This window comes from Salinispora sp. H7-4 (assembly GCF_013416675.1).
Lineage (GTDB): Bacteria > Actinomycetota > Actinomycetes > Mycobacteriales > Micromonosporaceae > Micromonospora > Micromonospora vitiensis.
Map to the genome: position 1 here is coordinate 29078 of NZ_JABZED010000022.1, position 41856 is coordinate 70933.

At 71.3% G+C, this 41856-nt stretch carries 41 protein-coding genes, 2 pseudogenes and 1 riboswitch; of the genes and pseudogenes, 26 read left to right on the plus strand and 17 right to left on the minus strand.

Features of this window, described 5'->3' with window-relative positions; all coding sequences use genetic code 11:
- From H0524_RS24770 to H0524_RS13520, 4 genes and pseudogenes are all read left to right on the plus strand, one after another.
- Positions 1–235, plus strand: a pseudogene (locus tag H0524_RS24770) (hypothetical protein); the annotation flags it as partial.
- A gap of 157 nt (positions 236–392) precedes the next feature.
- Positions 393–1253 (plus strand): DegV family protein, encoded by an 861-nt coding sequence (locus tag H0524_RS13510; protein ID WP_180198959.1) that lies wholly within the window; start codon positions 393–395, stop codon positions 1251–1253.
- Between the two features lie 199 nt (positions 1254–1452).
- Positions 1453–2334, plus strand: coding sequence for a helix-hairpin-helix domain-containing protein (locus tag H0524_RS13515; RefSeq protein WP_180198960.1), 882 nt, complete (start codon positions 1453–1455; stop codon positions 2332–2334).
- Positions 2331–4799 (plus strand): ComEC/Rec2 family competence protein, encoded by a 2469-nt coding sequence (locus tag H0524_RS13520; protein WP_180198961.1) that lies wholly within the window; start codon positions 2331–2333, stop codon positions 4797–4799. Before H0524_RS13515 ends, H0524_RS13520 begins: the two co-directional genes overlap by 4 nt.
- A 242-nt stretch (positions 4800–5041) precedes the next feature.
- Here H0524_RS13520 and H0524_RS13525 read toward each other — a convergent pair whose 3' ends face one another.
- Positions 5042–6349, minus strand: a complete 1308-nt coding sequence (locus H0524_RS13525; RefSeq protein WP_309225099.1) for an MFS transporter — start codon at positions 6347–6349, stop codon at positions 5042–5044.
- Positions 6350–6954: 605 nt separating this feature from the next.
- A complete protein-coding gene (locus H0524_RS13530; RefSeq protein ID WP_180198962.1) occupies positions 6955–7437 on the minus strand; it encodes a hypothetical protein in 483 nt (160 codons plus the stop codon).
- Between the two features lie 118 nt (positions 7438–7555).
- On the opposite strand from H0524_RS13530, the gene holA reads away from it, so the two are divergent.
- Positions 7556–8536, plus strand: a complete 981-nt coding sequence (holA, locus tag H0524_RS13535) for a DNA polymerase III subunit delta (protein WP_180198963.1) — start codon at positions 7556–7558, stop codon at positions 8534–8536.
- Complete coding sequence (locus H0524_RS13540) at positions 8533–9036, plus strand: hypothetical protein (protein WP_180198964.1); 504 nt, start codon at positions 8533–8535, stop codon at positions 9034–9036. Before holA ends, H0524_RS13540 begins: the two co-directional genes overlap by 4 nt.
- A 112-nt stretch (positions 9037–9148) precedes the next feature.
- Here the strand turns inward: H0524_RS13540 and rpsT are convergent, their stop codons facing one another.
- Together rpsT and H0524_RS13550 are read right to left on the minus strand one after the other, a co-directional pair.
- Complete coding sequence (gene rpsT / locus H0524_RS13545; RefSeq protein WP_180198965.1) at positions 9149–9415, minus strand: 30S ribosomal protein S20; 267 nt, start codon at positions 9413–9415, stop codon at positions 9149–9151.
- A 186-nt stretch (positions 9416–9601) separates the two neighbouring features.
- Positions 9602–10687: a phosphotransferase family protein gene (locus H0524_RS13550; protein WP_180198966.1), complete on the minus strand. Its 1086-nt coding sequence runs from the start codon at positions 10685–10687 to the stop codon at positions 9602–9604.
- A 220-nt stretch (positions 10688–10907) separates the two neighbouring features.
- On the opposite strand from H0524_RS13550, the gene H0524_RS13555 reads away from it, so the two are divergent.
- Both H0524_RS13555 and lepA read left to right on the plus strand, forming a co-directional pair.
- The gene (locus H0524_RS13555) at positions 10908–11444 is read left to right on the plus strand and encodes a DUF4240 domain-containing protein (RefSeq protein ID WP_180198967.1); all 537 of its coding nucleotides are present in this window, start codon (positions 10908–10910) and stop codon (positions 11442–11444) included.
- Positions 11445–11630: 186 nt separating this feature from the next.
- Positions 11631–13529: a translation elongation factor 4 gene (lepA, locus tag H0524_RS13560; protein WP_180198968.1), complete on the plus strand. Its 1899-nt coding sequence runs from the start codon at positions 11631–11633 to the stop codon at positions 13527–13529.
- Positions 13530–13592: 63 nt separating this feature from the next.
- On the opposite strand, the gene H0524_RS13565 is transcribed toward lepA, so the two are convergent.
- Both H0524_RS13565 and H0524_RS13570 read right to left on the minus strand, forming a co-directional pair.
- A complete protein-coding gene (locus H0524_RS13565) occupies positions 13593–14453 on the minus strand; it encodes a hypothetical protein (protein ID WP_180198969.1) in 861 nt (286 codons plus the stop codon).
- Between the two features lie 252 nt (positions 14454–14705).
- Positions 14706–15488 (minus strand): enoyl-CoA hydratase-related protein, encoded by a 783-nt coding sequence (locus tag H0524_RS13570; protein ID WP_180198970.1) that lies wholly within the window; start codon positions 15486–15488, stop codon positions 14706–14708.
- Positions 15489–15506: 18 nt separating this feature from the next.
- Between H0524_RS13570 and hemW the strand changes: the two genes are divergently transcribed.
- Positions 15507–16730: a radical SAM family heme chaperone HemW gene (hemW, locus tag H0524_RS13575; RefSeq protein ID WP_180198971.1), complete on the plus strand. Its 1224-nt coding sequence runs from the start codon at positions 15507–15509 to the stop codon at positions 16728–16730.
- 182 nt (positions 16731–16912) lie between these two features.
- Here the strand turns inward: hemW and H0524_RS24775 are convergent, their stop codons facing one another.
- A complete protein-coding gene (locus H0524_RS24775) occupies positions 16913–17416 on the minus strand; it encodes a DUF4870 domain-containing protein (protein WP_255435942.1) in 504 nt (167 codons plus the stop codon).
- Between the two features lie 313 nt (positions 17417–17729).
- Between H0524_RS24775 and hrcA the strand changes: the two genes are divergently transcribed.
- The 12 genes from hrcA (at position 17730) to H0524_RS13640 (ending at position 28605) form a co-directional block, all read left to right on the plus strand.
- On the plus strand, positions 17730–18752 hold the full coding sequence (gene hrcA, locus H0524_RS13585; RefSeq protein WP_180198972.1) for a heat-inducible transcriptional repressor HrcA: 1023 nt from the start codon (positions 17730–17732) through the stop codon (positions 18750–18752).
- Between the two features lie 69 nt (positions 18753–18821).
- Positions 18822–19967 carry a molecular chaperone DnaJ gene (gene dnaJ / locus H0524_RS13590; RefSeq protein WP_018728697.1) on the plus strand — a complete coding sequence of 382 codons (1146 nt, stop codon included), beginning with the start codon at positions 18822–18824 and terminating at the stop codon, positions 19965–19967.
- A gap of 65 nt (positions 19968–20032) precedes the next feature.
- The gene (locus tag H0524_RS13595; RefSeq protein ID WP_180198973.1) at positions 20033–20767 is read left to right on the plus strand and encodes a 16S rRNA (uracil(1498)-N(3))-methyltransferase; all 735 of its coding nucleotides are present in this window, start codon (positions 20033–20035) and stop codon (positions 20765–20767) included.
- 56 nt (positions 20768–20823) lie between these two features.
- Positions 20824–21186 carry a histidine triad nucleotide-binding protein gene (locus H0524_RS13600; protein ID WP_018728695.1) on the plus strand — a complete coding sequence of 121 codons (363 nt, stop codon included), beginning with the start codon at positions 20824–20826 and terminating at the stop codon, positions 21184–21186.
- A gap of 157 nt (positions 21187–21343) precedes the next feature.
- Positions 21344–22402, plus strand: coding sequence for a PhoH family protein (locus tag H0524_RS13605; RefSeq protein ID WP_180198990.1), 1059 nt, complete (start codon positions 21344–21346; stop codon positions 22400–22402).
- A 17-nt stretch (positions 22403–22419) separates the two neighbouring features.
- Complete coding sequence (ybeY, locus tag H0524_RS13610) at positions 22420–22893, plus strand: rRNA maturation RNase YbeY (RefSeq protein ID WP_018728693.1); 474 nt, start codon at positions 22420–22422, stop codon at positions 22891–22893.
- Positions 22869–24284, plus strand: a complete 1416-nt coding sequence (locus H0524_RS13615; RefSeq protein WP_180198974.1) for a hemolysin family protein — start codon at positions 22869–22871, stop codon at positions 24282–24284. The genes ybeY and H0524_RS13615 overlap by 25 nt, the downstream gene beginning before the upstream one ends.
- Positions 24277–24654, plus strand: a complete 378-nt coding sequence (locus H0524_RS13620) for a hypothetical protein (protein ID WP_018728691.1) — start codon at positions 24277–24279, stop codon at positions 24652–24654. Before H0524_RS13615 ends, H0524_RS13620 begins: the two co-directional genes overlap by 8 nt.
- Positions 24651–25550: a GTPase Era gene (gene era, locus H0524_RS13625; RefSeq protein WP_180198975.1), complete on the plus strand. Its 900-nt coding sequence runs from the start codon at positions 24651–24653 to the stop codon at positions 25548–25550. The genes H0524_RS13620 and era overlap by 4 nt, the downstream gene beginning before the upstream one ends.
- Positions 25551–25711: 161 nt before the next feature.
- Positions 25712–26884, plus strand: a complete 1173-nt coding sequence (locus H0524_RS13630) for an acyltransferase (protein ID WP_180198976.1) — start codon at positions 25712–25714, stop codon at positions 26882–26884.
- Between the two features lie 66 nt (positions 26885–26950).
- Entirely contained in the window at positions 26951–27787 is an 837-nt protein-coding gene (gene recO / locus H0524_RS13635; RefSeq protein ID WP_180198977.1) for a DNA repair protein RecO, read from the plus strand.
- 41 nt (positions 27788–27828) lie between these two features.
- Positions 27829–28605, plus strand: a complete 777-nt coding sequence (locus H0524_RS13640) for an isoprenyl transferase (RefSeq protein WP_018728688.1) — start codon at positions 27829–27831, stop codon at positions 28603–28605.
- Between the two features lie 20 nt (positions 28606–28625).
- On the opposite strand, the gene gndA is transcribed toward H0524_RS13640, so the two are convergent.
- From gndA to H0524_RS24785, 5 genes and pseudogenes are all read right to left on the minus strand, one after another.
- On the minus strand, positions 28626–30062 hold the full coding sequence (gene gndA / locus H0524_RS13645) for an NADP-dependent phosphogluconate dehydrogenase (protein ID WP_180198978.1): 1437 nt from the start codon (positions 30060–30062) through the stop codon (positions 28626–28628).
- 99 nt (positions 30063–30161) lie between these two features.
- Positions 30162–30962 (minus strand): energy-coupling factor transporter transmembrane component T, encoded by an 801-nt coding sequence (locus H0524_RS13650; protein ID WP_180198979.1) that lies wholly within the window; start codon positions 30960–30962, stop codon positions 30162–30164.
- A complete protein-coding gene (locus tag H0524_RS13655; protein WP_180198980.1) occupies positions 30959–32386 on the minus strand; it encodes an ABC transporter ATP-binding protein in 1428 nt (475 codons plus the stop codon). The genes H0524_RS13650 and H0524_RS13655 overlap by 4 nt, the downstream gene beginning before the upstream one ends.
- 115 nt (positions 32387–32501) lie before the next feature.
- Positions 32502–33107: an ECF transporter S component gene (locus tag H0524_RS24780; RefSeq protein ID WP_255435945.1), complete on the minus strand. Its 606-nt coding sequence runs from the start codon at positions 33105–33107 to the stop codon at positions 32502–32504.
- Positions 33090–33656 (minus strand): annotated as a pseudogene (locus H0524_RS24785) (ECF transporter S component); the annotation flags it as partial. The gene H0524_RS24780 and the pseudogene H0524_RS24785, both read right to left, overlap by 18 nt.
- 72 nt (positions 33657–33728) lie before the next feature.
- Positions 33729–33835: riboswitch (TPP riboswitch) on the minus strand.
- Positions 33836–33939: 104 nt separating this feature from the next.
- Between H0524_RS24785 and H0524_RS13665 the strand changes: the two are divergent.
- Entirely contained in the window at positions 33940–34770 is an 831-nt protein-coding gene (locus H0524_RS13665) for an alpha/beta fold hydrolase (protein ID WP_180198981.1), read from the plus strand.
- A gap of 3 nt (positions 34771–34773) precedes the next feature.
- Here H0524_RS13665 and H0524_RS13670 read toward each other — a convergent pair whose 3' ends face one another.
- Genes H0524_RS13670 through H0524_RS13690 form a run of 5 tightly spaced genes read right to left on the minus strand, consistent with a single transcriptional unit; the run spans position 34774 to position 38063 of the window.
- A complete protein-coding gene (locus tag H0524_RS13670; RefSeq protein ID WP_018728682.1) occupies positions 34774–35082 on the minus strand; it encodes a metalloregulator ArsR/SmtB family transcription factor in 309 nt (102 codons plus the stop codon).
- A 38-nt stretch (positions 35083–35120) separates the two neighbouring features.
- A complete protein-coding gene (locus tag H0524_RS13675) occupies positions 35121–35996 on the minus strand; it encodes a metal ABC transporter permease (RefSeq protein ID WP_180198982.1) in 876 nt (291 codons plus the stop codon).
- A gap of 1 nt (position 35997) precedes the next feature.
- Positions 35998–36759 (minus strand): metal ABC transporter ATP-binding protein, encoded by a 762-nt coding sequence (locus tag H0524_RS13680; protein WP_180198983.1) that lies wholly within the window; start codon positions 36757–36759, stop codon positions 35998–36000.
- Positions 36756–37751: a metal ABC transporter substrate-binding protein gene (locus H0524_RS13685; RefSeq protein WP_180198984.1), complete on the minus strand. Its 996-nt coding sequence runs from the start codon at positions 37749–37751 to the stop codon at positions 36756–36758. The genes H0524_RS13680 and H0524_RS13685 overlap by 4 nt, the downstream gene beginning before the upstream one ends.
- A gap of 54 nt (positions 37752–37805) precedes the next feature.
- Positions 37806–38063: a hypothetical protein gene (locus H0524_RS13690; RefSeq protein WP_180198985.1), complete on the minus strand. Its 258-nt coding sequence runs from the start codon at positions 38061–38063 to the stop codon at positions 37806–37808.
- A 27-nt stretch (positions 38064–38090) separates the two neighbouring features.
- Between H0524_RS13690 and H0524_RS13695 the strand changes: the two genes are divergently transcribed.
- The 4 genes from H0524_RS13695 to dusB all read left to right on the plus strand — a co-directional run bounded on the left by H0524_RS13695 (position 38091) and on the right by dusB (position 41779).
- Positions 38091–38432: an antibiotic biosynthesis monooxygenase gene (locus H0524_RS13695; protein ID WP_180198986.1), complete on the plus strand. Its 342-nt coding sequence runs from the start codon at positions 38091–38093 to the stop codon at positions 38430–38432.
- 140 nt (positions 38433–38572) lie between these two features.
- Complete coding sequence (locus H0524_RS13700; RefSeq protein WP_020608448.1) at positions 38573–39046, plus strand: hypothetical protein; 474 nt, start codon at positions 38573–38575, stop codon at positions 39044–39046.
- A gap of 110 nt (positions 39047–39156) precedes the next feature.
- A complete protein-coding gene (locus tag H0524_RS13705) occupies positions 39157–40536 on the plus strand; it encodes a glycine--tRNA ligase (protein ID WP_018728677.1) in 1380 nt (459 codons plus the stop codon).
- 67 nt (positions 40537–40603) lie between these two features.
- Entirely contained in the window at positions 40604–41779 is a 1176-nt protein-coding gene (gene dusB, locus H0524_RS13710; RefSeq protein WP_180198987.1) for a tRNA dihydrouridine synthase DusB, read from the plus strand.
- Positions 41780–41856: the final 77 nt, after the last annotated feature.

Below are 41856 nucleotides of genomic sequence, written 5' to 3' on the forward strand. Positions count from 1 at the left end.
CTCGCAGGGCCTGTTCCAGCAGCGCCCCTCCTCCGGGTGGGGCACGGTCGAGCAGATCACCGACCCCGAGTACTCCACCACCGCCTTCCTGAAGGGTTTGAAGCAGGTCGAGGGTTGGCAGGAGCTGCCGTTGACCGAGGCCGCCCAGAAGGTCCAGGTGTCGGCGTACCCGTTCCACTACGCCCAGTGGGAGACCCAGGCCGCTGACCTGGTGGCCGAGCACTGGACCAGCTGACCCCACCACACCACCCACAACCCCCATCCCTAGGCCACCGTTTAGGGGATAAAGCTGTTGGCCGGCACCCGAACCGGGTGCCGGCCAACAGCGCCTTCGGCGGTTCTGACCGGATTCTGCCTCTGCGGCGCCGGTCAGCATCGGTTAGCGTTCCGACATGCCCGTCGCGGTTGTCACCGACTCCACCGCCTACCTTCCCACTGGGTTGCTGGCCAGTCACCAGCTAACGGTGGTGCCCCTGACCGTCGTGCTCAACGGCATGGAAGGGCGCGAGGGGGTGGAGACCTTTCCCGCTGACGCCACCCAGGCATTGAGCGGGCGGCGGGTGTCAGTCAGTACCTCCCGGCCGGCCCCAGCGCAGTTCGTGCACACGTACCGCCGGATTCTGGACGGCGGCGCCGACGGCATCGTCTCGGTGCACCTGTCCGCGGGGCTCTCCGGCACGGTCGAGTCGGCGGGCCTGGCCGCCGAGGAGTTCGGGGACCGGGTGGCGGTGGTGGACAGCCGCTCCTGTGGCATGGGCATCGGATTCCCCGCGGTGGCCGCAGCCGAAGCTGCGGCCACCGGTGCCGACCTGGCCGCGGTTCACGCTGCCGCCCAGCGGGCCGTAGCGCGGACCACCATCTACTTCTACGTCGACACGCTGGAGTTCCTCCGTCGGGGCGGGCGGATCAACGCCGCCTCGGCGCTGCTCGGTACTGCTCTCTCGGTGAAGCCGATCATGCACATGCGGGACGGCGTGATCGTTCTCCGGGACCGGGTGCGTACCGCCAGCCGGGGCATCGCCCGGCTGGTGGACCTCGCTGTCGAGGCCGCCGGGGATGTCGACGTTGACCTGGCTCTGCATCACCTCGCCGCGCCGCAGCGCGTCGAGGCACTCCAGGTGGCGTTGGCGTCGCGGTTCGGTGACCGCCTGCGGAGCACGTACGTCTCCGAGGCCGGTGCGGTGGTCGCCGCGCATGCGGGGCCCGGCCTGGCCGGCGTGGTCGTGCACCGCCGTCCGCCTACCGACGGCTGACCCGGCACGCTGCCGTTCCGGCTGGTGTTGGACGCCTCACTCCCGGCCGCTGCTGCCCGCTCCGGCGGAACGGCTGTTGGAGGCGCGATCGGTAGCACACCGAGACCATGGTCAGGGGGCTGTCCACAGGCGCGCTCTCATCCACAGCGGAGCCTCGTGCGGAGGACGTTCATTCCGCCCGGCGGCCTAACGTCGCGCTGTGTCATACGACGAGGAGAGGGCGGTCCGGGAGCGCCTGCATCGAGTGCTGCCGGCAGGCGGGCTGTCCGGCACCGGCCCGCCGAGGGCGGCGGTCCCGGCGGTGGAGACGCGACCGGCGGTGGAGACGCGACCGGCGGTGGAGACGCGACCGGCGGTGGAGACGCGACCGGCGGCGCCGGACGGTCCGTGGCGTACCCCGCAGGACGGGTCGGAGGGGGAGGCGGTGTCGTCCACCCAACCGGACGGAGACCCACCGAGCCGGGTCCTGTCGGGGCCGGGCGCCTTCGATCCGGGGCGGCGTGGGGTGCGGGCGTTGGCTCTCGTCGCTGTGCTGGTGGTGCTCGGGGCGGGCTTCTGGGCGTGGCAGTCCCGGCCTCGGGTCGAGCCGGTCGAGCCGGTCGCAGCGGTGACACCGGTCGCTCCGTCCGCGTCCGTTGACTCGACGGAGGCGGGCGGTGAGCTGGTGGTGGCGGTCGCCGGTAAGGTCCGCCGACCGGGACTTGTCCGGGTTCCGGCCGGTGCCCGGGTCGCTGACGCGGTGCAGGCGGCCGGTGGGGCGCTGCCCGGCGTCGATGTCGCCCTGTTCAATCCGGCCCGGAAGGTAGTCGATGGGGAACTCATCCTGATCGGTGTCACCGCGCCACCGGGGGTGGCCCCCGCCGGTGGCGCGGTGGGAGCGATGCCCGGCGGTAAGGTCAACCTCAACACCGCCACCCTGGCGCAACTCGACACATTGCCCGGAGTCGGCCCGGTGCTCGCGCAGCGCATCCTCGACCACCGTGCAGAGCATGGTGGCTTCCGGTCGGTCAGCGATCTGCGCCAGGTTGGCGGCATCGGCGACACCCGGTACGCGCAGCTCAAGGACCTGGTGACGGTGTGAGAAACCACCGGGACGGGCAGCGCCCTGGGCCCACTCCGCGGGCAGTTGCGCCGACCGCATCCGGCGTCCGCCCGGCCCACCCGGGACGTTCCGTCCCTGGTGCACCCGCCGATCCGCCGGACCTGCGGCTGGCTGGTTTGGCCGTCGCCGTGTGGCTGGCCGCGCTGGCCGGCCTCTACCTGCCTGCCAGGGCGTCGCTGCTGGTCGCCGCGGTCGCCGCTGTGCTGGCCGCCGCCGGTGGGGTCTACCTGTCTGGGCTCCTCGGCCGGCCGCGGGCATCCGTCCGCCGGTACGGCTGGGCGGCCATCGCCGTCCTGCTCGGGGTGGTGTGCGGGGCGAGCGTCACCGCCGCCCGGGTAGCCGCGCGGGACGCTACTCCGGTGCGTGCCCTGGTCGAGGAGCGGGCCACCGTAACCGTTGACCTGGTCGTCCGGGACGATCCTCGGCTGGTCCGGTCTGGTTCTGGGCGTCCCGCCACGTTCTTGGTGGCAGCGGAGTCGACCCGCATCACCGGTCTTGACGGGCACCGGGTCGAGGCGCAGGTCCGGATGCTGGTCCTCGCTACCGACCCCGCCTGGCGAGCGCTGCTGCCGGGGCAGCGGCTGACCGCCGAAGGCCGGCTCGCTGCGCCGCGGGGCGGCGATCTGACCGCTGCGGTCCTGTGGTCAACCCGGGCCCCGGTCCCACACGGGTCGCCGCCGGACCTGCAGCATGCCGCCGGGGTGCTCCGCGCCGGCCTGCAGGAAGCCTGCGAGCCGCTACCGGACGAGCGGGGTGGCCTGCTGCCCGGCCTGGTGGTGGGCGACACGAGCCGGTTGCCTGATGCCGTGCGGAGGGATTTTCTCGACACCGGGATGACTCACTTGACAGCGGTATCTGGATCTAACGTCGCAATTGTCGTTTTTGCGGTATTGCTGCTCGCTCGTTGGGGGCGGGCTGGTCCCTGGCTCGCGGCGGGGCTCTGTGTGGTGGCGTTGGTGGGATTTGTGATCTTGGTTCGTCCGTCGCCGAGTGTGGTGCGGGCGGCGGCGATGGGCGCGATCGGGCTGGCCGCGCTCGCCGTGGGTCGGCCGCGGGCGGCGTTGCCGGCTCTGGCCGCGGCGGTCACTGTGCTGGTGCTTGTCGATCCTGAGCTGGCGGGGGATTTCGGTTTCGCGCTCTCTGTGCTCGCTACGGGTGGGTTGCTGTTGTTGGCGCCGCGGTGGCGGGACGCGTTACGTCGTCGTCGGGTGCCGCCTGGGGTTGCTGAGGCGCTGGCGGTGCCGGCTGCGGCACAGGTGGCCTGCGCGCCGGTGGTCGCGGGGATCTCCGGCACGGTCAGCCTGGTCGCGGTGCCGGCGAATCTGTTGGTGGCGCCGGCGATCGCGCCGGCCACGGTGCTCGGTGTCGTGGCGGCGGCGCTGTCGCCGCTGTGGTCGGCGGGTGCCGAGTTTCTGGCCTGGCTGGCCAGTTGGCCGGCGTGGTGGTTGGTCACTGTGGCGCACTATGGGGCGCGGGCGCCGGCGGGGGCGTTGCCCTGGCCGGCGGGGGTCGGGGGTGCGCTACTGCTGGCGGGGTTGACTCTGGCGTTGCTGGTGGCGGTCCGTCGCCGGGTGGTGCGGCGGCTGGTGGCGGTGACCGCGGTTGCGGCCGTGCTCGGTGCGTTGCCGGTGCGGCTGGTGGCTGCTGGTTGGCCGCCGTCCGGTTGGGTGGTCGTGGCGTGTGCGGTTGGTCAGGGTGATGCGCTGGTCCTGTCGGTTGGTCCGGGGCGTGGCGTGGTCGTGGACGCTGGGGCGGAGCCGGGGGTGGTGGATCGTTGCCTACGTCGGATCGGTGTCCGGGAGGTGCCGCTGCTGGTGATCAGCCACTTCCATCACGATCATGTGGGTGGGGTGGCCGGTGTCTTCCGGGGGCGGCGGGTCGCGGCAGTGCTCGCTCCGTCGTGGTCGGAGCCGGCGTTCGGCCGGGACCTGGTCCAGGTCGCGGCGGCGGCGGGCTCCGTCGAGATGATTTCCGCACCGGCCGGTTGGGGCTACCGGGCTGGCGCGGTGGAGTTGACCGTGATCGGTCCACCGGTTCCGTTGCGGGGCACCCGTTCCGACCCGAACAACAACTCGCTGGTCCTGCTGGCCACCGTCAACGGGGTGCGGATCCTGCTGACCGGAGACGCCGAGATCGAGGAGCAGCAGGCACTGCTCGACCATGTGCCGGCTGGTGGCCTCCGTGCGCACGTGTTGAAGGTCGCCCATCACGGTTCGGCGTATCAGGACCCGGCCCTTCTCGACGCGGTCCGCCCGTTGGTCGCGGTGGTTCCGGTCGGCCGGGAGAACACCTACGGGCATCCGGATGCGTCGGTGCTGGGCCGTCTTGCCCGCGGCGGAGCCCGGATCCTGCGTACCGATCTTGATGGGGACGTTGCCGTGGTGACCCAACCGTCCGGGTTGGCCGTCGTCACCCGCGGCGCCGAGGACCCGACCAGACGGTAGCTACGCATGTCAGTTTCCCAGGCGAAGGTCTGCTGCATCGGTAGGTGACATCTGACTGCGTGAAGCCCTCGTGGGTGGGGCCCTCGCCCGGGATGCGCTCGCCGGCGATCTCCTGGTGCGCCGAGCGGACCTGGACCTTCTGGACCTCGAGAGCTGGGCGTCAAGGAAATTGGAGGAGGTGGAATCAAAGGGAAGCGCAGCAGGATGGGCAGCTTCCCGAGAGCGGCTCCGAGGTTATTTGCTCAAGGACTTCTCTCCCTTACCTGATTCAGCCTTGCGGCCGTCCGGGGAATTTCACCCCGCACACTTCCGCGAATTTTTCGAGCAGTCTGAGACAGGGCAGTGACGGCTGCGGGAAGCAGCACAACGGCTCCGGTCACAGCGAAACACCAGGCCAAAGAGAGGGGAGACAGCAGCAGGCCGATTCCGGCCGACCCCGCGGCATTTCCCGTGTTGAAGGCGGTATTCACCCAGGTACCGGCCTCCGTGCTGCGGGCCTGGGAATCCACTGCGCCGGCAATCAGATAGGCCGTGGTCAGCGTCGGCGCCATCAGAAACCCAACGGCACCGGCCAGCGCAACCAGCCCGACCATTCCAGTGGCCTGGCCGGACAGCACACAGAAAACTCCGAGAAAAGCGGCCAGAATCGGCAGCCGGGTGTGTGTGGACAGCCGCCAGCGCACCGCGCCGTAGAGCAGCCCGCCCAGCGCGCTGCTGACCGCCAGCGCCGCCGACACCCAGGACACGGAGGCAGCGGCGCCGTGCCGGTCTGCGAAGGCGACGGCCAGGAGATTGAAGGCCCCCAGGCAGGCCCCCAGGCCGGCGGTGACAAGAACCGGATCGGCCAGGGACGCCCACCAGCGCACGTCCCGGCGGGGCGGGGCGGTCCCCTGCTCGCCGCCGGTGTCGGGCTGCGGCGCGGCTGAACCGCGGAAGGAGGCGGCGACCGGGGAGCCCGCGAGGGCAGCCGTGCCGCCGAACAGCAGCACCGCGCTCAGGGCGACTCCGAGGGCGGGCTCCGCGAGTGCCGTGAGCGCCCCGGCCAGCAGGGGCCCGACGACGTAGAGCAGTTCCTCCGCGACAGTGTCCAACGAGTAGGCCCGCTGGAGCAGTTGCTCGTCGTCTGGGACCAGATCACGCCACAGGGTGCGCATGAATGGTCCCAGCGGGGGCGCGCACGCGCCGGCCGCGGTGCCGAGCACCCACATCGCTGCACCGGGGGCACCCGGCTGCCAGGCCACCGCCGCGATCAGGCCGAGCAGCGCCGCACATGCGGCCGCCATGGGCAGCAGCGCCCGATGCACGCCGTGCCGGTCGATGAGGCGGGCGCGGTACGGGGCCAACAGGGAACTGGCGAGTCCGAAGACGGCCAGGACACCGCCGGCGACGGCGTACGAGCCCGTCGCGTGGTTGACGGTGAGCACCAGCGCCAGGAAGACGATGCCGTAGGCGAACCGGGCGACGAGCGCGGCGCCGAACGTGCGGGCCGCCTGCGGTAGCCGGAGGACGGTGAGATAGGAGGGGGCATGCGCAGGGGATGCGGATGACACGGGGGACTCCTGGGGGTTCGCGCGTCCCGGTGGCGAGCGCGGGACGGGCTGTGGACTAGGGGGTGCGCGATCGCGGACGGCGGGGTTCGTCCCGGGCCGGGGTGCGGCCGTGGGCGGCTACGGACGGGGGCCCGTGACGGTGCCGGCGCCGGGCGGAGCACCCGGCACACGGGCAAGGGACAGGGTCACGGCGGCCCTGAGGACGTCGGCCGTAGCCGTGCCCAGGCCGTGGCGGTCCAGAGTGGCCAGCGCATCTGGCTGACGCAGCACCGTTAATACGGAGGATTCCCTGGCAGGGAAGACATATGACGTTCCTCATCGAACGTGGTGCGCGTACGCGCCAAAGGCAGGTCAAAGACAGTAAGGCCTTGATCCGCACCAGGGCGGAGGCAGTCTTTGGTCTACGCACAAAGGAGGAACATTCCGGTAACAGTAGCAGCACCCCCCGGGGTCGGCCCCAATGACGGGGTGGCCGACCGCCTGAGCAGCGGGAGTTCGCTGACATCATCACCGTCGGTGTGCCAGTCCGACCCCCCGATCCAGCAGCCTCGCAGCAACGTCCGTACCCGATGTGCGTTTTCCTCCCCTATCACCGTGAGTAACCGTCAGTGGTCTCCGGAGTGCTGCCCGAGTTCCGCAGTTGGTGGGCACGCGGATGCGTCGAAACAGGGGTTGATCTGCGGAAACGTCGAGAGAGCGGCCGCGGAGGCGTGTGTCCACGTGGACGCGTTGCGGCTGGTCAGGCAGGGTCGGCGGCAGTGATTCGGGGTGGCGGCTTGATGCCGCAGGGCGAGCCAGCACAGCAGCACGTGGGCGTGGATGCGGTGCTCGAGGCGGTGGAAGACCGGCCGCAGCTCCAGCACCGTTCTCAGGTCGCGAAACCCGCGCTCGGCCTCCAGGAGCGCCTTGTAGCCGACCGCGATCTCCTCTGCGGTCAGGTGCGGGTCGGAGCTGGTCAGAAGGTACTTGCCGTCCAACCGCTCCTCCATCTTGATCTTGGCGCGGTCGATGGCGGGGCGTCCGTTCTTCGACGTCCTCAGCCACCGCTTCAAGGTGGGGTGTTTGATCAGCGCGGACTCGGCGCGCACGCTAGTTATGTCAGTTTTCAAGATGAAACAGACGCAAAAGTCGGGATTTGCGTTGAGTGCGGGCTCTGACATCGGAGGGCGGACGACCGGGCTGGCGTGTTCGGCCGACCATGCGAATATGGGCGGCGTGATCGCCGCCAGCCTCGCTCCGATTCTGCTCGTCCTTGGTGACGAGGAACTTCTCGCTACTCGCGCGGTCACCGAGGCGGTCGCCCAGAGCCGGAGTGTGGATCCGGAGGTGGACGTCCGTGAATATCAAGCCGGCTCCCTCACCGTCGGTGAGATCGCGGAGATGCTCAGTCCGTCGCTCTTCGGCGGACGGCGGTTGTTGATCCTGCGATCCGGCCAGGACGCGCGGAAGGATCTGGCGGCGGCCCTCCTCGCTTACGCGAAGAACCCCGACCCCGAGGTGCAGCTGGTCGTGCTCCACCTCGGTGCGGCCAAGGGCAAGGCGTTCGCGGACGGGCTGAAGGCGGCCGGCGCTACCGTGGTGCCGGCTGCCCGGCTGAAGGGGCACCGGGAGCGGGTGACGTTCGTCCGGGACGAGTTTCGGCGGGCCGGTGGCCGGTGTACCGACTCCGCCGCCGAGGCGCTCATCGCGGCGGTCGGTAATGACCTGCGCGAACTCGCCGCCGCCTGCTCGCAGTTGATGGCCGACACCGACGGGAAGATCAGCCCGGAGACCGTGGCCCGGTACTACCGGGGGCGGGTCGAGGTGTCCGGCTTCACCGTCGCCGATGCGACGATGGTGGGCGACGTGCCGGCGGCGCTGGAGGCGCTGCGTTGGGCGCTGCACGTCGGCGTTGACCCGGTGCCGATTGCTGATGCGCTCGCCGACGGCGTGCGTACCGTGGCCCGGGTCGCCTCCGCCGGGCGGGGGAGCCCCTACCAACTGGCGAGCACCCTCGGCATGCCGGCCTGGAAGATTGAGCGGGCGCAGCGGCAGAGCCGCGGTTGGACGCCGGAGGGTCTGGTGCAGGCCATGCGGGCCGCGGCCGAGTGCAACGCAGCCGTGAAGGGGGGCTCGGAGGACCGGGCGTACGCGTTGGAGCGGGCCGTCTTCTCGGTGGCAGCGGCGCGGCAGGGTGGCGGCCGGTGACCGGACCGAGGTCGTGGGCCATCCTGACGGCGGAGGAGGAGCGCTACCGGCCGTTGTACGCGCGCCTGCTGGGGCTGCGGTTCGTCAACCCCGGTGGGGTGCTCTGCTTCGTCTTCTTCGAGGGGGCCGTCGCGCTGGCGGCACTGCTGGCGCTCGCCGAACTGGTCAGCTGGTGGTCGGTGCTGGTGCTGCCGGCGATGGTCGCGGTGATGGTGAAGATCAACGATGTGGTGGCGGCGCGGGTCGTCCGCTCCGCGGCGCTCGTGCCCGACCAGGAGCGGGACCGCTTCCGCCACCAGATGGAGCCGGTGGTCGGCACCGCGCGGGTTGGCTGGATCCGGCACAGCGTGCCCGGCGTTGTCGTCTCGTCCGGTCCGGAGCGTCCCGGAGAGCTGGCTACGGCCGCAGTGCGAGAGCTGCCCTCGGCCGAAGTGCGGGAGTTGCCCACGGTCGGAGCGCGGGAGTTGCCCTCGGCCGGAGCGGCCCCGGCCGAACGCTGACCTCGGCAGCACGACCGCTGCCCCGGATCACCGCAGGAGAAGCGTGCGGCGGGCAGCACAAAACCCCGGACCGGATCGGGCCGGGGTTTCGTCCTGAACTGGTATGGCTGGGTCAGGCGGAGAACGACGCCACGCGCTTGGCGATCGCCGACTTACGGTTCGCAGCCTGGTTGGCGTGGATAACGCCCTTGCTGGCGGCCTTGTCCAGCTTGCGGGCGGCATCGCGCATGAGAACCGTCGCGTTCTCCACGTCGCCGGTCTCGGCGGCCTCGTGGAACTTGCGGATGGCGGTCTTCAGCGACGACTTGACCGACTTGTTACGCAGCCGGCGCTTCTCGTTCTGCCGGTTGCGCTTGATCTGGGACTTGATGTTCGCCACGCGACAGCCTCGTCTGATAGCTCGGGTTGGTCTGCATCCGCGCGGCGAGCATGCGTCATCGTCGCGCGAAGTGCAAGGCTACCAGGTCGCTCGAGTAGCGCCAAAGTTGCCTCCCGAGCCACCCGCCGGGGGCGGTGCGACTGGCGGTGGAGCTCTGCACCCGGCGGGTTCCGCACCCGATGGGGTTCAGCTCCAGCCCTGCCGGCGGGCGAGCCAGTCGAGCGCGTACTCGCCGCTGCGGCGTTGGTGGGTCGCGAGCTGCTCGGTCGCGGTCTCCGGAACCGTGGCTGCGGTGGTGAGGAAGTAGCCGGCCAGCGCCGCCAGCGTGACATCCAGGGCATCCGGCGGGGCCTCGGCGGTAGCCGGGTGGGCCGCGAAGGCGGTGTCCAGCCAGTCGGTGGTCAGGGCGGGCGTTGGTCCGACGGTGATCGTCGGGAAGGGGGAGCTCGCTGGTTCGGCCGGGGAGCTTGCGCCGCCGGTACCGGCCAACGCGGCGACGGTGACCTCCTGCTGCTCCACGGCATGCCCCCCGAGGAGGAGCGTGACCAGGTCGAACCAGGCCGGACCGCGGCAGAGCCAGGTCCAGTCACAGAACCACACCTGCCCGTGCGAGGTGAGGAGCACGTTGTCCGGACGCAGGTCCCCGTGGATCAATCCGGACGCCGGGGCGAGGTACCCCGGTAGCCGGGACTCGAGCCCGACCAGTTCGGGCAGCCGCTGCTCGAGCCCGGCCGGCAGCGGCGGAGGGGCCTCCCGGCCTGCTGCCACGTCACCCCAGCAGAGGATGTCGGCTTGGGCCAGCTCGGCCAGGTGTGGCGGGTTGAGCGCGGCGAGGTCGCTGGGCGGTGGGTCCAGGGCGGCGGCGACCTCCGCGTACGCGGTCAGGGTGGTGGTCAGCTCCGATGGCTCCCACGGGCGTCCGGGCGGATAGCCGTCAACCGCGTCGAGGGCGACGGCGAACCAGCCGGACTCTGTCAGGGTCCAGCGGGTTCGGGGTGCCGCCAGCCCGGGCGGGAGCCGGTCGAGGACCGTCGCCTCTCGCCAGTACCAGTTGGCCAGGTGGGAATCGCGGGGCGCGGCCTTGACGAAGACCCGGCCGCCGTCGGCGGCGGACAGCACCCCGGCGAAGCCACGGGTGAAGCCGGTGGTCGCGGTACGGGTCGCGACCACCGGGGCGCCGAGGCGGTCGGCGAGGGCTGCCCGCAAACCCACGGGCAGGTCGGACCAGCCGGGCCGGCGGGTGGTCCCGGGATGCGGGGGTGAACTCGGCATCTTTCCAGTGTCGTACGGATTCGCGAGTCCACCAGGCTAAGCGGGCAGTGTGTCGACGAACGGACGGCGGGGGTTACCGGCCAGCCATGATCGGGTGACTTCGGGAAGGTTGTCGCACCCCCTGGTCGGCGGGTTCGGAAGGTTGTCGCACACTCCTGGTCGGCGGGTTCGGGGGTCGTCACACGGTCCCGCTTGGCCGGTTCTGGAAGACTGGCGGGTCATGCGGACCGACGACTTCTGGCAGCTGGTTGACCAGGCCCGGGTAGGGGGTGGGGGCGAGCCGGACGCGGTGGCCGTTCGGGCCGTGGCCCTGCTCGCGGCGCGGGAGCCGGAGGAGATCCTCGGATACACGCGTCATCAGGCCCGGGTGCTGGCCGCCTCGCACCGGGTGGACCTCTGGGGCGCGGCGTACCTGATCAACGGCGGGATCTCCGACGACGGCTTCCACGACTTCCGTGGCTGGCTGATGACCCAGGGGCGCGAGGTGTTCGCGGGGGCCGTCGCCGAGCCGGACTCGCTGGCCGACCTGCCGCCGGTACGGACCGCGTCGTTGTCGGGTGAGGAGTTCGCCTGCGCCCGAATGTTGGCGGTGCCGTGGGAGGCGTACCGGAAGGCGACCGCGACCGAGCTGCCGGCGGACCGGGATCCGGTTCCGGTGCCCGACCTGAACGACTTCTGGGATTTCGACGACGCGGATGAGGCCCGCCGCCGGCTCCCGAAGCTCGCCGCCCTCTTCGTCGAGCCGCCGGGCGAATAGCGCGGTTGCCAGTGATTCGTCGGGCGGCCGGGCGGACCGGCCGGCCTGCCGCTGAACCGGCCCGGTTCGTCGCCGGGTGCGCTCGGGTTTGCCCGCGCAGCGGAACCGAGGGCGTGGCGTGGGAGCATTAGCGGGGGCCGGTGCCGCGCCGGCTCGCTCCACGTCAGTCGACCAGAACGGACCGCTGTGCCACCGACGCTCGATTCCGGCGCGAACACTCCTGGTGCCACCGAACCGGCGCGTATCCGGAACTTCTGCATCATCGCCCACATCGATCATGGGAAGTCGACCCTGGCCGACCGGATGTTGCAGCTCACCGGTGTGGTCGACCCCCGACAGATGCGGGCGCAATACCTCGATCGGATGGACATCGAGCGGGAGCGCGGGATCACCATCAAGAGTCAGGCCGTCCGAATGCCGTGGGCGATTCGGGAGGGGGAGCGGGCCGGCGAGAGCGCCGTGCTCAACATGATCGACACCCCCGGGCACGTCGACTTCAGCTACGAGGTCTCCCGCTCCCTGGCGGCCTGCGAGGGCGCGATCCTGCTGGTGGACGCCGCCCAGGGTATCGAGGCGCAGACCCTGGCCAACCTCTACCTGGCGCTCGAGAACGATCTGCACATCATCCCGGTGCTCAACAAGATCGACCTGCCGGCGGCCCAGCCGGAGAAGTACGCCGAGGAGCTGGCGCACCTGATCGGCGGTGATCCGGCGGACTGTATCCGGGTCTCCGGCAAGACCGGCGACGGCGTGCCGCACCTGCTCGACGAGATCGTCCGGCAGTTCACCCCGCCGGTCGGTGTGGCGGGGTCGTCGGCCCGAGCAATGATCTTCGACTCGGTGTACGACGTATACCGCGGCGTGGTCACCTATGTCCGGGTGGTTGACGGGCAGATCAACGCCCGGGACCGGATCAAGATGATGTCCACCGGTGCGGTCCACGAACTGCTGGAGATCGGGGTGATCTCCCCGGAGATGGTCAAGGCGGACGCCCTCGGTGTCGGCGAGGTCGGATATCTGATCACCGGCGTGAAGGATGTCCGGCAGTCGCGGGTCGGTGACACCGTCACCATCAACGCGAGGCCGGCGGCGGAGCCGCTCGGCGGGTACAAGGACCCGAAGCCGATGGTCTACTCCGGCCTCTACCCGATCGACGGGTCGGACTACCCGAACCTGCGGGACGCGTTGGACAAGCTCAAGCTCAATGACGCGGCGCTGACCTACGAGCCGGAGACCTCCGGTGCGCTCGGTTTCGGCTTTCGCTGCGGCTTCCTCGGCCTGCTGCACCTCGAGATCATTCGGGAGCGGCTGGAGCGGGAGTTCAACCTCGACCTGATCTCCACCGCGCCGAACGTGGTCTACCGGGCCATCAACGAGGACGGCGAGGAGGTCGTGGTCACCAACCCGAGCGAGTACCCGACCGGCAAGATCGCCGAGGTGTACGAGCCGGTGGTGCGCGCCACGGTGTTGACCCCGAACGACTTCGTCGGCGCGGTCATGGAGCTCTGTCAGGGCCGCCGGGGCACGCTGCTCGGCATGGACTACCTCTCCGCCGACCGGGTGGAGCTGCGCTACACGCTGCCGCTGGCGGAGATTATTTTCGACTTCTTCGACCAGCTCAAGAGCCGCACCAAGGGGTACGCGTCGTTGGACTACGAGCCCTCCGGCGAGCAGGCCTCCGACCTGGTCAAGGTGGATATCCTGCTGCACGGTGAGCCGGTTGACGCGTTCAGCGCGATCGTGCACAAGGACAAGGCGTACGCCTACGGCACCACCATCGCCGCGAAGCTGCGCTCCCTGATCCCCCGCCAGCAGTTCGAGGTGCCCATCCAGGCGGCGATCGGCAGTCGGGTGATCGCCCGGGAGACGATCCGCGCGATCCGCAAGGACGTCCTGGCGAAGTGCTACGGCGGCGACATCAGCCGCAAGCGCAAGCTGCTGGAGAAGCAGAAGGAAGGCAAGAAGCGGATGAAGATGGTGGGCCGGGTCGAGGTGCCGCAGGAGGCGTTCATCGCCGCGCTCTCCTCGGACTCCGGTGGCGGCGGTGGCGGCGGTGGCGGCGGCAAGACGTCCGGTAAGAAATAGCCGAGGCGGGGGGACTCAGGACAGCTGTCCTGAGTCCCCCCGCGTCCCTCGATCCGGTCGACCTCAGGAGGCGTCGAGGACCTCGGCGACCACCTGGGTGGGGCTCTGTTTGCCGGTTGTCGGGGCCCAGGCGCCCTCCTCCGCGGTCCACCGTAGCCCTTGGAAGTGGACCTGTTGGACTCCGTTGTCCTGGGCGTGGGACACCAGCCAGTGCGCGTACCGCCAGCCGCCCTGCTCGTCGTCCACCGTCACGGTCAGCCGGGTCGGGCCGGCCGCCGCGGCGTCGGGGGCGAGCCCCCAGTCCAGGGTCAGCCCCTGGGCCAGCGCCGCGGTCGCCGCGGCCCCGCGGTGCTGCGGATCGTCGTTGACGGCGCAGGCCACCGCTCCGCTGGCCTGACCGAGCAGGGCCCGGCTCAGCACCTCCGACTCGTCGGCCCACTTCTGGTATGCCTCCGGGAAGGCCGAGCGCTGCACCGTCTGGGCGGCGTCGGTCACCCGCATCTCCTCCCAGTCGCGCACCTTCGCCAGCGCGGCGTAGAAGGTGTTCGTCGCGTACCGCGGGTCCCGGATCTCGGCTGGCGAGCCCCAGCCCTGGCTGGGCCGCTGCTGGAACAGGCCCACCGAGTCCCGGTCGCCGCCGGCCAGGTTGCGCAGCCCCGACTCCTGGTACGCGGTCGCCAGCGCCACCACGACCGCCCGTTCCGGCATGCCGCGTTGCGCCCCGATGGCCGCGATCGTCGCCGCGTTGGCCATCTGGCCGGCATCCAGCTCCACCTCGCCGTCCGCCTGCACCGTGCAGCTCCGCCCGGCGAACGGGAGCCGAATCCCGTCCGCGATGTGCCGGAAGGTGACGAAGAGCCCGACCACGGCGACGAGCGCCAGAACGATGCCAGTCGCTACGACTGCCCGAGTCCGCACCTGCACCCCCTGTTTGATGAGTCCGACAAGCGTAAGCCCCGGGTGCCCGGTGAGCCGCGGCCAGCCGGGGCGGCGCTGCCCGGGCGTTCGGTCGGTTCGGCTGCCGGTCGGTCGAGGCGACGGTGGGCGTCAGCCTTCCCGTGCTGCGCCGGCCAGAAACCCGGGGCTTCCGTCCGTGCCAGGCCCGGAGAAAGCCGGAGCTATCGCCGATGCCGGGCCCGGCCAGGAACCGGGCTACTGGCCCGGCCAGGAACCGGGCTACTGCCCCGGCACCCAGCTCGCCGGCCGCTTCTCCCGGAACGCTGACACGCCCTCCAACCCCTCCGCGGAGAGAAAGTAGCCGGTGGAGAGGGCGGCCAGGTCGGCGAGCTCGCCCCGCAGATCGGTCGCGGTGGGGCGGTGGAGCAGCTGCTTCGCCCCGGCCAGTGCGCCGGGTGCGCCCCGGACCAGCGAATCGCAGTAACGGGCGACGACGGCGTCCAACTCCGCCAGTGGCACCGCCGTGGTGACCAGACCGACTTCGGCGGCCCGCTGCCCGTCGAAGGTGTCCCCGGTCAGGTAGAGCTCGGCCGCGGCGCGGGGCCGCAGTCGGGGCAGCACCGTCGCCGAGATCACCGCCGGGATCACCCCGATTCGGACCTCGGTGAAGGCGAACGTCGCCTCCTGGGCGCAGATCGCCAGATCGGCCGCGGCGATCAGGCCCAGCCCGCCGGCCCGTGCCGGCCCGGCCACCCGCGCCACCACTGGCTTTGGGCATTCCGATACGGCCGCGAGCACGTCACCGAGCATCCCGGCCGGCACCGTGCCGCTGGCGTACGCGGCGGCGGTCTCCTTCAGGTCGGCGCCGGAGCAGAATACCGGCCCGGCATGGTCCAGCACGACGGCGCGTACGGCGTCGTCGGCGACCGCCGCGGCGAGTCCGTCGAGCAGCTGGGTCATCAGCGGGGTGGAGAGCGCGTTGCGGTTGTGCGGGCTGTTCAGGGTGAGGGTGGTCACCCCACCGGCCGTGGCGGCCTGCACCAGCGCGTCGGGAGAGGTCATGCGGGCACACTAGTGGCCATGCCCGGTGTCCTACCAGAAGGCGAGCGCATCCCGGTGGATGGATCGCTGCCCACAACCGCCCTGACCTCGGTGGGAACGCGGGGGTTCGGCGTGTACGTACACGTCCCCTTCTGTGCCAGCCGGTGCGGGTACTGCGACTTCAACACCTACACGGCCGCCGAGTTGGGGGGTGGCGCCAGCCGGGAGGAGTACGCCGACACCGTACTCGCCGAACTCGCGCTGGCCGCCCGGGTGCTGCGCGGGAACCCTCCGCCCCGGGTCGACACGGTCTTCGTCGGCGGTGGCACCCCCACCCTGCTGCCCGCGGCGGACCTCGCCCGGATCCTCGACGGCATCGATCGCACCTGGGGGTTGGCCGCCGACGCGGAGATCACCACGGAGGCCAACCCGGAGTCGGTCACCCCGCGCTCTCTCGCCGCGCTGCGGACCGCCGGCTACACGAGGATCTCGCTGGGCATGCAGTCCGCCTCGCCCGGGGTGCTCGCGATCCTGGATCGGCGGCACAGCGCCGGCCGGGCCGTCGCCGCCGCCCGGGAGGCCCGGGAGGCCGGGTTCGACCACGTCAACCTGGACCTGATCTATGGGACGCCGGGGGAGAGCGCGGCCGACTTCGCCGCCTCGCTGGACGAGGTGGTCGCCGCGGGGGTGGACCACGTCAGCGCGTACTCCCTGATCGTGGAGGAGGGGACCCGGCTCGCGGCCCAGGTGCGGCGGGGCGAGTTGGCGCAGCCCTCCGACGACGTCGCCGCGGACCGTTACCTGGCCGCGGAGGCGGCCCTCGACGCCGCCGGGTTCTCCTGGTACGAGGTCTCCAACTGGGCGCGGACACCAGCCGCCCGGTGCCGGCACAACCTCTTGTACTGGACCGGCGGCAACTGGTGGGGCCTCGGCCCGGGGGCACACAGCCACATCGGCGGGGTGCGTTGGTGGAACGTCAAACACCCCACGGCGTACGCGCAACGGCTCGCGGCGGGGGCGTCGCCGGGCTTGGCCCGGGAGGTGTTGACCGCCGACGAGGCGCACCTGGAGGACGTCATGCTGCGGCTCCGGCTCGCCGCGGGCCTGCCGCTGGACGTGTTGGACCCTGTCGGTCGTGCCGGCGCCGATCGGGCCCGGGCAGCGGGTCTGCTGGCCGCGGCGGCGTACGGCGACGGTCGGGCGGTGTTGACCCTGCGCGGTCGCCTGCTCGCGGACGCGGTGGTGCGGGACCTGCTCGGCTGATCGGCGCCGTTCCGGTCCTCGTTGGCCCAGTGCCCACGAACCACCCGTATCCGGTCATCCAGTCAGTTGGGCAGGTCGGATGATCGGGCGGTGCGGGCGTGGACCGCGACGGCGATGGGACCGGGCAACAGCGGAGCCGGCCCGGCCGGAACCCGTTCAGTCGGGATCCGGCCAGTCGGGCTTCACTTGATGAGGCTGGCCGACATCGGGTAGCGGTAATGCCGGCCTTCATTCGCCCGTAGGGCGGCGATGATGCCGAACACGATCTGCATCACCACGACGGCGATGTTCGGCAGGAACAGCAGGCACCAGCCCAGGAACAGCAGGACGAAGGCGATCAAGGACCAGGTGATCTGGAAGTTGAGCGCCGCTTGGGCGTGTGCGCGGACGGTTGGTGACTGGTTGCCGCGGGCCAGGTAGGCGACCAGTGGGGCGACGAACCCGAGCAGACCAAAGCTGATCAGTGCGCCGACGGCGCCGCCGAGGTGCGCGCCGAGGACCCACATCCGGTCCTCGCTGTTTCCGTAACCGCCGGGTGGGCCGTAGCCGCCGCCGGGTGGGCCGTAGCCGCCGCCGGGTGGGTAACCGGCATCGCTGGGTGGATAGCCGCCGGGCGGCGGCAGGGCGCCGGGGGGTGGGTAGCTGCCCGGTGGCGGCAAGCTACCCGGGTCGGATGTCCCGGGCATCGGGGTGGTGGGGTCGTCGGGACCCGGGCCGGGTAGCCGGGCTCTCCGCCGGTAGGAGGGCGAGGTGGTTCCGTCATGGGGTCACCGTAGGCGCAGCGGACAACGAGCCCCAGCGCGGCGTCCCGGCTGTCCAGATGATCATTTTAGGCGGACCGTCGGGTCGGGCGGCAGGCCCAGCCGCATCATTCGATGACGGTACTCGATCTTTGTTGATCATCGCGCTGGCGGGCGTGCCGACGTAGACTGGCACTCGCTAGAGTCGAGTGCCAGGAGGCGCCTCGACGGCCGACGCGTGGTGGGAGGAGGGGGAAGGATGGGTCTCGACGACCGCAAACTCGCGGTGCTGCGCGCGATCGTCGAAGACTACGTCGCCACGCAGGAGCCCGTCGGCAGCAAGATGCTGGTCGAGCGCCACCAACTCGGGGTCTCCCCAGCGACCGTCCGCAACGACATGGCGGTCCTGGAGGAGGAGGGCTACATTCGGCAGCCGCACACCAGCGCCGGCCGGGTGCCCACCGACCGTGGCTACCGGCTCTTCGTGGACCGGCTGTCCCGGGTGAAGCCGCTCACCCCGGCCGAGCGCCGGGCGATCGAGCGTTTCCTGGTCGGCGCGCTTGACCTCGACGACGTGGTGCACCGCACGGTCCGGCTGCTGGCCCAGTTGACCCGGCAGGTCGCCGTCGTGCAGTACCCGTCGCTGGCCCGATCCTCGGTCCGGCACCTGGAGCTGGTGCCGGTCTCCACCACCCGGCTGATGCTTGTCATGATCGCCGATACCGGTCGGGTCGAGCAGCGGCTCGTCGAGCTACCGGGGCCGATTCTCCCTGACGACGTGATCGATCTGCGTCAGCTGGTCAACGAGAAGCTGGTCGGTACCCGGCTCGCCGACACACCGCCACTGGTGCAGGCGTTGGTTGACGAGGTGAGCGGTGAGCTGCGACCGGCCATGATCACCCTCTCCACCGTCCTGCTGGAGACGCTGGTCGAACGGCACGAGGAGCGCATCGCCCTCGCCGGCACCGCCAATCTCACCCGCGGTGGTCTGCTCGACTTCCAGGGGTCGCTGCGCCCCATCCTGGAGGCGCTGGAGGAGGAGGTGGTCCTCCTCAAACTCATTGGGGAGGTCGAGCCGAGCGCGATGCGCGTCCGGATCGGCGACGAGAACGAGATCGACAATCTCCGGGCCACCTCGGTGGTGAGCACCGGCTACGGGCCAGGGGTGACCATCCTGGGGGGTCTCGGAGTGGTCGGGCCGACCCGGATGGACTATCCCAGCACCATCGCCACGGTTCGGGCCGTGGCGCGCTACGTGGGCGACCTGCTCGCCCAGAACTAGGCATTACCGTCCGGCCGGATCGGGCCGGCGGTCGGCGCAAGCGAGACGAACATGAGGACACCGAACGCAGTGGCCAAGGACTACTACGGCATCCTCGGCGTGAGCCGGGAAGCCTCCGACGACGAGATCAAGCGCGCCTACCGCAAGCTCGCGCGCCAGTACCACCCGGACGTTAATCCGGACGTGGCGGCGCAAGAGAAGTTCAAGGACATCAACGCCGCGTACGAGGTCCTCTCCGACGACCGGAAGCGGCAGATCGTTGACCTCGGTGGCGACCCGCTTGCCCCCGGCGGCGGGGGCGGCGGCCCGGGTGGACCCGGCGAGGCCGGCCCGTTCGTCGGCTTCCAGGACATCATGGACGCCTTCTTCGGGGGGGCCGCCGGCGGCGGCGGACGGGGGCCGCGCCCCCGCACCCGACCGGGCTCCGACGCGATCCTGCGCCTCGAGCTGGACCTGCCCGAGACCGCGTTCGGCGTGGAGGCGCCGATCGCGGTCGACACCGCCGTGCTCTGCACCACCTGTTCCGGTGCGGGCACCGCCGCCGGCACCCATCCGGAGACCTGCGAGGCGTGTGGCGGGCGGGGCGAGGTGCAGTCGGTGCAGCGCACCTTCCTCGGGCAGGTGGTTTCGGCCCGGCCGTGTACCGCCTGTCAGGGCCACGGCACCACGATTCCGAACCCCTGCCCCACCTGCGCCGGGGACGGCCGGGTGCGGACCCGGCGTTCGCTGACGGTCAAGATTCCCGCCGGGGTCGAGGACGGGATGCGGATCCGACTGGCCCAGCAGGGCGAGGTGGGCCCCGGCGGTGGCACCGCCGGCGACCTCTATGTGGAGATCCATGAGCGCCCGCACGATGTCTTCTCCCGCAAGGGCGACGACCTGCACTGCCGGGTGGCTGTCCCGATGACGACAGCGGCGCTCGGCACCCGCCTGACCATCAAGACGCTGGACAGCGAGGAGCCGGTTGACGTCAAGGCCGGCACCCAGCCCGGCAGCATGCTGCGGCTTCGCGCCCGCGGCGTGCCGCACCTGCGGGGGACCGGCCGGGGTGATCTGTTCGTCCACCTGGACGTGCGGACGCCCACCAAGCTGGACGCCGATCAGGAACAGATGCTGCGCGAGTTCGCCCAGACCCGGGGCGAGGAGGTCGCCGAGCTGACCAAGCAGGGGGGCTTCTTCTCCCGGATGCGCGACGCTTTCAACGGCCACGCCTGACTCGACCTGTCCCGGTGTCCCAGGCCAGCGGCCCAGGGCACCGGGATGGTCGCTAGCCTGGCATCGTGTCCGCGCCGCTGTTCCTGGTTGATTCGTTGCCCACCGCCGAGACGGCGACCCTGGACGGGCCGGAGGGGCATCACGCCGCGACGGTGCAGCGGTTGCGGGTCGGCGAGGAGTTACTGCTCGCTGACGGCCGCGGCGGCACGGCCGTCGCCGTGGTCACGGCGGTGGGGCAGGGCGTGCTTGACTTTCGGATCACCTCCCGGGAACACCTGGCCGCCCCCGCCCACCGGCTCGTCGTCGTTCAGGGGCTGGCCAAGGGGGAGCGGGGTGAGCTGGCCGTACAGGCGATGACCGAGGTCGGCGTGGACGCGATCGTGCCCTGGGCGGCCGCGCGTTCGGTCACCCAGTGGCGGGGCGACCGGGGGACACGTGCCCGGGGCAAGTGGGTCGCCACCGCGCGGGAGGCCGCGAAGCAGGCCCGTCGGGCCTGGCTGCCGGTGGTGACCGGCGCGCCGGCCGAGTCCACCTCCGAGGTGGCCCGCCGGATCGCCGGCGCCGCGGCGGCGTTCGTCCTGCACGAGCAGGCGGAGGAACGTCTGGTCACCGCGGAGCTGCCCGACCGGGGCGAGATCGTGTTGGTGGTCGGCCCCGAGGGCGGCGTTGCCCCGACCGAGCTGGCCGCCTTCGCCGAGGCCGGAGCCCGGACGGTGCGGCTGGGCCCGTCGGTGCTGCGTACCTCCACCGCCGGGGTGGCGGCGCTTTCGGTGCTCGCCGGCCGCCTTGGCCGCTGGTAGCGCCGGTTCTTCCGCTCTGGGCGGCGATGCCCGGAGCGTTTCCTTACACTGCCTCGGTGAACACAACTGACTGTCTGTTCTGCCGGATCGTCGCCGGTGAGATTCCCGCCACCGTTGTCCGGGAGACCCGGACAACTCTCGCGTTCCGTGACATCGGTCCGAAGGCTCCGGTGCACGTGCTGGTGATCCCGAAGGAGCACTACGCCGACGTGGCCACTCTGGCGGAGGGCGACCCGGGGCTCGCCGGTGAGGTGCTCGCCACCGCCGCCGCGGTCGCCGAGGAGGAGGGGCTGCTCGGCGACGGCTTCCGGCTGATCTTCAACACCGGGGCGTACGGGGGCCAGGAGGTCTTTCATGTCCACGCACACCTGCTCGGTGGTGCGCCGCTCGGGCCGATGCTGACCGGTAACCTCAGCTGACGGCGGCGGGGGTCGGCCGGTCGGTGCCGGGCAGGGGAATTGGGCGAGGTACCCCGGCGGTTGAACCGATACGATGGGGGCAACGACCAGCACGCCGCGGCGACCAGCCCGGCGCCGAGATCGAGAGCAGGTGGCGCAGGGCCACGCGGCCCAACCTATGACCAGCACCCCACCTCCCGGCCCGCCCCGGGCACAGACCAGGATCACCGTCCCGGAGCCGAGGATCATGGTCAATCTCCTCGGTACGGGGGACGAGATCCTGCGACTGGTCGAGCGCTCCGTGAACAGCGACGTGCATGTTCGGGGTAACGAGATCACGATCACCGGCGCACCCGCGGACAACGCTCTCGCCGAGCGGCTCTTCGGCGAATTGATCGAACTCATCGAGAAAGGTGAGACGCTGACCACCGATGCTGTCCGGCGCACCGTTGGCATGCTCGAGCAGGGCAGCGCCGAACGGCCCGCCGAGGTCCTGACGCTCAACATCCTCTCCCGACGTGGTCGTACCATTCGCCCCAAGACGCTCGGGCAGAAGCGTTACGTCGACGCTATCGACGCCCACACCATCGTCTTCGGTATCGGTCCCGCCGGCACCGGCAAGACCTACCTGGCGATGGCGAAGGCGGTCCAGGCGCTGCAGGCCAAGCAGGTCAACCGGATCATCCTCACCCGGCCGGCGGTCGAGGCGGGCGAGCGGCTGGGCTTCCTGCCCGGCACGCTGAACGAGAAGATCGACCCGTACCTGCGACCGCTGTACGACGCGTTGCACGACATGCTTGACCCGGAGTCGATCCCGAAGCTGATGGCGGCGGGCACGATCGAGGTGGCGCCGCTGGCGTACATGCGGGGTCGTACGCTCAACGACGCGTTCATCATCCTGGACGAGGCGCAGAACACCACGCCGGAGCAGATGAAGATGTTCCTCACCCGGCTCGGCTTCGGTTCCAGGATCGTTGTCACCGGCGACGTAACCCAGGTGGACCTTCCCGGCGGGACGACCAGTGGCCTGCGGGTCGTCCGGGAGATCCTCACCGATCTGGCGGACGTGCACTTCGCCCAGCTCTCCAGCTCGGACGTGGTCCGACACCGGCTGGTTGGGGAGATCGTCGACGCGTACGCCCGCTGGGACGTGGAGCGGGAAAACCAGCAGGCGAAGAGCGTGCAGGCGGTGCCCGGGCGGCCCGCCCAGGGTGGCCGCGCCGGTCGGCGCCGCTAACGAAGCGAAGGAAGACAGTGTCCATCGAGATTGCCAATGAGTCCGGAGTTGACGTCGATACCGACGCGGTACTCGCCGTCGCCCGGCACGCCCTCGACGAAATGGGGGTCAACCAGCTCGCCGAGCTCTCCGTGTTGCTTGTCGATATCGACTACATGGCCGAGTTGAACCATCGCTGGATGGGCGGGGACGGTCCCACCGATGTCCTTGCCTTTCCGATGGACGAGGGCAGCGTTGACCACGGGCCGGGGGAGAACGCCACCGTCGGCGCCGAGCCGGCGTTGCTCGGTGACATCGTGCTCTGCCCCGAGGTGGCCGCGAAGCAGGCGGCCACCGCGGGCCACTCCACCGCCGATGAGCTGCATCTACTCACCGTGCACGGGGTGCTGCACCTGCTCGGCTACGACCACGCCGAGCCGGAGGAGGAGCGGGAGATGTTCGCCCTCCAGGCCCGGCTGCTGGTGAGTTGGCGGTCGACCCGGTCACGATGATGGCCTCTCTTGCCGCAGCAACGGCCGGTGCGTCCGGCCTCCCCGACGTGCAACTGGTTTTCCTCGCGGCCGGCCTGGTGGTCCTCGCCGGCCTGATCGCGATGACCGAGGCGGCGCTGGCCGCGGTCTCGCCGGCCCGCGCGGCCGAGTTGGTCCGCGACGGAGCCCGGGGCGCCCGAGCATTACAGTCCGTCGCCGGGGACGTGGTCCGGCACCTCAACCTGCTGCTGCTGTTGCGGCTGCTCGCCGAGCTGAGCGCGACCACCCTGGTGGCTCTGGTTGCGGTCGACTCGCTCGGCGCCGGCTGGTTGGCCGCGGTGGTGACGGCCGGGGCGATGACCGTGGTCAGCTTCGTGGTGGTCGGCGTCGGGCCGCGCACCATCGGCCGGCAGCACGCCTACGCGGTGGGTCGCGGGGTGGCGCCGCTGGTGCGTTGGCTGGGTCGGGCACTCAACCCCCTCGCCTCGCTGTTGATCCTGATCGGTAACGCGGTCACCCCGGGGCGCGGTTTCCGGGAGGGTCCCTTCGCCACCCAGGTGGAGCTGCGTGAACTGGTCGACCTGGCCGAGCAGCGCGGCGTGGTGGAGCATGGCGAGCGGCAGATGATCCACTCGGTCTTCGCGCTCGGTGACACCATCGTCCGTGAGGTGATGGTGCCGCGTACCGAGATGGTCTGGATCGAGCGGCACAAGATGCTCTCCCAGGCCCTGGCGCTCTTTCTGCGGTCCGGCTTCTCCCGGATCCCGGTCATCGGCGAGAGCGTTGACGATGTGCTCGGCGTGCTCTACCTGAAAGATCTGATCCGGCGTACGCAGGGCGGCGCCCCGGAGGATCGGCGCCTCCCGGTGGCCGAGTTGATGCGCCCCGCCACCTTCGTGCCGGAGTCCAAGCCGGTTGACGATCTCCTTTCGGAGATGCAGGCCGCCCGGAACCACCTCGTGATCGTCGTGGACGAGTACGGCGGGACCGGCGGGCTGGTCACGATCGAGGACATCCTGGAGGAGATCGTCGGTGAGATCACCGACGAGTACGATGTTGAGCGTCCGCCGGTCGAGCACCTCGACGACGATGCGGTGCGGGTGACCGCGCGGCTACCCGTGGAGGACCTCGGCGAGTTGTTCGACACCGAGCTGCCCAACGATGAGGTGGAGACGGTGGGCGGTCTGCTCGCGCAGTCCCTGGGCCGGGTCCCGATCCCCGGTGCCCAGGTTGAGGTGGCCGGTCTGCGGCTGCTCGCTGAGGGGACCACCGGGCGGCGCAACCGGATCGACACGGTCCTGGTGCGCCGGGTGGAGCCGGCCGACCAACAGCACGATCCGAAGCGTGGCGAATCCGCCGCCGCCCCGGACGACACCGACCAAGCCGAGGAGAGGCAACCCGCCGATGCCTGAGTCACCCGCCGTACCGACTGCCGGGTTCACCCCGGTGGAGCTGACCGCCGAGGACGCCAAACTGGTCGTCCTGGCCCGGGGGGCGCGCGGCCGGATCGGTGCCGTCGAAGGTGCCGCGGTCCGGGACCAGGACGGCCGGACGTACGCCGCGGCGAGCGTCTCGCTGCCGTCGCTGGCGTTGACCGCGCTTCAGCTCGCGGTGGCCTCGGCGGCGGCGGCGGGCTGCACCCGGTTGGAGGCCGCGGCGGTGGTGACCGAGGCGTCAACGCTGGATGGCGCCGGCCGTGCGGCGGTCCGTGACCTCGCCGCCGACGCGCCGATCCACGTGGCGGCCCCGGACGGCACGCTCCTCGGGACGGTGGCCGAGTGACCTCCGCGCACCTTCGGCAGCCGTACCGGGCGGGCTTCGGCTGCTTCGTGGGACGGCCGAACGCCGGCAAGTCCACGCTGACCAACGCGATCGTCGGGCAGAAGATCGCCATCACGTCGAGTAAGCCGCAGACAACCCGGCACGTCATCCGGGCGGTGCTGCATCGGCCCGACTCGCAGCTCGTGCTGGTCGACACGCCGGGCCTGCACCGGCCCCGGACGCTGCTCGGCGAGCGCCTCAACGATCTGGTGCGGCAGACGTGGAGCGAGGTTGATGTGATCGGCCTCTGCATTCCGGCCGACGAGCCGATCGGCCGGGGCGACCGCTTCATCACCGGCGAGTTGGCCGAGCTGAAGGCGACCGTGCTCGCCGTGGTGACGAAGACCGACCTGGTCGACCGGGAGCAGCTGGCCAAGCAGCTGGTCGCGGTGAGTGAACTGGCGGACTTCGCGGAGATCGTGCCGGTCAGCGCGGTCTCCGGGCATCAGGTCGACACGCTGGTGGACGTGATGACCCGCTACCTGCCGGAGTCACCGCAGCTCTACCCGGACGACATGCTCACCGAGGAACCGGAGCAGGTGCTGGTCGCCGAGCTGATCCGGGAGGCGGCCCTGGAGGGGGTACGCGATGAGCTGCCGCACTCCATCGCGGTGGTGGTGGAGGAGATGCTCCCGGCGGAACGGGTCATCAAGATCTACGCCGATGTGTACGTCGAGCGGCCGAGCCAGAAGGCGATCGTGATCGGGCACCGGGCCAGCCGGCTCCGGGACGTCGGCATCCGGGCGCGGCGGCAGATCGAGGAGCTGCTCGGCACGCGGGTCTACCTTGACCTGCACGTACGGGTGGCGAAGGACTGGCAGCGGGACCCGAAACAGCTCCGTAAGCTCGGTTTCTAGCGCAACGGCCGGCTGGTCGCCGGCCGTTCCAGGTGACTTGTCGACTTCGACGAGTTGATGAGGAAATTCACTTTCCTCCCGACGGGCTCGCGCTTTTTCAGTCGCCGGCGGAAGGTAGGGGATTGTGTTGCCCGCCCCTTACTGGAAATAGTTGCGAGCTGATGCGAAACCGTTACCTGGACCTGCTGCGCGCCCTCGCCGTCGTACGGGTCGTGGTCTACCACGTGACCGGGTGGGCCACCATGACGTTGGTCTTTCCCGCGATGTCGGTGATGTTCGCGCTGGCCGGGTCGTTGATGGCGGCGTCCCTGCATCGGTTCGGGACGGCGGCGGTCGGTCGTCGGCTGCGGCGGCTGTTGCCGTCGCTCTGGATGGTCGCCGCGATCTTCGTACCGGCCATGCTGCTCACCGGGCTGCCGTTCACCTCCGAGGTTCTGCTCTGGCTCTTCCCGGTGGCCAACCCACCGTCAACCCACTGGGGCGCCCTGGCGCTGAGCCCGATCTGGTACCTGCGCAACTACCTCTGGTTTGTGCTCGTCTCGCCGTTGGCATTGTGGTTGTTCCGCCGGTTCCCGCTGCCCACCCTGCTCGTCCCGTATGTCCTGATCGCGGCGATCGAACTGGGGCTGTACCCGGATCCGCCGATGGTGGTGCAGCAGTTCGGCCTGTACCTCGGGGCGTGGATGTTGGGCTTCGCGCACCAGGAGGGGATGCTGCGCCGGCTCGCCAACCGCGTCTTGTGGCCGACCGCGATCGCCCTGGTCGCCGCCGGCGGCTGGTGGAACCTGACCCAGCCCGGGACCAAGGGGCTCGACCTCAACGGCAATCCGCTCGCCAACGCCCTCTGGTCGGCCGGTGTCATCCTGGTCGTGCTCGGGCGGGAACCGTCGAGAACGGCGTGGATCGACCGCAACGCGTTTGTCAGTCGGCTGATTACTCTGGTCAATCGGCGCGCCCTCACCGTGTACCTGTGGCACATGGCCTTCGTGGTCGCGCTCACCCCGCTGGTGGACGTGGTTGGTTGGTCGCACCAGAACCTGCTCGGCCTGGCCATCCGGGTCGCGCTGGTCTTCGCCCTGCTCGGGGTCGTCATCATGCTCGTCGGGTGGGTTGAGGACATCGCGGCCCGGCGCCGGCCGGAGTTGTTTCCCGGTTTCGGACGCCGAGCGGCAGCCACGTCTGCGGGGGCGGCAGCCGCACCCGAGGCGGTGCAGCCCCCGGTCGGTCCGGCGGACCAGGCCCCGACGGCGCGGAAACAGCCGGTGGTGCCGGCGCCCCGGTCGGCGGAGAACGAGCGCGTGCAGAACGAGAGCGTGGACAGCAACGCGCGATGACCATCCAGGGGCGCCGCGGTCACCCCGAGCCGACCCGGAGCTGGCAACCTGAGGGAGAATGATCCGATGGCCGGGTACCGCCGACAGCTCTACCGCGACGATGCGGTGGTGCTGCGCGTGCAGAAGCTCGGCGAGTCGGACCGCATCATCACCCTGCTCAGCCGTCGGCACGGGCGGCTGCGCGCGGTGGCCCGCGGGGTGCGCCGGACCACCAGCAGGTTCGGGGCCCGGCTGGAGCCCTTCGGCCACGTCGACCTGCAACTCGCCGGCGACCCGAAGGGCCAGCAGGGCAGCTCGCTGCACACGGTCAGCCAGGTCGAGGGCATTGACCTGTACGGCAAGCGCCTCCTTGGCGACTACCCCCGCTACACGGCGGCGAGTGCGGTCTGCGAGACCGCGGAGCGGCTCACCCCGGTCGAGCGGGAGCCGTCGCTGCGGTTGTTCCAGCTCACCCTGGGGGCGTTGCGCGCGCTGGCCGGCGGGGAGCACGCCGCGACGCTGGTGCTGGACGCGTACCTGCTGCGTGGCATGGCCCTGGCCGGGTGGGCGCCGGCGCTGGCCGGCTGCGCGGTCTGCGGCACGCCGGGGCGGCACCGGGCCTTCTCCGTCCCGGCCGGTGGTGCCGTCTGCCTCGACTGTCGGCCGCCCGGCGCGGCCCACCCCGCACCGGCCACCATTGACCTGATGACCGCGCTCACCAGCGGCGACTGGCGGGTTGCCGACGCCGCCGGGAGCGGCGTCCGCCGGGAGTGCAGCGGGCTGGTCGCGGCGCACCTGCAGTGGCATCTGGAGCGCGCGCTACGCTCGCTGCCGCTGGTGGACCGGGGCGTTCCGGCCGCCGGTGCGGTCGGGATGCCGGCCGGCGGAGTCGGGTCGGCCGCGGCCGGCGTGGACAGGGAGTAGACCGAGTGATCCGATCGAGCAGGCGACCCGGCCGGGCGCCGGTGCCGCCCACCCCCCACCCGTCCGGCGCCCGGCCACCGGCGCTGCCCGCCGAGGCGTTGCCGCGGCACGTCGCGGTGGTGATGGACGGTAACGGCCGGTGGGCCAAGGAGCGCGGGCTACCGCGGACAAAGGGGCATGAGGCGGGCGAGTTCTCCCTCTTCGATGCGGTCGAGGGCGCGATCGAGCTGGGCATCCCGTACCTGTCGGCGTACGCGTTCTCGACGGAGAACTGGCGGCGCTCACCGGACGAGGTGCGCTTCCTGATGGGCTTCAACCGGGACGTGATCCGCCGCCGCCGCGACCAACTTGTCGACCTGGGTGTACGGGTCGTCTGGTCGGGCCGGTCTCCGCGGCTGTGGAAGAGCGTCATCTCGGAGTTGCAGGCGGCTGAGGAGATGTCCCGCGGCAACTCGACGCTCACCCTGCAGTTCTGCGTCAACTATGGCGGGCAGGCCGAGATCGCCGACGCGGCCGCCGCGATCGCCCGGGAGGTGGCTGCCGGCCGGCTCGACCCGGCCAAGGTCACCGAGAAGACCCTGGCCCGCCACCTCTACCACCCGGAGGTCCCCGACGTGGATCTCTTCCTGCGCCCCTCCGGAGAGCAACGCACCTCCAACTTCCTGCTCTGGCAGAGCGCCTACGCCGAGTTGGTCTTCCTGGACACACTCTGGCCGGACTTCGACCGCCGGCACCTCTGGTACGCCTGTGAGCTCTATGCCCAGCGGGACCGCCGGTTCGGCGGAGCGCTGCCGAACCCGGTGGCGCCCCCCACCTGACCCCCCCAGGGCGCCCCGGGTCAGGCCTCGACCTCGCTGCGGTCGCCGGCCCAGAGGGTGTGGAAGGAGCCGTCGCGGTCAACCCGGCGGTAGGTGTGGGCGCCGAAGTTGTCCCGCAGGCCCTGGATCAGGGCCGCCGGTAGCCGGTCCGCGCGCAGCGCGTCGAAGTAGGACAGGGACGAGGCGAACGCGGGGGTGGGCACGCCGGCGTGGGCAGCCTCGGCGACCACGCGCCGCCACCCCGACAACCCGGCGCGTACGGCGTCGGCGAACCACGGTGCCACCAGCAGCGTGGGCAGGTCGGGCTGGTCGTCGTAGGCCTGCCGGATCCGGTCGAGGAAGCGGGCCCGGATGATGCATCCACCCCGCCAGATCGTGGCGGTGCCGCCCAGGTCGATGTCCCAGTCGTACTCCTGGCTGCCGGCCCGAATCTGGTCGAAGCCCTGCGCGTAGGCGATGATCTTGGTGGCCAGCAGTGCGCGCCGGACGTCCTCGACAAAGGCGTCCCGGTCCTGGACCTGCCAGGTCGGGCCCGGGTCGGCGAAGGCGTGGCGGACGGCCGCGCGCTGGTCGGCGTGCCCGGAGAGTGAACGCGCGAACGTCGCCTCGGCGATGCCGGTGATCGGGATGCCCAGGTCCAGGGCGTTCTGCACGGTCCAGCGCCCGGTCCCCTTCTGCTCCGCCTGGTCGAGCACGATGTCCACGAAGGCCCGCCCGGTGCTGGCGTCGGTGTGCCCGAGCACGTCAGCGGTGAGCTCGATGAGGTACGACTCCAGTTCGCTGGAGTTCCACCCTCGGAAGATCTCCGCCAGCTCGGCCGGTGTCGCGTCCAGACCCACCCGCAGCAGGTCGTACGCCTCGGCGATGAGCTGCATGTCGGCGTACTCGATGCCGTTGTGGACCATCTTGACGAAGTGGCCGGCCCCGTCCGGTCCGATGTGTCGGCAGCAGGGCTCACCGTCCACCTGCGCCGCGATCCGTTCGAAGATCGGCCCCAGTTTCCGGTAGGACTCGGCGGAGCCGCCCGGCATGATGCTCGGCCCCCACAACGCGCCCTCCTCGCCGCCGGAGACACCGGTGCCGACGAAGTGCAGCCCCTGCTTGCGCAGCGCCTCCTCGCGCCGTCGGGTGTCGGCGAAGTGGGCGTTTCCGCAGTCGACGATGATGTCGCCGGCGTCGAGCAGCGGCACCAACTCGTCGATGACGGCGTCGGTCGGTGCGCCGGCCTTGACCATCGTGATAACCGCCCGGGGGCGCTCCAACGCGGCGACGAAGTCGGCCAGCGAGTCGGTGGGGACGAACCGCCCCTCCTCGCCGTGCTCGTCGATCAGCCGGCGGGTCCGTTCCGGGGAGCGGTTGTGCACCGCCACGACGAAGCCGTTGCGGGCCAGGTTCCGGGCCAGGTTGCGGCCCATCACCGCCAGCCCGGTTACGCCGATCTGTGCCTGCCCGCTCATCTCTGCCACCTCCGCCTCGATCTTCGCCTGTGACCGTATCGCGCTTTACGTTCCGTTGGTCCATGGCCACCCCACCCGGCGGTGCTCCGGGCGCGGCGGTCAGCCGATCAGGGGGCGGAACGTGCCGACGGCGACGCTGACCGTGAGCGCGGTGCCGGCCAGGAGGGCCGCACCGGCGATCAGGAGACCGTCGGCGCGGCCGAAGTGCTGGCGGCGGGCCATCGATCGGGGGGTCGTGGCGTCGAAGCCCCGCGCGTCCATCGCCACCGCGAGCCGGGTCCCGCGGCGGATCGCGCCGACCAGCAGCGTGAACGCGGTCGACCCGAAGAGCCGCAGCCGGGCCAGCGGGTTACGGCCGGCGTCAACGCCCCGGGCCCGCCGCGCCATGCTGATCATCTGCCACTCCTGGGCGAGCAGCGGCACCAACCGGAACGCCGCCAGCGCCCCGTAGGCGAAGCGGGCGGACAGTCTGGCGTTCTGCACCAGCGCGTCGGCCAGGTCGGTCGGGTCGGTGGTCGCCACCACGATCAATCCCGGCAGGGCCACCGCGAACATGCGCAACACCAGGCCGAGCGCGGTGATCAGCACGCCGGAGGTGACCAGGAACGGGCCGGCCTCGAGCAGGATCCGCCCGGAGCGTTCGGCGGCGAAGAGCACCAGCGTGCCGAGGACGCCGGCCGCGCCGACCAGCAGCGGCATGGCCCGGCGGGCGAGCACCCGGAGCCGTACGCCGAACAGCGGCAGCAGGGCCAGCTCGATGGCGATGGCGATGGCCGGCGCCACCGGGTCGAGGGTGGCGATCAGGATGACCGAGCAGAGCAGCGCCGCCGCCAGCTTCGCCACCGGGTTGCGCCGGGCCAGCGGGGCGTCTGGTCGGGTCACCGGTTCGAGGTTGATCACGGCGCGCTCCGCGGCTGGTCGAGCCGTACCTGGCGGTCGGCGAGCGCGGCGATGAACTCCGGGTCGTGGGTCACCGTGACCAGCCCGTGCCCGTTGTCGCGCAGCTCGGCGAAGAGCTCCACCAGTTCCCGCCAGGTCCGTCGGTCCTGGCCGAAGGTGGGCTCGTCGCAGACGAGCAGGCGGGGCGCGGTGGCCAGGGCCGTCGCCACGCTCAGCCGCCGCGCCTCGCCACCGGAGAGGGTGTACGGGTTGGCCTCGGCGAGCGCCGTCAGGCGGAGCCGGTCGAGCAGCGCGTCCACGGTGGCGCGGACCTGCGCCTCGGTCCGGCCCGTGCGGCGTGGACCGAGCGCCAACTCGTCGGCGACGGCGGCGGTGACGAACTGGTGTTCCGGGTCCTGGAAGACCGAACCGATCCGGTGCACCAGCGCCGGCGCCCGCCATCGGTGCGGCGGGGTGCGAGCGTCCCCGCCGGCCAGCTCCGCCGTCGCGGTGACCCGGCCCGCCGCCGGTGCGAGCAGCCCACCCAGCAGGAGGGCCAGGGTGGACTTCCCGGCCCCGTTGGGTCCGTGGACGGCGAGCGCCTCACCGGCCCGTACGGTGAGGGAGACGCTGGCCAGCCGGGGCGGCAGGGCGAGCTCGTCGGCGGTGAGTAGCGTCGCACCGGCGGTGGTGGTGGCCGGCCGCGACGGTACCGGCTGGCCCGGTACCCAGACCCCCTCGGCGGCGAGCGCCTCGCCGTGCGCGGCGAAGACCGCCTGCGGGGTGCCGTCGGCCCGGACGCCGCCGCCGGGTGCCAGCACGACCACCCGGTCGACCAGCGGCAGCGCCTCGGCGAGCCGGTGCTCGACGAGGAGCAGGGTGGTGTCGGCATCGAGCGCCGCGGCGACCGCGTCGCGGATCAGCGCCGCACCGGCCGGGTCCAGGTTGGCGGTCGGCTCGTCGAGCAGCAGCAGGCGCGGGCGGAGTGCGAGCACCCCGGCGAGGGCGAGGCGCTGCTGTTCGCCGCCGGAGAGGGCGGCGGTCGGCCGGTCCCGGCCGTAGCGGAAACCGACCCGGCGCAGGGCCTCGTCCACCCGGGGCCAGATCTGCTCCGCGGGTAGGCCTCGGTTCTCGGGGCCGAAGGCGACGTCGTCGCCGCAGCGCGCCATCACCAGCTGGGTCTCCGGGTCCTGGAAGAGCAGGCCGACCTCCTCGCGGGCCGTGCGTGGGTCCCGGCCGTCGACCTCGACCGTGCCTTCCTGCTCGCCGGAGTCCTCGGGGAGCAGCCCGGCCAACGCGGCGAGCAGGGTGCTTTTACCCGCACCGGAGGCCCCCAACAGCAGGACCCGTTCGCCGTGCTCGATCCGCAGGTCGAGCCCGCGTACGGCCCACCGTTTCCGCCCCGCGTGCCGCCACCCGAAGCCCCGCAGCCGGACCGCGCTCACCGGCGGCCGCCCCGGAGCGCACGGCGTTGGGTACTGCCGCGGAGCGCACCGCGCGGTGCGTTGCGAGCACCCGCGGGCGCGCTCCGCCGCCCCACCCTCTGGATCGACACGGTGCTCAGATGGTGGTGCGTTCGCGGCCGGCGGGGAACAGGTCCAGCACGCCCGTCCGGGCCAGGGCCCGGGTCAGGTTCTCGGCGCCGAACCCGGCGATGGCGGTGGCGCTGGCGATCGTCAGCAGCGCGTACGGGATCCGGTAGCCGCCCAGCGCGTACTCGCTGTTCCAGACGAAGAAGTCGAAGAGGGCCGCGCTGAGGCCGGTCAGCGCACCTGCGAGCAGTGCGGTGGGTAGCCGGAAGGAGCGGTAGCGGAAGGCGGCGAAGGCCAGCTCGGCGCCGATCCCCTGGGCCAGGCCCTGGAGGATGGTGATGCTGCCCCACTCGGAGCCGAGCAGAGTGGACACGATCGCGGCCACCATCTCGCAGAAGAGCGCCGCACCGGGGCGGCGGATCACCAGTCCGCCGAGCACCGCCGGGATCAGCCAGACGCCGTACATGATGGCCTGGGCCGGCGGAAAGAAGGCGAACACCGGGGCGGCGACGCTCCAGAGCAGCCCCCAGGCCCAGAAGATGACGCCGAAGGTGACGGCGATGACAGCGGCGACGACCACATCGACGGTGCGCCAGCGGTTGGTCTCCCGGTTGCGCCTGGCCAGGACGCCCATCCTGGCCAGGGCTCGGGTCAGGCTCCCGGCGCCGAGTCCGGCGACGACGGTGGCGCTGACGATCGTCAGCAGCGCGAACGGGATCCGGTAGCTGCCCAGTGCGGTTCCGCTGTTGTCGGCGTCGAAGAAGTCGAAGAGAGCCGCGCCAAGACCAGCCAGCGCCCCCGCGAGCAGCGCCGTGGGTAGCCGGAAGGAGCGGTAGCGGAAGGCGGCGAAGGCCAGCTCGGCGCCGAGCCCCGGGGCCAGGCCCTGCAGCAGGATGGTGTTGTTCCAGTCGTTGCCGGGTAGCGCCGACACCGTCACGGCCGCGGCCTGGCAGAGGAGTGCCGCGCCGGGGCGGCGGAGCACCAGGCCGCCGAGCACCGCCGGGATCAGCCAGACGCCGTACATGATGGCCTGGGTCGCCGGGAGCGCGGCGAACGCCGGGGTGGCGGCGTCCCAGAGCAGCCCCCAGGCCCAGAAGATGACGCCGAAGGTGACGGCGATGACAGCGGCGACGACCACATCGACGGTGCGCCAGCGGTTGGTGGTTGTTGTGACTTTGCTCATCGGTCTTTCCCTGTCTGCTCCGGGAGACCAGGGGAGGGCACGTCCATTCCGGCCCGGCCGGACGATGGCGCGACTGGAGGCCGACCGAACTCCCTGCGCTGGCATTACCCAGATCAGGTTCGAGGGTCTGTGGGGCGTTGCCCACACTCTCAGCGCTGTGCGCTCCCCTGTCGGAGGTGAAAATGTGTAACCGACGCTAGCACCTCCGAAGATCTTTCAACAAAGTGACATCGGTGCAGCTCGACCGGGGTTCTTTCGACCGGGTCCGGGTAGGCTGCCGATTATGGGTGTCGATGTCCGTGGTTTTACCTTCGATGTCCGCGTCGGTGGCCCGGCGGCCGGCCCGCCGGTGCTCCTGCTGCACGGCTTCCCCCAGCACAGTGGGGAGTGGGCCGACGTGGTGCCGCTCCTGCACGCCGCCGGGCTGCGCACGTACGCACTCGATCAGCGCGGCTACTCGCCCGGTGCCCGTCCGGCGGCGGTTTCCGCGTACCGCCTCGGTGAGCTGGTCGGCGACGCGGTGGCGGTGCTGGACCACCTCGGCGTCGCCGCTGCGCACCTGGTCGGGCATGACTGGGGCGCGGTGGTCAGTTGGGCCCTCGCCGCCGGGCATCCGGCCCGGGTGCGGTCGCTGACCGCGGTCTCCGTGCCGCACCCGGGGGCCATGGCCCACGCTCTGCGCACCGATCGGTCCCAGCGGGCCCGCTCGGCGTACATGCGGCTGTTTCGGCGGGAAAGGACGGCGGAGGCGGTGTTGCTGGCTCGGCGGGCGATCGGGCTGCGCCGGATGCTGGCCGGCGTCGGCGACGTCGACCGGGTGGCCACGTACGTCGAACCGATGCTGGCTCCTGGTGCGTTGAGTGCCGCCCTGAACTGGTACCGGGCGATGTCCCGGGGGGACCTGGCGGCCGTCGGTCCGGTGTCGGTGCCGACGACGTACGTCTGGAGCGACCGGGACATCGCGATCGGCCGCACCGCCGCCGCGGCCTGCGCCGCCCACGTGACCGGGGACTACCGCTTCGTCGAGTTGGCCGGGGTGAGCCACTGGATTCCGGACCGGGCACCAGCGCCGCTCGCTGACGCGATCGTGGCCCGGGTCCGGGACCCGAGGTGAGCCTCAGGCGGGGGTGGTGTGCTCGCCGGCGTGGCTGACCGCGTCCGCCACGATGTGCGCGACGTGTTCGTCCACCAGCGTGTAGGCGATCTCCCGTCCGCGCCGGGAACCCCGCACCACCCCGGCACCGCGGAGCACCCGCAGGTGCTGGGAGACCAGCGGCTGCGCGGCACCGAGCTGGTCAACCAATTCGTGTACGCACCGTTCGCCGTCGGCGAGTTGGCTGACGATGGCCAGCCGGATCGGGGCGGAGAGGGCGCGCAGCAGCTCACTCGCCCCCTCGTAGGCGTCGTAGCCGGACTCGCTGCTCACAGGGGTAACGGTAACCAATCCCAGGGGCGCGCCATTGGTCAGGACCGGCTCAGCACCACCTCGTGCGGCTCTACCGCCGACGGCACCGCCGCGGCGACCCGCCGTCGTCGTAGCGTCCGCCAGCCCACGCCACCGAGCGCCACCACCGCGAACGAGGCGATCGCCATCAGCACCACCGACGCGCCGGGGGCGGTGTCGGCGTTGGCCGCCACGTACACCCCCGATCCGGCGGCGAAGAGCCCGAGCGCCATGGCGGCCGTCATCGTGCTGCGGAACCCGCGGGTGACCTGCTGGGCGGCGGCGACCGGCACCACCATCAGCGCGCTGATCAGCAGGACGCCGACCGCGCGCATCGCGATGGTGACGGTGACCGCCGTGGCGACCGCGAGGAGCAGGTTGAGGGCGCGGACGGGCAGCCCGGAGACCCGGGCGTACTCCTCGTCGTGGCAGATCGCGAAGAGCGCCGGGCGTAACGCCAGCATGGTGACCAGGATCGCCGCGCCGAGTATCACGATCGTGGTCAGGTCGGTGGGGCTGATCGTGGAGAGGGAGCCGAAGAGGTACGAGTTGAGGCTGGTGCTGGTGCTGTCGGAAAGCCCGACGAGCATCACGCCGCCGGCGATGCCCCCGTAGAAGAGCAGGGCGAGCGCCAGGTCACCGGAGGTGCGACCGCGGGCCCGGACCAACTCGACGGTGATCGCGCCGAGGCTGGCCACGATCACCGCCACCAGGACCGGGGAGCGGTTGAGTAGCAGGCCGGCGCCGACGCCGGTGAGCGCCATGTGCCCGACGCCGTCACCGATCAGGGCCAGCCGTCGCTGTACCAGGTAGATGCCGAGCGCCGGGGCGGCCAGGCCGATGACCAACGCGCCGACCAGCGCACGTTGCATGTACGGGTACTGGAAGAGTTCCATCTCACGCGCTCCAGAGACCGGCGGGTTCGTTGGGACCGTGCGGGTGCACGTGGTCGTGGTCCGGGTCGGCATGGTGGCCGGCCGGCTCGGGCACCGGGCCGTCGTGCGCGATCCCCCCGGCGTGCACGACGACGGCTCGGGAGATCAACGGCCGCAGCGGCCCCAGCTCGTGTGCGACGAGCAGGACGGTGCCGCCGTCGGCGACGAAATCCTGGAGCGCTCCGGCGAACGCCTCCTGGCTCGCCGCGTCCACGCCGGCGGTCGGCTCGTCGAGGATCAGCAGCTCCGGCTCGCCGGCCAGGGCCCGGGCGATGAGGACGCGCTGCTGCTGGCCGCCGGAGAGGGTCGAGACCGGGTCCTCGGTCCGGTCGGCGAGATCGACCGCCGCCAGGGCGGTCTCCACGGCCCTCCGGTCCGCGCGGCCGGGGGGCCGCAGGATGCCGCGGCGGGCCAGCCGCCCCGCCGCGACCACCTCGCGGACGGTGGCGGGTACGCCTCCGCCCGCGCCGAGGCGTTGCGGGACGTACCCGATGCGGTGCCACTGCCGGAATCGCCGCGCCGGCTGGTCGAAGAGCGCGACCGAGCCGGAGCTGAGCGGGACGAGCCCGAGTACGGCTCGGGTCAGGGTGGACTTGCCGGAGCCGTTGGCGCCGAGCACGGCCACCACCTCACCGGCGGTCACGGTCAGCGAGACGTCTTGCAGCACGGCCCGGCCCTCGTAGCCGATCGCCGCCCGCGTGACGGTGATGACGGGTGTTCTCATGCGCAGTCCAGCGCGGTTCGCAGTGCCGCGAGGTTGGCCCGCATCACCGAGAAGTAGTCCCCGTTGTTGTCGGCGGCGAGCCCCTCGAGCGGGTCGAGCACCGCGGTCTCGGCCCCGACCTGGGTCGCGATGGTCTCGGCGACCTTCGGGCTGACCAGCGTCTCGAAGAAGATCGTGGTGGCCTGGTGCTCCTTCGCCTCCTCGATCACCTCGGCCAGCCGCTGCGGCGACGGCTCGTGCTCCGGGCTCAGCCCGGTGATGCCGATCTGCTCCAGCTGGTAACGCGTGGTCAGGTAGCCGAAGGCGGTGTGGCTGACCACGATCTCCCGCCGCTGGCAGGTCTCCAGGCCGGTGGTGAACTCCGCGTCGAGCTGCTCCAGCTGGTCGCGGAGGTCGGACGCGCGGGCGGTGTAGTCGTCGGCGTGCTCGGGGTCGGCCTGGGCGAGCCGGTCGGCGAGTTGGTCACCGACGGTGGCGAGCCGGGTGGGGTCCAGCCACAGGTGCGGGTCCTTGCTGCCGGCCGCCGCCGCGTGGTCCGGGTCCGCCGGCGTCTCGGCTTCGCCCTCGCCCTCGGGTCCGGCTTCGCCCTCGTCCCCGTGGTCGTGATCGTGATCGTCGGCGGTGGCGTCGAGCAGCGGCTCGACGGTGGTGACGTCGAACGCCCGGTCGGCGGCGTTCTGCTGCACGGCGTCGTCCACCTGCGGCTGGAAGCCCGCGAGGTAGACGATCAGCTCGGCCCCGGCCACGTCTCCGACCTGGCTCGGGCTCAGCTCGACGTCGTGGGGCTCGGCGCCGGGCTTGACCAGGTTACTGACGGTTACCGCGTCGCCGCCGATCTGCTGGGTCAGGAACTGGAGTGGGTAGAACGCGGTGACCACCTCGACCCGCTCCGGGTCGGCATCGGTCGGCTGGTCGGAACAGGCGGCGGCGCCGAGGGCGAGCAGGACTGCGGAGGCGGCGGCCAGGGAGCGTGGAACATGGTGGCTGTTCATGCAGGCAACTGTCCGCAACAATGATAATGATTGTCAAAAACGCATGAGTGCATGTCAGAGGAGCTTGACCAGCCCGACGGTGATCAGCAGCGTCAGCACCAGGAGCCGGACCACCCGCAGCCGCGTCGGCTGGCTCGCCCCCGTGGTCACCACCAGCGCGGCCACGACCGCCGCGAGGGCGAGGGTGAGTAGCCCGCCGATCACCCCCGGAGTGAAGAGTGCGACCAGCACCACCACCAGGGTGACCAGGAAGACTGCCGTCGGGTTTGCCCGGGCCAACCGGCGCGCTAACCGGTGCTGCGTACGCTGCATCCCACAGACTCTACGAGGAGGTAGCCGGTGTTGGTCACCAACCGGTTCGTGGTCGAGCCCGATGTCGTCGCCGATTTCACCGCGCGGGCGCACGCCGCGCTCGCGGCGCTCGCGGCCCGCCCCGGATATCTGCGTGGGCAACTCGTCCGCGCGCTGGACGACCCGCGCCACTGGTGCCTGCTCACCGAGTGGGAGTCGGTCGGCACCTACCGGCGGGCGCTCGGCGGTTTCGATGTCAAGGTCACCGCGGTTCCGCTGCTCGCCGAGTCGGTCGACGAACCGTCGGCCTACGAGCCCCTCGCCACCGCCGCGCCCGGCGCCGACGTGGTCGTGGCGGCGAGCGATCGGGCGGCCGATCCGTACCGGTGAGCGATACGCACTACATTGAGCCCATGACCGTTCCCGGACCGGCCGCTCCCGCACCGCACCCGTCGGTGTCCGGCCCGCACGACGGCGCCGCACCTCCCGCCGTGCCCGGACCGCCCCCCGGACCACCCCCCGGGCCGGGAGTGCCGGATCCGCCCGCCGGCCCCGGCGTCGCGCCGCCGTTCGCGGCACCGCCGGTCGAGGGCCGTCGTACCCGACTCTGGCTGGGACTCGGTGCCGGGGCGCTCGCCCTGGCGCTCTGCTGCGGCGGCGGGGGCGCGGCGGTGATCGGGCTCCTGGTGGCCGGGGTGCAGGCGATCGACGAGCAGGGGCGAGCGGCCTCCACCGACTACTACCAGGCGCTGGTGGAACGGGAGTACGGCGCCGCCTACGACCAGCTCTGTCCACAGGCCCGACAGCAGATGTCGCGGCGGGAGTTCGAACGGCGGGCTGCCAGCGCGCCGCAGGTGACCTCGTTCCAGGTCGGCGAGGTCGACCAGAACAACCTGACCGTGTCGGTGGACGTCACCCTCCGGGGCGGCGACCGGGAAAGCCAACGGGTGAACCTCGAGCAGAACCAGCAGACCGGTCAGCTGGAGGTGTGCGGGGTCAGCTGAACCGCTCCCGGTATTCTCCTGGCTCAGGACGTCGCCGGTCGTACCGTTGTCCCGAGCCTCGCTCCATCCCGTACTGTCCCCGCCGACCGCCAGCCGGCGTAGGAGGAAAAATGCCTGCAGACCGTATCGACGCCGTTGTCAGCCTCGCCAAGCGTCGGGGTTTCGTCTTCCCGTCCAGCGAGATCTATGGGGGTACCCGTTCGGCGTGGGACTACGGCCCGCTCGGGGTGGAGCTGAAGGAGAACGTCCGCCGGCAGTGGTGGCGGAGCATGGTCCAGCAGCGCGACGACGTGGTGGGCCTCGACTCCGCGGTGATCCTGGCCCGGGATGTCTGGGCCGCCTCCGGCCACCTGGACGCGTTCGTGGACCCGCTGACCGAGTGCCAGTCCTGCCACAAGCGGTTCCGGGCCGACCACCTGGAGGAGGCGTACGAGGCCAAGCACGGTCGTCCGCCGGCCTCGTTGACCGAGCTGAACTGCCCGAACTGCGGAAACAAGGGCACCTTCACCGAGCCACGGATGTTCAACGGTCTGATGAAGACCCACCTGGGCCCGGTGGAGAGCGACGAGGGCCTGCACTACCTGCGACCGGAGACCGCGCAGGGCATCTTCGTCAACTACAAGAACGTCGAGACGGTGGCGCGGAAGAAGCCGCCGTTCGGCATCGCCCAGACCGGCAAGTCCTTCCGCAACGAGATCACCCCGGGGAACTTCATCTTCCGGACCCGTGAGTTCGAGCAGATGGAGATGGAGTTCTTCGTCGAACCGGGCACCGACGAGGGCTGGCACGAGTACTGGCTCGCCGAGCGCTGGAACTGGTACCTCGACCTCGGCCTCAGCGAGGGCAACCTGCGTCGCTACGAGCACCCGCAGGAGAAGCTCTCCCACTACTCGAAGCGTACCGTCGACATCGAGTACCGGTTCCAGTTCGGTGGCACCGAGTTCGCGGAGTTGGAGGGGATCGCCAACCGCACCGACTTCGACCTCGCCACGCACAGCAAGCACTCCGGGGTCGACCTGTCCTACTTCGACCAGGCCAAGGGCGAGCGCTGGGTCCCGTACGTGATCGAGCCGGCGGCCGGCCTCACCCGTGCGGTGCTGGCGTTCCTGCTCGAGGCGTACGACGAGGACGAGGCGCCGAACACCAAGGGCGGCGTGGACAAGCGTACGGTGATGCGCTTCGACCCGCGGCTGGCCCCGGTGAAGGTGGCGGTGCTGCCGCTGTCCCGTAACGAGGCGCTCTCGCCGAAGGCCCGGAAGCTCGCCGCTGACCTGCGTAAGCGCTGGGTGGTGGAGTTCGACGACTCGCAGGCCATCGGCCGCCGTTACCGCCGGCAGGACGAGATCGGCACCCCGTTCTGTGTGACGGTCGACTTCGACACCCTCGACGACGACGCGGTGACTGTGCGCAACCGGGACACGATGGCCCAGGAGCGGATTGCCCTGGACCAGGTCGAGCGGTACCTGATCGAGCGCCTCCCCGGCTGCTGAGCCGCGGGCGGCTCCTCCCTCCGCTGGTAGGTCAGCGGAGGGAGGGCCACCGCCTCCTTACACTGGAGTGGTGACCACGACGAAGGCCGTCCCGCCCCGCCCGCTGACCATCGGGCGGCACCAGGTGTGGCCGCCGGTGGTCCTGGCACCGATGGCGGGCATCACCAACGTCGGCTTCCGTCAGCTCTGCCGGGAGCAGGGCGGTGGCATCTACGTCTGCGAGATGATCACGACGGTCGCGCTGGTCGAGCGGAATCCCAAGACCCTGCGCATGATCGCCTTCGGCTCCGGGGAGTCGCCGCGCAGCCTCCAGCTCTACGGCACCGACCCGGATACCACCGCCGCCGCGGTGCGCATCGTCGTCGAGCGGGACCTCGCCGACCATATCGACCTGAACTTCGGTTGCCCGGTCCCGAAGGTCACCCGCCGGGGCGGTGGTGCCGCCCTGCCGTGGCGGCGTCGGCTCTTCGCCCGGCTGGTGCGGGCCGCGGTGGACGCCGCCGCACCCGCCGGGGTGCCGGTCACCGTGAAGATGCGCAAGGGCATCGATGACGACCACCTGACGTACGTGGAGGCGGGCCTCGCCGCCCAGGATGCTGGCGTCGCGGCGGTGGCGCTGCACGGGCGTACGGCTGCCCAACGGTATTCGGGGACCGCCGACTGGGACGCCATCGCGACGCTGAAGGCGGCGCTGGACGTGCCGGTACTGGGTAACGGCGACATCTGGGAGGCGGACGACGCGCTGCGGATGGTGGCGCACACCGGAGTCGACGGGGTCGTGGTGGGGCGGGGCTGCCTGGGCCGGCCGTGGCTCTTCGCTGACCTGGAGGCCGCCTTCACCGGTTCGCCGCACCGGCGGCTGCCCACGCTGGGGGAGGTGGCCACGACCATGCGCCGGCACGCGGAGCTGCTGGTCGAGCAGTTCACCATCGGTGCCCGGGACGCGGCGCGCGGTGAACGGGACGGCTGCACCGACTTCCGGAAGCACGTCGCCTGGTACCTGAAGGGCTTTCCGGTCGGCAGCGAGCTACGTCGGTCGCTCGCGATGATTGACAGCTTGGCGCAGCTCGACGATCTGCTCGGCAAGCTCGACCCGGCGGCGCCGTTCCCGGTGGAGACGCTGGGGCAGCCCCGTGGCCGGACCAACTCGCCGGGCAAGGTGTTCCTGCCGGACGGGTGGCTGGACAGCCGGGACGACGACACGGTTCCGCAGGGCGCGGAGTTGGCCGACTCGGGCGGCTGAACCGGGCTCGACAGCCGACGACAGCGGGCCGGCCCCTGGTGGGGCCGGCCCGTTGTCGGTTGGTGGGTGGTCAGCTG

Bases quoted from the DNA above. Each gene is read 5' to 3' on its own strand.
- holA (WP_180198963.1), top strand. From the start codon at position 7,556: ATGGGCGGCGTGATCGCCGCCAGCCTCGCTCCGATTCTGCTCGTCCTT.
- H0524_RS13620 (WP_018728691.1), top strand. From the start codon at position 24,277: ATGCCTGAGTCACCCGCCGTACCGACTGCCGGGTTCACCCCGGTGGAG.
- H0524_RS13630 (WP_180198976.1), top strand. From the start codon at position 25,712: ATGCGAAACCGTTACCTGGACCTGCTGCGCGCCCTCGCCGTCGTACGG.
- H0524_RS13685 (WP_180198984.1), bottom strand. From the start codon at position 37,751: ATGAACAGCCACCATGTTCCACGCTCCCTGGCCGCCGCCTCCGCAGTC.
- hemW (WP_180198971.1), top strand. From the start codon at position 15,507: ATGCCCGGTGTCCTACCAGAAGGCGAGCGCATCCCGGTGGATGGATCG.
- H0524_RS13690 (WP_180198985.1), bottom strand. From the start codon at position 38,063: ATGCAGCGTACGCAGCACCGGTTAGCGCGCCGGTTGGCCCGGGCAAAC.
- H0524_RS13555 (WP_180198967.1), top strand. From the start codon at position 10,908: ATGCGGACCGACGACTTCTGGCAGCTGGTTGACCAGGCCCGGGTAGGG.
- H0524_RS13570 (WP_180198970.1), bottom strand. From the start codon at position 15,488: ATGACCTCTCCCGACGCGCTGGTGCAGGCCGCCACGGCCGGTGGGGTG.
- H0524_RS13605 (WP_180198990.1), top strand. From the start codon at position 21,344: ATGACCAGCACCCCACCTCCCGGCCCGCCCCGGGCACAGACCAGGATC.
- H0524_RS24775 (WP_255435942.1), bottom strand. From the start codon at position 17,416: ATGCCCGGGACATCCGACCCGGGTAGCTTGCCGCCACCGGGCAGCTAC.
- H0524_RS13705 (WP_018728677.1), top strand. From the start codon at position 39,157: ATGCCTGCAGACCGTATCGACGCCGTTGTCAGCCTCGCCAAGCGTCGG.
- hrcA (WP_180198972.1), top strand. From the start codon at position 17,730: ATGGGTCTCGACGACCGCAAACTCGCGGTGCTGCGCGCGATCGTCGAA.
- H0524_RS13665 (WP_180198981.1), top strand. From the start codon at position 33,940: ATGGGTGTCGATGTCCGTGGTTTTACCTTCGATGTCCGCGTCGGTGGC.
- H0524_RS13550 (WP_180198966.1), bottom strand. From the start codon at position 10,687: ATGCCGAGTTCACCCCCGCATCCCGGGACCACCCGCCGGCCCGGCTGG.
- H0524_RS13680 (WP_180198983.1), bottom strand. From the start codon at position 36,759: ATGAGAACACCCGTCATCACCGTCACGCGGGCGGCGATCGGCTACGAG.
- gndA (WP_180198978.1), bottom strand. From the start codon at position 30,062: ATGAGCGGGCAGGCACAGATCGGCGTAACCGGGCTGGCGGTGATGGGC.
- recO (WP_180198977.1), top strand. From the start codon at position 26,951: ATGGCCGGGTACCGCCGACAGCTCTACCGCGACGATGCGGTGGTGCTG.
- H0524_RS13510 (WP_180198959.1), top strand. From the start codon at position 393: ATGCCCGTCGCGGTTGTCACCGACTCCACCGCCTACCTTCCCACTGGG.
- H0524_RS24780 (WP_255435945.1), bottom strand. From the start codon at position 33,107: ATGGGCGTCCTGGCCAGGCGCAACCGGGAGACCAACCGCTGGCGCACC.
- H0524_RS13675 (WP_180198982.1), bottom strand. From the start codon at position 35,996: ATGGAACTCTTCCAGTACCCGTACATGCAACGTGCGCTGGTCGGCGCG.